This is a genomic window from Ascidiimonas meishanensis (assembly GCF_037782385.1).
GTDB lineage: Bacteria > Bacteroidota > Bacteroidia > Flavobacteriales > Flavobacteriaceae > Ascidiimonas > Ascidiimonas meishanensis.
On sequence record NZ_JBBEXD010000001.1, the window covers coordinates 519,045 to 576,715 of the forward strand.

At 34.3% G+C, this 57,671-nt stretch carries 54 protein-coding genes, 2 tRNA genes and 1 other RNA gene (2 of these 57 cut by a window edge); 34 read left to right on the top strand and 23 right to left on the bottom strand.

Annotation, left to right across the window (positions count from 1 at the left end):
- The 9 genes from WBG07_RS02135 to WBG07_RS02175 all read left to right on the top strand — a co-directional run.
- A protein-coding gene (locus WBG07_RS02135) for a DUF4332 domain-containing protein (protein WP_340198835.1) crosses the window boundary here: on the top strand, positions 1-289 show its final stretch. The gene continues 386 nt to the left of window position 1, outside the view; only the last 289 of its 675 coding nucleotides appear in the window; its start codon lies beyond the left edge, outside the window; the stop codon is at positions 287-289.
- Positions 290-369: 80 nt separating this feature from the next.
- Positions 370-822, top strand: coding sequence for a hypothetical protein (locus WBG07_RS02140; RefSeq protein ID WP_340198836.1), 453 nt, complete (start codon positions 370-372; stop codon positions 820-822).
- Between the two features lie 579 nt (positions 823-1,401).
- Positions 1,402-2,388 (top strand): BtrH N-terminal domain-containing protein, encoded by a 987-nt coding sequence (locus tag WBG07_RS02145; protein ID WP_340198837.1) that lies wholly within the window; start codon positions 1,402-1,404, stop codon positions 2,386-2,388.
- Positions 2,389-2,544: 156 nt separating this feature from the next.
- Positions 2,545-2,967, top strand: a complete 423-nt coding sequence (locus WBG07_RS02150; protein WP_340198838.1) for a VOC family protein — start codon at positions 2,545-2,547, stop codon at positions 2,965-2,967.
- 184 nt (positions 2,968-3,151) lie between these two features.
- Positions 3,152-3,520 carry a VOC family protein gene (locus tag WBG07_RS02155; RefSeq protein ID WP_340198839.1) on the top strand — a complete coding sequence of 123 codons (369 nt, stop codon included), beginning with the start codon at positions 3,152-3,154 and terminating at the stop codon, positions 3,518-3,520.
- Between the two features lie 112 nt (positions 3,521-3,632).
- On the top strand, positions 3,633-4,211 hold the full coding sequence (locus tag WBG07_RS02160; RefSeq protein WP_340198840.1) for a DJ-1/PfpI family protein: 579 nt from the start codon (positions 3,633-3,635) through the stop codon (positions 4,209-4,211).
- Between the two features lie 129 nt (positions 4,212-4,340).
- On the top strand, positions 4,341-5,357 hold the full coding sequence (locus tag WBG07_RS02165; RefSeq protein WP_340198841.1) for an alcohol dehydrogenase catalytic domain-containing protein: 1,017 nt from the start codon (positions 4,341-4,343) through the stop codon (positions 5,355-5,357).
- A 96-nt stretch (positions 5,358-5,453) separates the two neighbouring features.
- The gene (locus tag WBG07_RS02170) at positions 5,454-6,137 is read left to right on the top strand and encodes a hypothetical protein (RefSeq protein WP_340198842.1); all 684 of its coding nucleotides are present in this window, start codon (positions 5,454-5,456) and stop codon (positions 6,135-6,137) included.
- Positions 6,118-6,744, top strand: a complete 627-nt coding sequence (locus tag WBG07_RS02175; RefSeq protein ID WP_340198843.1) for a DUF4386 domain-containing protein — start codon at positions 6,118-6,120, stop codon at positions 6,742-6,744. The genes WBG07_RS02170 and WBG07_RS02175 overlap by 20 nt, the downstream gene beginning before the upstream one ends.
- Before the next feature lie 328 nt (positions 6,745-7,072).
- Here WBG07_RS02175 and WBG07_RS02180 read toward each other — a convergent pair whose 3' ends face one another.
- Together WBG07_RS02180 and WBG07_RS02185 are read right to left on the bottom strand one after the other, a co-directional pair.
- A complete protein-coding gene (locus WBG07_RS02180) occupies positions 7,073-7,921 on the bottom strand; it encodes a C-GCAxxG-C-C family (seleno)protein (RefSeq protein ID WP_340198844.1) in 849 nt (282 codons plus the stop codon).
- 17 nt (positions 7,922-7,938) lie between these two features.
- Complete coding sequence (locus WBG07_RS02185) at positions 7,939-8,415, bottom strand: hypothetical protein (protein WP_340199317.1); 477 nt, start codon at positions 8,413-8,415, stop codon at positions 7,939-7,941.
- Between the two features lie 122 nt (positions 8,416-8,537).
- Between WBG07_RS02185 and WBG07_RS02190 the strand changes: the two genes are divergently transcribed.
- The 3 genes from WBG07_RS02190 to WBG07_RS02200 are packed head-to-tail and all read left to right on the top strand — an operon-like array spanning position 8,538 to position 10,830.
- The gene (locus WBG07_RS02190; RefSeq protein WP_340198845.1) at positions 8,538-9,659 is read left to right on the top strand and encodes a polymer-forming cytoskeletal protein; all 1,122 of its coding nucleotides are present in this window, start codon (positions 8,538-8,540) and stop codon (positions 9,657-9,659) included.
- 11 nt (positions 9,660-9,670) lie between these two features.
- Complete coding sequence (locus WBG07_RS02195; protein ID WP_340198846.1) at positions 9,671-10,075, top strand: nuclear transport factor 2 family protein; 405 nt, start codon at positions 9,671-9,673, stop codon at positions 10,073-10,075.
- Positions 10,072-10,830: a GNAT family N-acetyltransferase gene (locus WBG07_RS02200; RefSeq protein ID WP_340198847.1), complete on the top strand. Its 759-nt coding sequence runs from the start codon at positions 10,072-10,074 to the stop codon at positions 10,828-10,830. The genes WBG07_RS02195 and WBG07_RS02200 overlap by 4 nt, the downstream gene beginning before the upstream one ends.
- Positions 10,831-11,006: 176 nt before the next feature.
- Here the strand turns inward: WBG07_RS02200 and WBG07_RS02205 are convergent.
- The 3 genes from WBG07_RS02205 to WBG07_RS02215 all read right to left on the bottom strand — a co-directional run bounded on the left by WBG07_RS02205 (position 11,007) and on the right by WBG07_RS02215 (position 13,384).
- Positions 11,007-11,081 (bottom strand) — tRNA-Pro (locus WBG07_RS02205).
- A gap of 41 nt (positions 11,082-11,122) precedes the next feature.
- Positions 11,123-11,206, bottom strand: a tRNA-Ser gene (locus WBG07_RS02210).
- 132 nt (positions 11,207-11,338) lie between these two features.
- The gene (locus WBG07_RS02215) at positions 11,339-13,384 is read right to left on the bottom strand and encodes an HD family phosphohydrolase (RefSeq protein WP_340198848.1); all 2,046 of its coding nucleotides are present in this window, start codon (positions 13,382-13,384) and stop codon (positions 11,339-11,341) included.
- A 122-nt stretch (positions 13,385-13,506) separates the two neighbouring features.
- Here WBG07_RS02215 and WBG07_RS02220 point away from each other — a divergent pair, with 122 nt between their 5' ends.
- Together WBG07_RS02220 and WBG07_RS02225 are read left to right on the top strand one after the other, a co-directional pair.
- On the top strand, positions 13,507-14,685 hold the full coding sequence (locus WBG07_RS02220) for an acetyl-CoA C-acyltransferase (protein WP_340198849.1): 1,179 nt from the start codon (positions 13,507-13,509) through the stop codon (positions 14,683-14,685).
- Between the two features lie 23 nt (positions 14,686-14,708).
- Positions 14,709-15,458 (top strand): C40 family peptidase, encoded by a 750-nt coding sequence (locus WBG07_RS02225; RefSeq protein WP_340198850.1) that lies wholly within the window; start codon positions 14,709-14,711, stop codon positions 15,456-15,458.
- A gap of 64 nt (positions 15,459-15,522) precedes the next feature.
- On the opposite strand, the gene WBG07_RS02230 is transcribed toward WBG07_RS02225, so the two are convergent.
- A complete protein-coding gene (locus tag WBG07_RS02230; RefSeq protein WP_340198851.1) occupies positions 15,523-16,797 on the bottom strand; it encodes a tetratricopeptide repeat protein in 1,275 nt (424 codons plus the stop codon).
- Positions 16,798-16,841: 44 nt separating this feature from the next.
- Positions 16,842-19,349, bottom strand: a complete 2,508-nt coding sequence (gene gyrA / locus WBG07_RS02235) for a DNA gyrase subunit A (RefSeq protein WP_340198852.1) — start codon at positions 19,347-19,349, stop codon at positions 16,842-16,844.
- Between the two features lie 445 nt (positions 19,350-19,794).
- Between gyrA and WBG07_RS02240 the strand changes: the two genes are divergently transcribed.
- The 4 genes from WBG07_RS02240 (at position 19,795) to WBG07_RS02255 (ending at position 24,818) form a co-directional block, all read left to right on the top strand.
- Positions 19,795-22,344, top strand: a complete 2,550-nt coding sequence (locus WBG07_RS02240; protein WP_340198853.1) for an ATP-dependent Clp protease ATP-binding subunit — start codon at positions 19,795-19,797, stop codon at positions 22,342-22,344.
- A gap of 161 nt (positions 22,345-22,505) precedes the next feature.
- On the top strand, positions 22,506-23,894 hold the full coding sequence (gene rimK, locus WBG07_RS02245) for a 30S ribosomal protein S6--L-glutamate ligase (RefSeq protein WP_340198854.1): 1,389 nt from the start codon (positions 22,506-22,508) through the stop codon (positions 23,892-23,894).
- 82 nt (positions 23,895-23,976) lie between these two features.
- Entirely contained in the window at positions 23,977-24,366 is a 390-nt protein-coding gene (locus WBG07_RS02250; protein ID WP_340198855.1) for an STAS/SEC14 domain-containing protein, read from the top strand.
- Between the two features lie 59 nt (positions 24,367-24,425).
- The gene (locus WBG07_RS02255; protein ID WP_340198856.1) at positions 24,426-24,818 is read left to right on the top strand and encodes a hypothetical protein; all 393 of its coding nucleotides are present in this window, start codon (positions 24,426-24,428) and stop codon (positions 24,816-24,818) included.
- Here the strand turns inward: WBG07_RS02255 and hutH are convergent.
- A complete protein-coding gene (gene hutH / locus WBG07_RS02260) occupies positions 24,793-26,304 on the bottom strand; it encodes a histidine ammonia-lyase (protein WP_340198857.1) in 1,512 nt (503 codons plus the stop codon). The genes WBG07_RS02255 and hutH overlap by 26 nt on opposite strands.
- Before the next feature lie 61 nt (positions 26,305-26,365).
- Positions 26,366-27,898 (bottom strand): NAD(P)H-hydrate dehydratase, encoded by a 1,533-nt coding sequence (locus WBG07_RS02265; RefSeq protein ID WP_340198858.1) that lies wholly within the window; start codon positions 27,896-27,898, stop codon positions 26,366-26,368.
- Positions 27,899-28,191: 293 nt separating this feature from the next.
- Here WBG07_RS02265 and thrA point away from each other — a divergent pair, with 293 nt between their 5' ends.
- The 9 genes from thrA to WBG07_RS02310 all read left to right on the top strand — a co-directional run bounded on the left by thrA (position 28,192) and on the right by WBG07_RS02310 (position 38,394).
- A complete protein-coding gene (gene thrA / locus WBG07_RS02270; RefSeq protein ID WP_340198859.1) occupies positions 28,192-30,648 on the top strand; it encodes a bifunctional aspartate kinase/homoserine dehydrogenase I in 2,457 nt (818 codons plus the stop codon).
- Between the two features lie 36 nt (positions 30,649-30,684).
- Positions 30,685-31,617, top strand: coding sequence for a homoserine kinase (locus WBG07_RS02275; protein WP_340198860.1), 933 nt, complete (start codon positions 30,685-30,687; stop codon positions 31,615-31,617).
- A gap of 29 nt (positions 31,618-31,646) precedes the next feature.
- Positions 31,647-32,948: a threonine synthase gene (thrC, locus tag WBG07_RS02280; RefSeq protein ID WP_340198861.1), complete on the top strand. Its 1,302-nt coding sequence runs from the start codon at positions 31,647-31,649 to the stop codon at positions 32,946-32,948.
- 146 nt (positions 32,949-33,094) lie between these two features.
- Positions 33,095-34,171: a glycine cleavage system aminomethyltransferase GcvT gene (gcvT, locus tag WBG07_RS02285; RefSeq protein ID WP_340198862.1), complete on the top strand. Its 1,077-nt coding sequence runs from the start codon at positions 33,095-33,097 to the stop codon at positions 34,169-34,171.
- Positions 34,161-35,084, top strand: coding sequence for a glutaminase (locus WBG07_RS02290; RefSeq protein ID WP_340198863.1), 924 nt, complete (start codon positions 34,161-34,163; stop codon positions 35,082-35,084). The genes gcvT and WBG07_RS02290 overlap by 11 nt, the downstream gene beginning before the upstream one ends.
- 5 nt (positions 35,085-35,089) lie before the next feature.
- Complete coding sequence (locus tag WBG07_RS02295) at positions 35,090-35,917, top strand: sugar nucleotide-binding protein (protein ID WP_340198864.1); 828 nt, start codon at positions 35,090-35,092, stop codon at positions 35,915-35,917.
- Between the two features lie 22 nt (positions 35,918-35,939).
- On the top strand, positions 35,940-36,227 hold the full coding sequence (locus WBG07_RS02300; RefSeq protein ID WP_340198865.1) for a 4a-hydroxytetrahydrobiopterin dehydratase: 288 nt from the start codon (positions 35,940-35,942) through the stop codon (positions 36,225-36,227).
- A gap of 66 nt (positions 36,228-36,293) precedes the next feature.
- Entirely contained in the window at positions 36,294-37,010 is a 717-nt protein-coding gene (locus WBG07_RS02305) for a YebC/PmpR family DNA-binding transcriptional regulator (RefSeq protein WP_340198866.1), read from the top strand.
- Between the two features lie 121 nt (positions 37,011-37,131).
- Positions 37,132-38,394, top strand: a complete 1,263-nt coding sequence (locus WBG07_RS02310; RefSeq protein ID WP_340198867.1) for a hypothetical protein — start codon at positions 37,132-37,134, stop codon at positions 38,392-38,394.
- 48 nt (positions 38,395-38,442) lie between these two features.
- Here the strand turns inward: WBG07_RS02310 and WBG07_RS02315 are convergent, their stop codons facing one another.
- The 8 genes from WBG07_RS02315 to WBG07_RS02350 are packed head-to-tail and all read right to left on the bottom strand — an operon-like array spanning position 38,443 to position 44,684.
- Entirely contained in the window at positions 38,443-38,997 is a 555-nt protein-coding gene (locus WBG07_RS02315; RefSeq protein ID WP_340198868.1) for a 1-acyl-sn-glycerol-3-phosphate acyltransferase, read from the bottom strand.
- Positions 38,997-39,458, bottom strand: a complete 462-nt coding sequence (locus tag WBG07_RS02320) for a hypothetical protein (RefSeq protein WP_340198869.1) — start codon at positions 39,456-39,458, stop codon at positions 38,997-38,999. Before WBG07_RS02320 ends, WBG07_RS02315 begins: the two co-directional genes overlap by 1 nt.
- A 2-nt stretch (positions 39,459-39,460) precedes the next feature.
- Positions 39,461-40,522 carry an iron-containing alcohol dehydrogenase family protein gene (locus WBG07_RS02325; protein WP_340198870.1) on the bottom strand — a complete coding sequence of 354 codons (1,062 nt, stop codon included), beginning with the start codon at positions 40,520-40,522 and terminating at the stop codon, positions 39,461-39,463.
- Positions 40,523-40,542: 20 nt separating this feature from the next.
- Positions 40,543-41,193 carry a CatA-like O-acetyltransferase gene (locus tag WBG07_RS02330; protein ID WP_340198871.1) on the bottom strand — a complete coding sequence of 217 codons (651 nt, stop codon included), beginning with the start codon at positions 41,191-41,193 and terminating at the stop codon, positions 40,543-40,545.
- Positions 41,190-41,885, bottom strand: a complete 696-nt coding sequence (locus tag WBG07_RS02335; protein WP_340198872.1) for an HAD family hydrolase — start codon at positions 41,883-41,885, stop codon at positions 41,190-41,192. Before WBG07_RS02335 ends, WBG07_RS02330 begins: the two co-directional genes overlap by 4 nt.
- On the bottom strand, positions 41,882-42,610 hold the full coding sequence (kdsB, locus tag WBG07_RS02340; protein WP_340199318.1) for a 3-deoxy-manno-octulosonate cytidylyltransferase: 729 nt from the start codon (positions 42,608-42,610) through the stop codon (positions 41,882-41,884). The genes WBG07_RS02335 and kdsB overlap by 4 nt, the downstream gene beginning before the upstream one ends.
- A gap of 48 nt (positions 42,611-42,658) precedes the next feature.
- Complete coding sequence (locus WBG07_RS02345) at positions 42,659-43,225, bottom strand: DUF4126 domain-containing protein (RefSeq protein ID WP_340198873.1); 567 nt, start codon at positions 43,223-43,225, stop codon at positions 42,659-42,661.
- 31 nt (positions 43,226-43,256) lie between these two features.
- A complete protein-coding gene (locus tag WBG07_RS02350; RefSeq protein ID WP_340198874.1) occupies positions 43,257-44,684 on the bottom strand; it encodes an ATP-dependent DNA helicase in 1,428 nt (475 codons plus the stop codon).
- A gap of 114 nt (positions 44,685-44,798) precedes the next feature.
- On the opposite strand from WBG07_RS02350, the gene WBG07_RS02355 reads away from it, so the two are divergent.
- From WBG07_RS02355 to WBG07_RS02365, 3 genes are read left to right on the top strand one after another with little or no spacing between them, the layout of a single operon-like run.
- On the top strand, positions 44,799-45,449 hold the full coding sequence (locus WBG07_RS02355) for a hypothetical protein (RefSeq protein ID WP_340198875.1): 651 nt from the start codon (positions 44,799-44,801) through the stop codon (positions 45,447-45,449).
- Positions 45,427-46,254, top strand: a complete 828-nt coding sequence (locus WBG07_RS02360) for a DUF3822 family protein (RefSeq protein ID WP_340198876.1) — start codon at positions 45,427-45,429, stop codon at positions 46,252-46,254. The genes WBG07_RS02355 and WBG07_RS02360 overlap by 23 nt, the downstream gene beginning before the upstream one ends.
- Positions 46,254-46,793: an RsmD family RNA methyltransferase gene (locus WBG07_RS02365; RefSeq protein ID WP_340198877.1), complete on the top strand. Its 540-nt coding sequence runs from the start codon at positions 46,254-46,256 to the stop codon at positions 46,791-46,793. The genes WBG07_RS02360 and WBG07_RS02365 overlap by 1 nt, the downstream gene beginning before the upstream one ends.
- Here the strand turns inward: WBG07_RS02365 and rnpB are convergent.
- An RNA gene (gene rnpB, locus WBG07_RS02370) (RNase P RNA component class A) lies at positions 46,791-47,095 on the bottom strand. The two genes, WBG07_RS02365 and rnpB, sit on opposite strands and share 3 nt — an antisense overlap.
- A gap of 172 nt (positions 47,096-47,267) precedes the next feature.
- On the opposite strand from rnpB, the gene WBG07_RS02375 reads away from it, so the two are divergent.
- From WBG07_RS02375 to WBG07_RS02390, 4 genes are all read left to right on the top strand, one after another.
- Positions 47,268-49,031, top strand: coding sequence for a DNA polymerase III subunit gamma/tau (locus WBG07_RS02375; protein ID WP_340198878.1), 1,764 nt, complete (start codon positions 47,268-47,270; stop codon positions 49,029-49,031).
- Positions 49,032-49,043: 12 nt separating this feature from the next.
- Positions 49,044-49,625, top strand: a complete 582-nt coding sequence (locus WBG07_RS02380) for a MiaE family protein (RefSeq protein ID WP_340198879.1) — start codon at positions 49,044-49,046, stop codon at positions 49,623-49,625.
- Between the two features lie 123 nt (positions 49,626-49,748).
- Positions 49,749-51,131, top strand: coding sequence for a M16 family metallopeptidase (locus WBG07_RS02385; RefSeq protein WP_340198880.1), 1,383 nt, complete (start codon positions 49,749-49,751; stop codon positions 51,129-51,131).
- The gene (locus tag WBG07_RS02390; RefSeq protein WP_340198881.1) at positions 51,128-52,513 is read left to right on the top strand and encodes a M16 family metallopeptidase; all 1,386 of its coding nucleotides are present in this window, start codon (positions 51,128-51,130) and stop codon (positions 52,511-52,513) included. Before WBG07_RS02385 ends, WBG07_RS02390 begins: the two co-directional genes overlap by 4 nt.
- Before the next feature lie 80 nt (positions 52,514-52,593).
- Here WBG07_RS02390 and WBG07_RS02395 read toward each other — a convergent pair whose 3' ends face one another.
- The 5 genes from WBG07_RS02395 to WBG07_RS02415 all read right to left on the bottom strand — a co-directional run.
- The gene (locus WBG07_RS02395) at positions 52,594-53,484 is read right to left on the bottom strand and encodes a Ppx/GppA phosphatase family protein (protein ID WP_340198882.1); all 891 of its coding nucleotides are present in this window, start codon (positions 53,482-53,484) and stop codon (positions 52,594-52,596) included.
- A gap of 3 nt (positions 53,485-53,487) precedes the next feature.
- Positions 53,488-55,590 (bottom strand): polyphosphate kinase 1, encoded by a 2,103-nt coding sequence (gene ppk1, locus WBG07_RS02400; RefSeq protein WP_340198883.1) that lies wholly within the window; start codon positions 55,588-55,590, stop codon positions 53,488-53,490.
- Entirely contained in the window at positions 55,590-56,075 is a 486-nt protein-coding gene (locus WBG07_RS02405; RefSeq protein ID WP_340198884.1) for a SixA phosphatase family protein, read from the bottom strand. The genes ppk1 and WBG07_RS02405 overlap by 1 nt, the downstream gene beginning before the upstream one ends.
- Positions 56,076-56,088: 13 nt before the next feature.
- Positions 56,089-56,736, bottom strand: coding sequence for a pyridoxamine 5'-phosphate oxidase (pdxH, locus tag WBG07_RS02410; RefSeq protein ID WP_340198885.1), 648 nt, complete (start codon positions 56,734-56,736; stop codon positions 56,089-56,091).
- A 100-nt stretch (positions 56,737-56,836) separates the two neighbouring features.
- Positions 56,837-57,671, bottom strand: partial view of a ribonuclease Z gene (locus tag WBG07_RS02415; RefSeq protein WP_340198886.1) — the 3' portion only. Its footprint extends 71 nt past the window's final position; 835 of the gene's 906 nt are visible here — the last part of the coding sequence; its start codon lies off the right edge, out of view — the gene reads right to left on this strand; the stop codon is at positions 56,837-56,839.

Here is a 57,671-nt window from a genome sequence, read left to right on the forward strand (position 1 = left end):
AAATGAACTTTCAAGAAAGGCAGGGATTTCTGATAACGAGATAATAAAACTTACCAAACTAACCGACCTATCAAGAATAAGATGGGTGAATCACACATTCGCATACGTACTATTGGAATCGGGTTATGATACAGCAGAAAAAGTTGCAAAGGCAGATTATAGAAAGTTATATGAGACCGTAAAACAACTTAATAATGAAAGAAAGATTTATAATGCTCATATCGGACTAAATGATATGAAAATGATCATTGAATCTGCTCAAAGTTTAGATTTTGAAATCGAATATTAAAATAGTAAAAAGGCTCGGACAAAAACATGCATTTATTGTTACAAACCATTTAATCACGTGCGCCATGTAAAAAAAGGATTATGAAAATAAAAAGAAATATTTTTTTGACATTGTTAGGATTCCTTGCAATAGGAGCAATTGCCGGAGGTGTGGTACTAATAATTTCTCCTACAGGAGAATTGATAGGAATACCTTTATCTGAATTTAAAAATAGTCCTTTCAATAGTTATCTGATACCTGGGATTATTTTATTGTCAGTTCTTGGGCTTATTCCGCTATTGCTGATACTAGCTTTATTAAAAAAACCAGAATCCAAGGTAGCCGAACAAATCAATGTATTTAAAGATATGCACTGGTCATGGACATACAGTATTTATATTGCTTTTATACTAATTGGTTGGATACATATCCAATTGATATTTCTTCAAGGAGGCGTATATTGGTTACATACGTTTTATATGTTTTACGCCATTTTAATTATTATCGTTGCCTTACTACCCAAGGTAAGATATTTATATAAAAAGAAGAATTAAGAAAGTACATCTGAAATCGGGGTATATCCCTCACCAATGAGAAGTATCCTAAATGATGGTCAAATTAGTCGAATTAATGTTGGGCATTTTATGGCAGACCTTATAAGTATGAATGATATTTGAAACAAGTAGAAGGGACAGATGCCAGCGATCTATAATAAAGGTACAGTAAAATAAATTTTATACGTGAATTTATTCAAGTTAAAAATCAAAAACCTGATACAATTCAGCCTATAATAATCAATATTATAATTTGGACAGAAAGTGATATATGAAGCATTAAACTTGCAACAAATCAATATCATGACAAGCCAACTAAGAGCAGGTATGGGCATATCGGGGACAATAGTGGTACCCCTATGAAAACGATTTAATAATCAACTAGAAACTAAAAGATGACAGGTCACATTTTCTTTTACTTAGGACATTCCATATTGACCATACACGAAATGGTGTCATCTATTAATGCATCCAGTGGTCAAATAATTTATATTGGTTAAGTACAATCATTGACCAATATCATTTTACACACTTCTTTTCTTTCCGAAATTAGAATTGCAAATACTTAGAATTAAACAAATGATAATCAAAGATTTTAAACCTTTCAAAGGTCAGCACTGTGAAACAACAGCCACGGGTAGCCTTTTAAACCAAATTGGAATTGAACTATCCGAATCCATGTTATTTGGACTAGGTGAAGGGCTTGGATTTATATTTTGGAATATGAAAATAATGGATTTTCCATTTATTGGAGGAAGAATAAAACCAGACGTTTTAACTGAAAATATTTGCCGAAACTTAAATCTTAAATTAGAAGTCACTGAAACATCTTCTACAAAAAAGGCTTGGGAAAATGCGACTAAACCCATTGAAAAAGGACAAGCAGTTGGACTAAAATTAGATAGCTATCATTTAGAATATTTTACAAACAAAATTCATTTTGCAGGGCATTATGTTGCCATGTACGGTTATGACAATGAATTTGCCTATTTGGTAGACACAAACCAACAAGGAGGAAAAGTAAAGACATCCTTAAAAAGTCTTGAATTAGCAAGAAATGAAAAAGGCCCAATGTCTTCACCAAACCGAACGTATACAATACGTAAAGGCGAACAGACTAACGATATACAAAATGTAATAAAAACAGCGATTTACAATAACACCGTTGAATTTCTTAATCCGCCTATTAAGAATATTGGCTACAAAGGAATTTTAAAAGCAAGTTCTGAAATAAAAAAATGGTTTAAAAAAAGTAAAAATATAAAAGAAGAATTTCAACTATCTGCCTACCTAATGGAAAAAGGAGGAACAGGAGGTTCTTTATTTAGAAACCTATACCGTGATTTCTTAAAAGAGAGTGCAGATGTGTTGAATTCACAGGAAATTAAAAAAGGCTATCAAGCATATTCTGAAATTGCATCACTTTGGAAAAAAGTATCTGAATTACTCTATACAGCAGGAGAGACAGAAGATATAAAGTGCATCAATCAAGCATCTGATATTTTGGTTGATTTATCAGAGAAAGAAAAAGTAGCAATGGAAAAATTGATGAATGCCTGCGTCTAAAAAAGAGGTAAATAAGTAATTAATCCCGAGTTAATGGATCTTTTAAAAGACACACTTTCTAGCCAATTTTTATTTTTTTAGTAGACTGATTTACATCATTGTTAAAGAACTCAATTAAGATTATTTTTATCTAGTTCAATGCAAAACTAGCACATTATGACATTCCATAAATTAACCCCAAATTTTGAAGTTTCAAACATTCGTGAAACAGTAAATTTTTATCAATCTGTATTGGGCTTTAACCTTATAATGGCAGTTCCCGAGATCCAAGACGGAATCGAACAGAAATTAAACAATGGAAAAGAGTACGTTTATGCCTTGCTTGCAAAAGACAATGTAGAAATTATGCTACAACGCACTGATAGTTTTAAGCAAGACATAGTATTGGTAGAAGATGCTAAAATTGGAGCATCAGTCTCGTTTTATATGGAAATTGAAGGGCTTAACGAATTGCACCATACTATAAAAAACGAGGTCAAAAATTGCACCGAACCAAAAACTGCTTGGTATGGTATGCGAGAATTTTATATTAAAGACCCGAACGGATACATACTTGGTTTTGCGGAAAAGACAGAATAGAAAATGAATTTAGAAGATTAGAGAACGTTTTGCCTAAACCGCAAAATATTAAGTCCCACTTACAAACAGAATTTTTCTAAAGAACCCTAAGGAGACAAAGAAAGAGAAATTCTCAAGGATGGGATAAGATGAATGAACAGTCAAAATTGAAAAATAATAAAGAATTAAGAGATAAAAAAACAAGATGGCAACGATAATACATTTTGACATTTCAGCAGACGATATTCAAAGGGCGAAGCATTTTTATGAACAATTATTTGGTTGGAATATTGAAAAATTTCCAAATAGTGCACAAGACTATTATATAATCGAGACAAAGACCACAAAGGGAGAAAAAGGAATTACTGGCGGAATTGCAAAAAGAGAAAAAGCCTATCAAAAAATAACCAATTTCATTCAAGTGGACTCCATTGACGAATCAATAGCTAAAGTGAAAGAACTGGGTGGACAAATAATAGAACCAAAGACGGCTATATCAAACGTAGGAACTATTTCTGGATGTAAAGATACAGAGGACAATATCTTAGGTCTTATTGAGGTTGAGAAAAAGTAAGTGCAATTAGGTTTAGCAGTAATAGTTCTTGTAAAATAGAACTGTATTTAGCAAGACGATATCCGTCAGTAAAGATAGAATTATATAAAATTTTGTATAAGAGGCGAATGATATGAAAAAGAAAATATGCATATATCTGTTCAATGGATTTTCCGACTGGGAAATTGCATACCTAACCCCAGAAATAAAGAAAAATGAAACGTTCGAATTAGTTTACTTCTCAAAGGATGGAAAACCTATTGTATCTATGGGTGGTTTAAGAATATCACAAGACAGCTCATTGGCAGCGATTAATACAGATGCTATTGAGATGCTCATTCTACCAGGTGGACTTGCTTGGGAAACAAACGAAAACGACGTTATCGACGCTTTTATAAAAAATCTGTTTGAAAAAGAAAAAACAATTGCAGCCATTTGTGCCGCCACAGCATACCTAGCAAAAAAGGGATTTTTAGATACACTGAAACATACGAGCAACGACCTTAACTATTTAAAAAGAATTGCCCCACACTATTTAGGAGAACAACATTATGTGAATGCACTTGCAGTCACGGACGAAAATCTTATTACAGCAAATGGAATTGCTCCCATTGAATTTGCTAGAGACATCTTTAAAAAAGTGAAACTTGATAACGAAAATGCTATTGAAAAATGGTTCCAATTGTTTAAAAATGGAATTTGGAAAGAATAAGTCTGAACACACAACAAATGTATATAACGCCAATACCTAGCAAAATCTGGTCACGCTGTGTAAAAGAGATCGTTAGTGGTAATTGCCTTCATACATAGTTAATCTAACACGGCACAAAACAACATTAATATGAGAAATATAAAGATTCCGGATACTATGCCAGCGGTTGTTTTAAATTCTTATTCGGGTGTTGACGCCTTAAGTATTGAACAAATACCCGTTCCAACACCAGGTAAGAACGAAGTTTTGGTCAAAGTTGCCTTCGCACCCATAAATCCCTCAGATTTGGCAACTTTGACGGGTTATTATGGTTTTAAAAATCCAACTCCTATTGTTCCTGGGGGAGAAGGTTCTGGAATAGTTGTTGCTGCTGGACCAGGAGTTATGGCAAATTACTTCCTTGATAAAAATGTTGCCTGTGCGGGTTGGGGAATAGGCGGAGGTCTTTGGTCAGAGTATGTGGTTAAAAGTGTTAAGGGAGGGGTATTGCCTTTGCATAAATCATTGCCTTTAGAGCAAGGAGCAATGTCTTTAATAAACCCCCTTACGGCCAATGCTTTTATAGATATTTCGAAAAAAGGGGGCCATAAAGCAATAGTATTGACTGCTGCAGCAAGTTCACTTGGCCAAAAGGTGAACCATCTGGGGCGCAAGGAAGGAATTCAGATCGTAAATGTTGTTCGCAGGGATGCACAAGTGAATCTTCTCAAAGCCCAAGGTGCTGACATTGTTCTGAACAGTAATGAATCAGAATTTGAACAACAACTATATGATGCGTGTCATCAGACTAATGCGCGTCTAGCTTTTGATGCGGTGGCAGGTTCATTAACGAATCAACTATTAAAAGCGATGCCCTCAAATAGCAAGGTTACCGTATTTAGTGCACTTTCCCGTCAAGCTGTTCAAGCGAGTCCTGACCTTTTAATATTTGAAAATAAGAGGATTGACAATTTCTGGCTAGGTCCTTGGATGAGCCAACAAAATTTCATAAAAATAATGCTGTTATGGAAACGTATACAGAAACAAATTCCAAACCACCTCAAAAGTGACATCCGAAGAATTTATCCGCTACAAGAAGTGAAAGAAGCTATCCTCGACTATAGGAGTGAAATGACAGGAGGAAAAGTTTTGTTAAGAATGTCATGATAAAAATAGGTCAGAAATTGGAATTGAACCCATCTGGTCGCCACGCTTTATCTATGTTGTGCTTCATTTGGTTCATACAATCAAAACTTTACATGAATGCTGATTGAAAATACAAATAAAAATTATGCTCATATTGGTAAGGTTACTTGCTGGATAACATTTACGCTTGGAATTGTATATTTAATAATTACACTTTTTGGTTTCCTCTCTTTAAACTCACATGATGAACCAATAGGAGACCCATACTTTACATTAATGGAAATACTTACCATTATAATTGCCCAATTAATGGCATTCAATATGATTGCAATTCATTATCACGCTTCAGAAAAATATAAGTTACATGGTCTATTTGCTCTATCTTTAATGTTTATTATGGTTGGAATTACGACAAGTGTTCACTTTGTTGTTATCATTATGAGCCATCAACTCGAAACTACTACAATAGGAGATTTGGCTTTGTTTTTTTCATTTCAATGGCCATCTGTCGTATATATATTGGATATTCTTGCTTGGGATTGGTTCTTTGCTCTTTCGTTTTTAATTGCTGCTCCAATATTCAATCATGGAAGATTGGAAAAAACAATAAGAACATTCATGTTAATATCAGGAACCTTAAGCCTTATTGGAATACTTGGAGTGCCGTTTGGAAATATGCAAATCAGGAATATTGGGATCATTGGATATGCATTAATTGCTCCCCTCGCCTTTTTATTAATCGGAATAAACTTCAACCGAATACAAATGAATAGAAAACGATATGAAAAATTTCCTCACTAATTTATCGACCAGCAAAGCGGCAATGGTTGTTGGAATTGCGTTCATAAGCTCGATTTTCATCGTAACTTTAGTTGATGATTTTCTATTGGCTAATTTTGTAGTACCGGGCGATACAGAAGCTTTAGCAAGAGATATTGAGACTAATAGGAGCCACTTTGTTTTTGCTGTTGTAGGTTATCTACTCGTACTTGCCCTTGATGCTATTATTGGTCTCGCCCTTTATGTAGTTCTTAAACCAGCGAATAAGAATCTTGCTTCGCTAACGGCAGTTCTCAGGTTGCTATATGCTTTTACTTTGATAATTGGATTATTGGCTATGGCATTTCAAATTATCAATGTTTACAACTATGCATCCATAAAACTCTTAGGATACATATTTTTTGCCTTCCACATCTTTGTACTTGGTTATGCGGTCTTCAAGTCAGCCTATATTCCGAAAAGCCTTGGTGTTTTGCTTGTAGTTGCATCCTTTACCTATATCGTATTCTTTGTAGATTTTCATCTACCCGAAACACTTGGGGTAATAACAATGTTAACAATGGCTTTTGCGGAACTTTCACTGAGTATATGGTTGATAGTGAAAAGAAAAAGGCTGCCTGAAAATTAATTTTAGTGAAATGAAAAAATTATCAAAAAATACAATAATTGCGTACCAATTTTTGTCTGGTAAACATAACAGTGTGGAACTATAGGCAGATTGGATAGCAGAAGTTACTGGATTACCAGTGTTTAATATTAAAGATTTCAAATAAGACTTTTTAGCCCAGTAATCTACTACGAGTTGTTAAATCAAAAATGAGTGAATGCCAAATGATCCATTATAAAGAGTAAACCTATCCTATTGTTTAACGTATCTGGCGCTCCATGCGGTGATAAACTTGATGCCTAGATTGCTGAAGACAAAATTTCAAAAGAGATAAAAAACTGTTAGTTAATTATGTACGGACCAATACATCCATAATAGCTTTGCAACCTCCTTGTTTTAGGTATTCGGTATGATCATCTAAATTCTCAAAAAATTTCCCACAAATGTCACTGCACAGCATTTTATTATCAGTTATCGTATTAAAAGCCTTAAGCATTTTTTTAGCTATTTTATTATTGAAAAAAGGCGGTTCTTTTTCTGGATTCTCTCGACACCAGTCTAACATGTTTTTCCAAATAGCAGCACTTAAAGCACCACATGCACCTCCACTTAAACCAAGCCCCCCTGCATATCCCGCAACCATGACCGCTTCTTCTTTGCTACCCCCCATTTGCCTTACCACTTCGGAAGCACAACTCAAAGACTTTTCTGTACTATTGTCATTTTCCGACAAGCCTTCAGCAGCTGCTTTAACGGCTTCAGGAGCCCATTTTTCAGCGAGGTTAAAGCAATGACTATTATTCATGCCCTTAAGTGTCACTTTTAGCATGAATCTTGCCATTCCAATTATGCTGGTAAGGTCATACCCAATGATGTCTCTACAATTAGTAGCGCCAGACTTTTCAATAAAAGATTTCATAATGCGCTGAGTAGCTCTTAGAGCAATAGCTGTAGCTTTTTCTGTGTCTTTATTCTTTCGATAGGATTCTGCTCCCACAGCTAGTGCAGCACCCCAAAGCATCCCGCATTGGTATCCTTGGTTCATAATGCCTCCGGCTAACGGATTTAAGGCGCGTTCCTCATGTTCTTTTAGATGCTTGAATTCACGATTTAATATATATGCAAAGGTTCTGGAGCAAGTTCCACATTGCTTAAAAACTTCTTTTGCATCATTTTTATGTTTTATAGAGACACTCATCACTTTCGCTTTTTTACTTATAATTTTCTCTTAAAAATATAACGTGTAATGAATATGCCTTGCCCATCATCTTCTCCTGCATCACTTTCTACGGCACTTGTAACAAAAACTAAATCCCACCCTTCGGCCAACATCTTCGTGAGTTTTGAAGAAATTACAGCATCATTAGCTGCAATATTTTGAAAACGAATGCCACCGAGGTTATAAAAGTTTAAGAGTTTCGTTTCTTCAAAGTCCTTAACACGAATATCCTTTCGTTTGGACTTGTTTCGGGTATTGTCCTCTTCTGTTTGTTCTGAAGAAAATTCTTTATAATCCCGATCTGTAGAAGAAGAAATAATCCTGGAACGTCCTAAGCCAAGTGGGACAATAGACTCAACACTTGTTATGACTTTTATCTCAAATTCTGGTTGCGAAGTATCTACCTGCTTTTGTGCGGTTGCGCCTAAGATTGGTACTATTGCAAGCATATAAATTATCATTAATTTTTTCATGAGTTGTAGTGTATTTTGTTTTACAAAAAAATCATATATATATCTTTTAATCAATGACATAGCTCATTTTTTAATCACCTGTACATCAGTATATTTAATATTACAATCTAAAAGAAGTACTTATGAAAACTATAGCTATTTTACTTATCTCACTGTGCTCAATAGTTTCTTTTGGCCAAACAGTGAATGAAGGTGATATCCTAATTAATAAGATCCAGTCAGATGACACCTATCGCTCTGGAGAAACTATCAAGGTAAATTCAGTTGTAAATGGAGACTTGGTCATAGCTGGAGCAAATCTCATTATTAGTGATAGCATTAATGGAGACTTAACAGCAGCCGGAGGTGAATTATTTCTGAACAGTTATATTGCGGATGACGTTCGTATAGCAGTAGGTAAGGTAACCATTGACTCAGAAATTGGTGATGACTTGGTTGTTTTTGGCGGGGAAGTTATTCTTACTGAAAATGCCATTATACAGGGGAATCTTATTGGTTTTGCCGGAAATATTGAAATACATGGCGAGGTGATTGGAAAACTTGAAATTAAAGGAGCAGATGTTCTTATTAATGGAACTATAAGGGAAACCTCAAAAATAATTGGAGAAGAAATCACTATCGGGTCCAATGCCAAATTTCACAAAGAAGTTGAGTATTGGAATAGCGATGGAGAAATAGATTTTAGAAACTCACTGATTAGCACTAAGGCGCAATTCAATGAAGATCTGGGTGAAGAAAAATCAGAATTATCTTTAACTACTTTTGGCACTACTTCCTTTTCACTATGGTTATTTTATATACTGTCTGCATTTCTAGTGATTCTAGTACTGCATGGGTTATTTAAAAACACATTTTCAACTGCTGCCGAAGTGATGGAGAATAATTGGCTCAAAAGCTTTGGATTTGGATTGATTTATCTAATAGGTATTCCTTTATTAATTATCCTTGCCTTGGTAATGATTATTGGTATCCCCTTAGGAATCTTCGCAATGGTCATATTTATATTTAGTCTTCTTTTCGGTCATTTAATCGCTGCTTTACTACTCGTTTATTATTTCAAGTATAAAAAAGAGAAAAATTGGGATTTTTGGAGTGTTACATTGCTAGCATTAGTATGCGCTATCATATTGCGCTTGCTCACAATAATCCCTATTGCGGGTATACTGCTTTCTGTGGTTATCCTGTCAATTACATATGGAGCATTGACCTTGAAAGTAATTCATTCTAAAAAAATAGCTCATTAAAAATAGATCTCATGAATAAAGAACATCCAAATATCAATATTTTAAAGAGGTTTAACCCTGCAAGTCCCAATACTCTGGCTGAAGTGTTAGCAGAAGATTTCGTGTGGCATTATATCAATCCTAAACTGGCCGAGTTAGAAGGAGACTATCTAGGCCTCTCTGGTTTAATAGATTTTTTCCAAAAATTAGCAGATCGTACAAGTGGTTCCTTTAAGGTAAACCCCATATCCATAATCCCTATGGGAGATGAACTAATTATCACTCATGTTAAGGATAGGATGTCTCTAGAAAATAAACCAATGGAAATTGATGCTGTTGTTTTGTGGTGTATTATTGATGGTAAGATTAAAGAAGCTTGGGATATACCTATTGTTCATACAGCAAGAATGATAAAAACGGTAAAAGAAAAACCATGAAACTAGTAGAGGTTACACCAAAAAATGCAATAAAAGAAACTTTCTTCTGCATAAAAGATACAAAAAGACAAGGATTTAAGGATAAGGTTAATTGGTATGAAAAGCGTTATAAAGAAGGGGTAAGGATAAAAATCTTAAAAAACGATGAAGACAAGATGATTGGCTTTATTGAATATGTTCCGGCAAAAAATGCATGGAGACCTATAGATGCTGATAATTATATGTTCATACATTGTACCTATATCTACTCTAAAAAAGAGAGAAGTAAAGGGTATGGTTCCATACTTATTGAAGAAGCAGAAAAAGAAGCCAAAGCCAAAGATATGGATGGTGTTTGTGTAATAACAAGCAAAGGAGGGTGGCTAGCGAACAAAACCCTTTTTAAGAAAAATGGCTTTGAAGAAAATGAAAGAAAAGACCGATTTGAATTACTATCAAAAACATGGAACAGTAACGCTAAAAAACCTAAATTCTACAATTGGACCAGCCAACAAAAAAAGTACAAAGGTTGGCATCTACTCTATGCAGACCAGTGCCCCTGGAGCGAGAAGTCTGTTGCTGCAATCTTAAATGTTGCGATGGATTATGAAGTAGATGTAAAAGTAACAAAAATAAACACCGTAAAAGAAGCAAAAATGGCACCCTCTGGCTTTGGCGTTTTCAATCTTTTACATGATGGTAAGTTGTTAGATGACCATTATTTAAGCGCAACGCGATTCAGAAATATTTTAGAGAAAGAACTTTATAGAACATGAGTTCTACCAAACAATAGAATTTAACCGATTAAATTTTATTGTTTTTAATAAGGTCAAGTAATTTTTTGAATGTTTTCCGTCAAATGAATGAAAATAAGTAAATGCTTGCGAAAATGAAGTTTTATACCATTACTTAACAAAATGACAAAACCCCCGTAAAACGGAGGTTTTTTATGTCGGGGTGGCAGGATTCGAACCTGCGACCTCCTGCTCCCAAAGCAGGCGCGATGACCGGGCTACGCTACACCCCGAAAATAAGAGATTTATCGGTGTACAAATTAATACAAAAATGCGGAGAGACTGGGACTCGAACCCAGGCGACAGTTACCCGTCGACAGATTAGCAATCTGCTCCGTTACCACTCCGGCACCTCTCCATTTAAAGAACTTCACAATATCAAATTGCGGATGCAAATGTAGTGGTTCATTACAAAGAACGCAACTATTTTTATTTTTTTTTGATTAATTTTTTTCTAGATATCCTAACATGCTGAAAATCAAAATCATCTTTACTCGGGGTATTCTACTCGTAAGTGATAAATATTAGTTAGCTTGTTCTTTAATACCTTTTTTACAGATTCAATTTCCTTGAAAGTAATATTCGCATTTAGAAATTGTCCATCTTCTATTTGTTTATTGACAATTTTCTCTATAAACCCGTCAATGATGGTAAATGTAGGATTTTTCAAACTCTTAGATGCGGCTTCAACGGAGTCACACATCATTAAAATAGCCGTTTCTTTTGAAAATGGTATCGGTCCTGGATATCTAAAGTCTGATTCTACAACTTCCTCTTCCTTTTCTTGTTGTTTTTTGTAGAAATAATAAACCAAATTAGTGCCATGATGCGTTCTAATAAAATCTATAACTCTATCTGGTAATTTTGCCTTTTTTGCCATTTCTATCCCCTCAATTACATGCTGAATAATAATAGTAGCACTCTCTTTTGGTTCTAATTCATTATGAGGATTCACATTGGTAGTTTGATTTTCAGTGAAATAGGTGGAATTTTTCATTTTACCTATATCATGATATAAGGCACCCACTCTCACAAGCATTGCATTTGCATGTATCTCATTTGCGCAAGCTTCTGCTAAATTGGCTACTTGAAGAGAATGATGAAAAGTACCTGGAGCCTTATCTGACAGCTCTTTTAGTAACCTGGTATTTGTATCTGAAAGTTCTAAAAGAGAAATATCTGAAACCAATCCAAACAGTTTTTCGTATACATAAATTAGTGGTTGTACAAAGAGTGTAGCAAGTCCGTTAAGGATAAACAAACCAAACATTATCCATTTTAGATTTGAAATATTTCCTTCATGGATTATATAAAAAGCAAAATAAGCTATAATGTAGATTAGAGTAATCTGGCCTACTGATATAAAAAGATTAGCTCGTCTGTATAATTCAGAAATCGTTTGAATGGTCACAATTCCAGCAATAATCTGTAAAAAAACATACTCAAAACTATTTGGAACGATAAATCCAAGAAGCAATACAGTAAGAACGTGGGTAAATAACCCTAAGCGGGCATCAAAAAAAGCTTTTAAAATAAGCGGAAGAATACATAAAGGAACTACATACACAAAGGCAACATTATACTTCACCACAATTGTAGTGAGAAATATCATAATCACAACATTAAAAAATATAAAAGTAACCTTGGTATTATTTGCATAGATTTCTGGTCTATACTTTATTAAAAATAAAAACAGCATAAGCAGTGCGAGAGCTACTAAAATAACATATCCAAAAACAATCCAAATATAATTTTGGTCATTCCAAAGTTGAGATTGATATTCTTGCTGCAATGATTCCAACATAGCTAGCCTATCTCCTTCTACGACTTCACCCCTAGCGATAATTAGTTTCCCTTTGTCTACATTACCTCTCGTTAATGCAATCTTATCTAACGCATCTTTCAAAGTACGTTCTGTGAATTCTTGAGCATAGGTTACATTAGGTTCTAAAATCTCAAAAAATAAATTATAATAAACTTCTGAAAAAGCCGATAAATTATTTTGCTGTAGTTTCCTGTTTAAAAAGTTCGTTAACTCGTTAATCTCAAATAAATTTCCGTAGGTGATTGTACGTTGCTCATTTTCGGTTATTAAATAGATTATTTGAGTTGTATCAAAACCCTCAATAGGAGCAACAACCCCATCTTTATAAATTTCATTAAGCAATTCTAAGCCAACACGCTTTAAGACTTTCCGAGTGGAGTTCGCAATAGAATCACTAAAATAAACGTCAAAATTATTTTGATACTGATTAAAAACTTTGTCTGCAAGAAAAAGATCATAAGAGAAATAGCTAATATGATTGGTTCGTGTTTGAAGCTTCTCTTCTTCTAAACTTTCCACACTTTTAAAAATAGCAAAGTCAAAAGGAGCATATAAATTTTCGTATTGCCATGGTTTACCCTTCTGAAACTCATATTTAAATTTACCTCCTTTAGGTAGAAGATAAATAATAAGCACTACCGCAACTATAAAAAGAAATATTTTGTAGAAAAAAGATTGATTTTTATAAAGATTATCTAAGGATAGATTCATTTGGTTGTTATATATAGTCAAAAGTAACAAAAATTAGCTTGAATATTCACTCAACTAAAACGGTTAAGTTTATGATTATCCTAAGAATTTAATTAATTTCGCAACACAAAATGTAAAGAGACATGCCTAGAAAAATAGTTATAGTTTCAGCAGTACGTACCCCAATTGGAAGTTTTATGGGAGGATTATCATCTGTACCTGCAACCAGATTAGGTGCTACTGCCATTAAGGGAGCTTTAGATAAGATTCAGCTATCCCCAAATGACGTACAAGAGGTTTTAATGGGTAATGTGGTGCAGGCTGGAGAAGGTCAGGCTCCTGCGCGTCAGGCAGCTATTTATGCCGGTATACCAGATAATGTTCCTTGTACAACCATCAATAAGGTATGTGCTAGTGGAATGAAAGCTGTTATGCAAGGAGCGCAAGCAATTGCTCTTGGCGACGCAGATATTATAGTTGCAGGTGGGATGGAAAACATGAGTCAGATTCCTCATTATGTTCATCTACGTAATGGAGTAAAATTTGGCCCTACCAGTCTTATAGATGGTATGCAAAAAGATGGTCTTGTAGATGCTTATGATGAAAATGCAATGGGTGTATGTGCAGATTTATGTGCAGATGAACATTCCTTTTCTCGTGAAGATCAGGATGCATTTGCCATACAGTCCTACAAACGTTCAGCGGAAGCTTGGGCTACTGGTAAATTTGCGAACGAGGTGATTTCTGTAGAAGTCCCACAAAGACGTGGAGAACCTATTATAGTAGCGGAAGACGAAGAATTTAAGAATGTAAAGTTAGAGAAGATTCCAAATTTACGCCCTGCATTTACAAAAGAGGGAACCGTTACAGCAGCAAATGCTTCTACAATTAATGATGGAGCGGGTGCTGTGGTTTTAATGAGTGAGGAAAAAGCAAAGGAGTTAGGAGTTAAACCACTTGCCATTATTAGGAGTTATGCAGATGCTGCTCAAGAACCAAAATGGTTTACAACAGCACCTGCAAAAGCGCTACCTAAAGCCTTAGACAAAGCGGGACTTTCTATTGGTGATATTGATTATTTTGAATTTAATGAGGCATTCTCAGTAGTTGGACTAGCTAATATGAAACTATTGGGGCTAGATGACAGTAATGTAAATGTAAACGGTGGTGCAGTCTCTTTAGGACACCCCTTAGGCTGTTCTGGAGTTAGAATCATAATCACCTTGCTGAATGTACTAGCTCAAAATAATGCTAAAATGGGAGCAGCCGCTATTTGTAACGGAGGAGGAGGAGCTTCTGCTATAGTCATTGAAAGAATATAGGTATCAACTACGAGATTCGCTAAATGCAATACGGTATTTGTAATTTAAGTATTATTCCCCAAAGGGCAGCACCTTCAGATGTAGCTGAGCAAGTTTCACAACTGCTCTACGGAGAACACTTTAAAGTACTTGAAACACGGAAATACTGGAGCAGAATACGAAATACTTTTGACCATTGTGAGGGTTGGGTAGCAAATAATCAGTTTAAATTCATTTCAGAAGAGAAATATATTGAGTTTAATCAATCTGAAAGTCATGTTTCAAATGATTATACCGATTTTGTATCAGATGGAAAAAATTTAATCCCATTAGTTATTGGGTCATGTATAAATGCTACCACAATATTAAATCATTCTTTTGATGGCTCTAGTTCTACTGGTTTGAAGAATAGAGAAGAACTTATAAAAAACGCGTTGTTTTATCTTAATGCACCATTCTTATGGGGGGGCAAAACTCCTTTTGGGATTGACAACTCCGGTTTCACCCAAATGGTTTACAAATTAAGTGGCTATAAACTTTTAAGAGAAGCTACAAAACAGGCTACCCAAGGAGAACCTCTAAGTTTCATTGAAGAAAGCGAACAAGGTGATCTTGCCTTTTTTGACGATAGCGAAGGAAAGATTGTGCACGTTGGCATTATAATGAATAACAATTACATTATTCATTCTTTTGGAAAAGTACGAATTGACAGAATTGATCATACTGGAATTTTCAATACAGAAATAGGGCGTTATTCTCATCAACTCAGAGTGATCAAACGCATTATTCCTTAAATGGAAAAACCCAGATATATATCCGGGTTTTTTCTGTTTTATATATTTACGATAGAGAGTTTTCCTATTGTTCTAACGCTGTTATCTTTTCTTTTACCTCTTTAAACTTATCATTTTCTCCCAAAGTGCCATAAATATTCATTAATGTTTTCAAAGCATTTAAATCATTTTCGTCTATGGCTAATAATTTTTCAAGATACGGGATAGCAGAGCGGTATAAGTCTTCTCTTTTTGCTTTGAGTTCATCATATCGTGCATTATCTGCTCTAGAAGTTCCAAGACTATTCATTTCTTCTACAATAGAACCTTCCTGATCAAGAATAAGCGCTGAAAGATTCAGGTAGCTATCCTTATAGTTTGGATCTACTTCAAGGGCTTTTTCATAATAAGATTTTGCTACTTTTAAATCTCCTTGTTCTGCATTAATAACACCAAGGTTAAAGTAAAGTACGGGATTAGTAGGGTCTTTAACTACCGCTTCCTCCATTACTTCTTTAAACTTATCTTTTTGTCCGTTTTTGATATAAAGATTCGCTTCGGTCAAAAGAAGATCTATATCTTTCGGATTTGCTTCTCTAGCATCTTTTACTGCAGCAATAGCTTCTTCTACTTTACCTTGTTGGGTGTATATAAGTGCTATATTCTTTACAATTTCTGGTAATCTAGATTCTGTTTCTTTTTCACGAAGATTCGTATAGTTTTTAGACTTTTTGTATAATTCATACTCTGTCTTAGAAACTTCCCCCTCCTCATTAGTTTCAACATCTGTAGCATAATACTTGGTAGTGATACCAGTATATCCCATATCCTTAAGTTCCTTATAATACACCAAAGCATTATCATAATCCTCAGACATTACCGCGGTTGTTGCGGCAAAATAAAGATAATCTGTATTCTTTTTATCAATAAGATAAGCCATATGAAGTTTCTTTGCCGCTACATCATAATTCTTATTCTCATTTGCAACTACAGCGGCATCTACCAACTCTGCAGCCATTTTATCTAAAGCAACTTTAGCTTCATCCGTATATTTCTTTTTACCAGACTCTTCTAAACTAATTAACTTTTTAAAGGCTTCAACAGAGGTTTCATAAGAAGTCTGAGTATTGAGTCCTTTTGCAGCCATATCTTGATATACCTGTCCCTTAAGAAAATAGTATTGTGTTTGATATTTCTCATCCGCACTATCAATGGTTCCCTCTAGGGAAGCTAAGACAACTTTAGCATCCGCCGAATTCCCATTTTTAAGTGCTTTGGTAGCTTCTTTCAATTCATTTTTCTGCGCAAAAGCGAAAGTTGAGAGCAATATAGCAGAGAATATTACAATTTGTTTTTTCATTTCTTTATTGATTTATTTTTCAAAATTAAACAATTCATCACTACTTAATCAATTGTTGTGCCATTATTTTCCTCCTCAACTTCAGTTTCATCTTCTTTCATTACCTTGGCAACCGCAGCAATAGAATCATCTCCCTTAATATTTATAAGACGAACCCCTTGTGTAGCTCTTCCCATAACACGAAGATTTTCTACACTTAAGCGAATGGCAATACCAGATTTATTGATAATCATAAGATCGTCAGAATCGGTCACACTTTTCATAGCTACCAATTTTCCTGTTTTTTCCGTTACAGAAATTGTCTTAACTCCTTTACCTCCTCTGTTTGTAATACGATATATTGCTTCTCCATCTTCTGGATCATCTATGTAGGTTCTTTTGCCATAACCATTTTCAGAAACTACTAAAACAGACTCTTCCTGCGGATTCTCTATAGCCACCATCCCAATTACTTCATCATTCTCATCTGCAAGAGAAATACCTCTAACTCCTGAAGCATTTCTTCCCATTGGTCTTGTTTTTTCTTCTTCAAAACGAATAGCTTTACCAGAAGCAACGGCTAACATTACTTGACTGTTTCCTGTGGTTAATTTCGCTTCTAATAATTCATCATCTTCCTTGATGGTTATTGCATTAATTCCGTTTTGTCTAGGTCTTGAATATTGTTCAAGCGGAGTCTTCTTTACAGTACCTTTCTTAGTGGCCATTATAACATAATGACTATTAATGTAATCTTCATCTTTAAGATCCTGTGTGCAAATAAATGCCTTTACTTTATCATCAGATTCAATATTAATCAAATTCTGTATAGCTCTTCCTTTAGATGTTTTACTTCCTTCAGGTATTTCATAAACACGCATCCAGAAACATTTCCCTTTTTGAGTGAAGAAAAGCATATATTGATGATTAGTCCCTATGAATAAATGCTCTAGGAAGTCTTCATTTCTAGTAGCTGAACCTTTCTGCCCTACACCCCCTCTATTTTGAGTCTTATATTCTGATAGTGATGTACGTTTGATATATCCTGCATGTGAAATGGTTAGTACAACCTGTTCATCAGGAATCATGTCTTCTATACTGAGATCCCCTCCTGCGTATTCAATAATAGAGCGTCTTTCGTCTCCATATTTTTCTTTTACTACTAGAAGCTCCTCTTTAATGATATCCATTCTGCGCTCCTTGCGTGCGAGGATATCTTTCATATCTTCTATAAAACTCTTGATCTCTTCGTATTCTGCTCTTAACTTATCCTGCTCTAAACCTGTAAGCTGTCTAAGTCTCATCTCAACAATTGCTCTGGCTTGAATTTCCGATAAAGAAAAACGTTCTATCAACTTAGCGCGAGCCTCCTCAGTATTACTGGAAGCACGAATAAGAGCAATTACCTCATCAATGTTATCAGAAGCTATGATAAGCCCTTCAAGTATATGGGCTCGTTCTTCTGCTTTTCTAAGTTCATATTCCGTACGGCGAACAACTACCTCATGTCTATGCTCAACAAAATGATGAATCATTTCTTTAAGATTCAACAATTTTGGTCTCCCATTAACGAGTGCTATGTTGTTAACACTAAAAGAAGATTGTAAAGCTGTATATTTATAGAGTGTATTTAAAACGATATTTGGAATAGCATCTCGTTTTAATATATAAACGATACGCATTCCATTTCGGTCAGATTCGTCACGTATGGTAGAAATACCTTCTATTTTTTTATCATTGACGAGATCCGCTGTCTTTTTAATCATATCAGCTTTATTTACCTGATATGGAATTTCGGTTACTACAATTGCTTCTCTACCGGCAATTTCTTCAAAATTTGCCTTGGCACGCATCACTACTCTACCCCGTCCAGTTTTAAAAGCCTCCCTAACACCATCATATCCATAAATAATTCCGCCTGTAGGAAAATCGGGGGCTTTAATATGCTGAATTAGTTCATCAATATCAATATCATGATTATTTATGTATGCTATAGTACCATCTACTACTTCAGAAAGGTTGTGTGGGGGCATATTGGTTGCCATACCTACTGCAATACCGGAGGCACCATTAATCAATAAATTGGGCACCCGTGTTGGTAAAACAGTGGGCTCTTTTAAGGTGTCATCAAAGTTTAATTGGTGATCTACCGTTTCTTTATCAATATCAGCCAGCATATCCTCTGAAATCTTACGCATTCTGGCTTCAGTATATCTCATAGCGGCTGGGCTATCCCCATCCACAGAACCAAAATTCCCTTGTCCGTCTACCAGCATGTAGCGCAAACTCCATTCTTGCGCCATCCGCACCATCGTATCATAAACAGAGGTGTCACCATGTGGGTGATACTTTCCTAAAACCTCTCCTACTATCCTTGCAGATTTCTTGTAAGCCCTATTGCTCATCACACCTAACTCATACATACCGTATAATACTCTTCTATGTACTGGTTTAAGACCATCTCGTACATCAGGTAAGGCTCTTGAAACAATCACCGACATTGAATAGTCAATATAGGCTGATTTCATTTCATCCTCAATGTTAATAGGAATCAGCTTTTCTCCTTCCGCCATGTTAAATATTTTATATTATTGGGTTAAGTAACAATCGTGGCAATATACACAAAATATCATCCCTTAAAGCTCCTAAACTTGGCAAATTTTTATCAATTTATCAACAAAATATTACCAGAAAAATCAAAGTATTATTTCTTTAGCAAAAAGCATTATTAAATGACTCAAAACATGAGTAAATAGCCACCTTGTCAGTTAAAACTGCCAGAAATGCAGAAAGGCTCGTCTATCAGGGTTGTTAACTGAATTTGAGCACTCCTAACTTATAAAAGCAGGTAACCAAAATGACATTTAAAATTAAGGCATGCTATTTGATCTAAATATTTTGAATTGAAATAAATGTTACAAGATAGAAATCAACAAAACTAGAATACCGTTAAATTTAACGTGTATTTTTGATACGTACGGTTGTTTTTACTATTTTAGATGTTGAAAGGAGTAATATATGGATGATAATTTTTCCCCAAGAGTTAAAGACGTAATCGCTTATAGTAAAGAAGAAGCACTGCGTCTTGGTCACGATTTTATTGGAACCGAACACCTAATGCTAGGCCTATTGAGAGATGGAAGCGGCAAGGCAATTAATATCCTAAATGCTCTTGAAATAGACTTAGACCACTTGAGAAGAAAAGTAGAAATTCTTAGTCCTGCTAACCCGAATACTGGTATAGTAGCCAATGATAAAAAGAATTTACATTTGACAAGACAAGCAGAGAGAGCGTTAAAAACAACTTTTTTGGAAGCAAAATTGTTTCAAAGTTCCTCTATTAATACTGCGCATTTATTATTGTGCATTTTACGAAATGAAAACGACCCAACCACCAAATTGCTTAATAAACTTAAAGTTGATTATGACAATGTTAAAGAACAATTTAAATATATGATAACAAGCGATGATGATTATATAGACTCCCCTTCTGCCGAATCATATTCAGATGACTCAGGTTCTGCAGAGGATTCACGTGATAACCCTTTTAGCAATCAAGGCGCCGGAAAATCTAATAAAAAATCCAAAACACCGGTATTAGATAATTTTGGTCGAGACCTAACGGCACATGCAGAAGAAGGAAAATTAGATCCCGTAGTGGGAAGAGCGAAAGAAATTGAGCGTGTTTCTCAAATTTTGAGTCGCCGTAAAAAGAACAATCCTTTGCTCATTGGTGAACCTGGTGTTGGTAAATCTGCAATAGCAGAAGGTCTTGCCCTCCGCATTATCAAGAAGAAAGTTTCTCGTATTCTTTATAATAAAAGAGTAGTTACGTTAGATTTAGCTAGTTTGGTAGCAGGAACCAAGTACAGAGGGCAGTTTGAAGAGCGAATGAAAGCGGTGATGAATGAACTGGAAAAAAATGATGATATTATTTTATTTATTGATGAAATTCATACCATCGTAGGTGCAGGTGGCGCCACAGGAAGTCTTGATGCTTCTAATATGTTTAAACCTGCCTTAGCAAGAGGTGAAATACAATGCATTGGAGCCACTACTTTAGATGAATACAGACAGTATATTGAAAAAGACGGAGCACTTGAAAGAAGGTTTCAGAAAGTAATTGTAGAACCAACTAATGTTGAAGAAACCATAGAAATTCTTCAAAACATTAAAGAAAAATATGAAGAACATCACAATGTAAATTATACAGAAGCTGCTATTGATGCCTGTGTAAAACTTACTAATAGATACATGACAGATCGGTTTTTACCAGACAAAGCTATAGACGCTTTAGACGAAGCTGGTTCCCGTGTACACATTACCAACATGCAGGTTCCTAAACAAATTCTTGAGCTCGAAAAACAGTTGGAAGATGTGCGTGAACTTAAAAATACAGTCGTAAAGAAACAGAAATATGAAGAAGCTGCTAAGCTTAGAGATGATGAGAAAAGACTCGAAAAAGAACTTTTAACTGCTCAGGAAAGATGGGAAGAAGAAAGTAAACTTCACAGAGAAACCGTTACTGAAGATAATGTTGCAGATGTGGTTTCAATGATGAGCGGTATTCCTGTAAACAGAATAGCACAGACAGAAAGCAATAAACTAGCGCTATTACCCGAATTAATAAAAGGACGGGTTATTGGGCAAGATGAAGCTGTGAAGAAGGTTTCCAAAGCAATTCAACGCAATAGAGCGGGCCTTAAAGATCCTAATAAACCCATAGGATCTTTTATTTTCTTAGGGCAAACTGGTGTTGGTAAAACGCAGTTAGCCAAAGTACTGGCCAGTGAACTATTTGATTCTGAAGATGCACTTATTCGTATTGATATGAGTGAGTATATGGAAAAATTTGCCATATCAAGACTTATTGGAGCACCTCCAGGGTACGTAGGCTATGAAGAAGGAGGACAGCTAACCGAGAAAGTACGAAGAAAACCTTACGCTGTAATATTATTGGACGAAGTAGAAAAGGCACATCCAGATGTTTTTAATATGCTTCTACAAGTTTTAGATGATGGTTATCTCACAGATAGTTTAGGACGCAAAATTGATTTTAGAAATGCCATTATTATCATGACTTCTAACATTGGTGCAAGACAACTTAAAGATTTCGGTCAAGGTGTTGGATTTGGCACGGCAGCTAGAAAATCACAGGCAGATGAATATCAAAAAAGTGTTATTGAAAATGCCTTAAAAAAATCTTTCGCTCCAGAATTTCTAAATAGAATTGATGATGTAGTTGTGTTTAATCCTCTTGAAAAAGAGCACATCCACCAAATTATTGATATTGAACTTGATAAACTCTACGGCAGAATTAAAGAACTTGGATATGTACTTCATTTAAGTGAAACAGCCAAAGACTATATTGCTGATAAAGGTTTTGACAAACAATATGGTGCTAGACCACTAAAGAGAGCTATTCAGAAATATATCGAAGACGCACTCGCTGAAGAGATTATTACCTCTAAAATAGACGAAGGAGATGAGATTTATATGGATCTTGACAAAGATAAAGAAGAGCTAACAGTAGTGATTCGTAAAGAAGAAAAGTCTCCAGAATCCTAGCGATAAACAAGAAGAATTTTATAAAAAGCGTATAGAAATAAATCTATACGCTTTTTTTATGAAAACTGTTTAAATTTCAGAAATTTTCAATTGTTTTTTACCTATTTTTTTTTCAAGCCTTAATTATTCTTTACTACTTTCGCCTTCTAATTTTTTCAATTATGAATAATCAAAAAACCATTATAGGTAGTGAAGAATGGATATCTCTTCCTTCATTTTCTATTCCTGCGATAAAAGTAAGAGTTGATAGTGGCGCTAAAACATCTGCCTTACATGCAGTAAATATTCAAACTTTTCAAAGAAACAATGAACCTTGGGTTACTTTTGATGTATTTCCGCTACAGTTTAATGGAAAAAAAGTAAAGCACTGCGAAGCTCGCGTAATTGATCAAAGAACGGTTAAAAGCTCTACAGGGAATAGAGAAAAACGATATGTAGTTAAAACAACCATGGAAATTGGTGAAAACTGCTGGGATATAGAACTTACGCTTACAAATCGGGATTCTATGGGATACAGAATGCTACTAGGGCGCGAAGCAATGGCTGGGAAGATGATTGTAGATCCGGCGGAAAGTTTTTTATTAGGGTCACTAAATGAGGATGAAGTAAATATTAAATATAATTCTGAAGAAAGTAATAGCGGAGGCCTCAAAATAGGACTTCTTGCCAGTAATCCTAATCTGTATAGTAATCGTAGAATTATAGAAGCAGGAGAACAAATGGGACACGATATCAAGTTCTTTAATATAAGGCAATGCTATATGAAACTAGATGCTAAAACTCCAGAAATACATTATAGAGGTGGAAAAGTTTTAAACGATCTTGATGCTGTCATCCCAAGAATACGCCCTAGTATGACCTTTTATGGTTGTGCCTTAACGAGACAATTTGAAGCATTAAAAGTATTTTGTCTCAATAGTGCAGCAGCTATAAGTCACTCAAGAGACAAACTCTACTCATTACAACTATTGTTAAATAATGGTGTTGATATTCCAACTACAGGTTTTGCAAACTCACCTCTTGATACCAATGACCTCATAAAGATGGTTGGTGGATCGCCTCTTATAATCAAATTACTAGAAGGCACACAAGGCAAGGGAGTAGTTCTTGCAGAGACAAAAAAAGCAGCAGAAAGTGTTATCAACGCATTTAAAAGTTTGAATGCTAATATTCTTGTACAGGAATTTATTAAGGAAGCAGATGGTAAAGATATTAGATGTTTTGTAATTAATGGAAAGGTAGTAGCTTCTATGCAAAGAGAAGCTCTTCCAGGCGAGTTTAGAGCCAATATGCATTTAGGAGGCACTGCATCAATAATAAAAGTGAGCCCGGAAGAGAAAAAAATGGCTCTTAAGGCTACCAAGGCAATGGGTTTACATATTGCTGGCGTAGATATTATAAGATCTAGCAAAGGCCCCTTATTACTTGAAGTGAACTCTTCTCCGGGACTGGAAGGAATAGAATCTGCTACGGGAATAGATATTGCGGCTTCAATTATTCAAGCTATTGAAAAAAATACAACTAAATCTTCAAGAGGAATTCGGTCATAAAACTCTCTTCACATAAAATTTATGTCTTTCATCTAGAACTTTTTCTTTTTGAAAATGAAAGCTATACCTTAACGAGTAGATTATGACACTAACCAATGAAAATAGTATAAAATGTTATAAGCTCGAAATAGGAGAGGTTTGGGTCTATGAAGACTTTATGGTTTCAAAACTTAATGAAGGAATTGTAGTTACTCTCGAAAGAATTTTTGAACTTATAGGAATCTCTGAAGTACATTTTAGAGATAGAAATTTTGCGTATATTACCATCAGGGATAACTCATATTCTATTGATCCAACAATATACATTCACATTAAAAACCTATCAAACTTGAAAGCTTTTGCTATTGTGTCTGTTAAAGCCGCGGATAAACATAATTTTAAAATTGAAAAACATTTTTTTGAATCTAAACCTATGAGATTATTTAACAGAAAAGAGGATGCAATTGCATGGGTTAAAAAACATTTAATTTAATTGAAGAAATGTTTTTTATTTTTACGTAATAAAATTCTCATAAATCTTCCCCCAAAACTATGAGTAAGAAAATAAATTTATCATTTGGTGCTTTTGAGCTTCATGAACATCACGCTGTTGGAATTATCAATGAAGGTGTAGACCTTATGTCTAAAGAAAATAAGGATCTTATCAACATATGCCAAAATTACTATGCTAGTACACCTTTTGGATATATCTCTTATAGACTTAACTCCTATTCTGTAGATCCTACAGTATATATTGAAACTGGAAAACTACCTAATCTTGTTGCCATCGCGGTAGTTATTTCTGAACCTGCTCAAAAACTGAGTGCTACCATTGAAAAGATATTTTTTGAAAAGCCATTTGAATACTTCAACTCTCTAGAAGAAGCACAAAGGTGGATTCATAACATTGTAGTAATTACTAATCAACAAGAAAAGACTCGTTAATTGTATATGCCTTGAAAAAATCACACGTTTTTTCAATATCGTAATGTAAAATCCTGTCTTCATTTACAAAAGGTATTTCTAATCGGTACAATCTAAGAAAGTTTTCTAAAAAAGGAGACGTTTTTTCAGGTTCTCTAAATACCAATGCCTGAGAAGCCGTAAGCAACTCAATAGCCAGAATGCGTTCTATATTTTTAAGAATCCGAAAAGCCTTGGTTGCAGAATTAGCTCCCATGCTCACATGATCTTCTTGCCCATTTGAAGAAACAATACTATCTATACTCGCCGGGGTTGCTAATTGTTTGTTCTCACTTGTTATACTTGCAGCTACATATTGCGGAATCATTAAACCCGAATTAAGCCCTGGATCATTGACCAAAAATGCTGGAAGGTTGCGACTTCCAGAGATCAATTGAAAAATTCTTCTTTCAGAAATACTACCTAATTCAGAAAGTGCAATTGCCATATAATCTAAACCCAATGCAAGAGGTTGCCCGTGAAAATTACCTCCAGAAAGAATCAGATCATCTTCCTCAAAAATGTTAGGATTATCTGTTACAGAATTAATCTCGGTTTTGATTGTTTTTCTAAAAAATCTCAGCGTATCCTTTGTAGCCCCATGAACCTGTGGTATACATCTAAAAGAATACGGATCTTGAACTTGATTTTTTTCAGTTTCAAGAAGTCCACTACCTTTTAAAAAAATATTCAATCGCTCCGCAGTTTTTATCTGTCCGCGATGAGGTCTTATTAAATGGATTCTCATATCTAAGGGCTGTTTTCTGCATAAAAAAGCATCAAAAGAAAGAGAAGATATCAAATCTGCAAAGTAAGAACACTTATAACTCTCAATTAGTAAATACACTCCATACGCACTCATAAACTGAGTTCCATTTAATAAAGCGAGGCCTTCCTTTGCCTGTAATTTAAGGGGTTGCCAATTAAATCTCTTTAACATCTCTGTAGAAGAAATTATTTTAGAATTTATATAGACTTCTCCTTTACCTAGTAACGGAAGTGCTAAATGTGCCAAAGGCGCTAAATCTCCAGAAGCGCCTAAAGAACCCTGAGTATAAATTATGGGATATATTTTGTGGTTATAAAATTCAATAAGTCTATTAACCGTAGTAAGTTCAATTCCGCTATATCCATAGCTTAAGGATTGTATTTTTAATAATAGCATCAAACGAATGATCTCAATAGGTACTGGGTCACCAGTGCCACAAGCGTGAGACATTACAAGATTTTCTTGTAATACCGCCAAATGTTCATTTGAGATCTTAATATTGCACAGCGATCCGAAACCTGTGTTAATACCATAAATAGGTTCTGTTTGCGATTGTAACTTTTTATTAAGATAGTCTCTACTTTTTTTTATCTTGACCCTTGCTTCTTCAGAAAGAGCTAATGATAAATCATTTTTCATAATCTTATAAATAGTTTCAACAGTAAGAATATCAGAACTGATATAATGTATATTCTTCATTGATTGGTTGTTTAAAAATATATTCTTTTAAAGTATATCTCCATTTATTGATTGAATAGTTTTATGTATTGTGATTTTGTGGCTGCGGAGGGGCAAATAATTCAATAAAAGCTTGGCCTATAAAATCAATAATCTTACCCGCAGTTAAGGCTTGGTATCCCATATTGGGCAAAGCTAAATCTCCTGCCTTTCCATGTAAATAAACCGCAAATATAGAGGCTTCTAGAGATGAATATCCTTGTGAAATAAAAGATGTAATCATTCCCGCAAGCACATCTCCGCTACCTGCAGTAGCCATTCCTGGATTTCCTGTTGTATTAATGTATATGTTTTTATGGTGAAAAATCAACGTATGCGCACCTTTTACCACCAACACTATTTTATACTTATTTGCAAAATTCTTCGCCTTTTCAATTTTATCAAAGTCATCTACCCATGAACCTACCAATCGCTTTAGCTCTCCCGGATGCGGTGTCAATATTGAGTCTTGAGGGATTAAATCCAGTAAATTATTATGAACTCCTAAAATGTTCAAGGCATCCGCATCTAAAACTAAAGGTTTTCTCTGATTTTCTAAAAAAGTCTTAAAAGCATTTACACTTTTTGAATGAGTTCCCATACCCATTCCTATTGCGATAGCATCTACTTTAAAAGAAATATTTATGGATGTTATAATCTCCGAATGTGAGTCTGTTTCAACCATAATTTCGGGTAAAGAAGACTGAAAAGGTATATAACCACAACTGGGTATATAGGCAGTTACCTTTCCCGCTCCTGTACAAAGACAAGCTTTCGCAGCTAGCAGTACTGCACCAATTTTACCATGACTTCCACCTACAATCAAGCTATGACCATAGGTGCCTTTATGGGCATATTTAACTCTTGGTTGATAAAATGAAAGTATGGTTGACTTATCAATAATTTCTGCGATTGGATGGGTTTCTTGAATATAACTTGGTGCCAAACCAATATCAATTACCTCCCAACTATTCATATAGATTCCTGTTTCTGGAAGAAAAAAGACTAATTTAGGTGTTTGAAAACTAATTACATGACTTGCATGAATGATTGCTTGAGATTGCTCAGGAATTTTATCCATATAAAGTCCTGAAGGAATATCTATTGCAAGAACAAATGCATTACTTTTATTTATGTGCTGAATGATTTTCAATACCCAAATAGCAGGAGTTCTAGAAAGACCTATTCCAAAAATTGCGTCAATTACAATAGCTTCTTTATTGATACTAGGGAGTTCTGTATTCTCGGATAAAAAAACAGGCCAACAGCCATCATTTTTTAAACGGTCTAAATTAATAAGAAAGTCCTTTGAGCGTTTGTCACTAAAATTAACAATATATACATTAACAGCATATCCATTTTGCAATAGATGTCTAGCTATTACAAGACCATCACCTCCATTATTTCCAATTCCACAGAAAACCTCAATGGTGACCTGAGATTGTTGTAATCTATCTTCAAGCCAGTTAAAGACTCCAATACCTGCACGTTCCATTAAATCTGTGCTACTGATTTGTTGCTCTTTTATTGTGAATTTGTCAGCTTCATAGAGCTGATTTGCAGAAAATATTTTCATTTAAAGCTAAAATTGATAATAATTTGTTAAATCAGTAAAAATTACTTGCGTCTTTGTTTGGACTTGTAAAAATACTACTTTTACGCAGATTAAATAGCCATATTAATGTATCTGATTGTACCCATTCTAGTTATATCAATTTTCTGCTTAGCAGCATGTGCTATAATTATGAATATTACAATTTCTTCTATTATTACCCCTATGGGGGTACGTTCATAAATAGCATCCATCCGTTTCCTTTCTGAATATATCAGAAAGCGATCTAAAATTTCTTTTGAATTAATAAAATCATAATGAAGGTTCTAAAATTTGGAGGCACCTCAGTTGCCAATGCAGAAAATATAAAACGAGTTAAAAACATTAGTGCGGCCTACGCAAAAGAAAGCCAATTGGTAATTGTGGTTTCTGCTCTTGGCGGGGTGACTGATTTACTCATTGAGGCATTAGAAACGGCTTCACAACAAAATACTGATTACGAAAAGATTTATGAGCGTATTAAAACCAGACATCTTGAAACCATTAATATATTGCTAAATGGTGAAGAAGAAAAGGAAGCCATACAACATATTCTTAGTGAGTTTGAAATTTTAAAAACATTATTGGATGGAGCGTTTCTTATAGGTGAGATCACACCAAAATTGAGTGATAAAGTGCTTAGTTATGGGGAACTATTGTCGTCTTACATTATCAATTCATATTTTAATTATGAGAAATTAGACGCTATACGCAAAGATAGCAGACTTCTTATTAAGACAGATTCAAATTTTGGACAAGCAGCGGTAGATTTTAATGTAACCAATGTTTTATGTGCAAACTATTTTGAAACTGTAAGTTATCAAATCATTGTTGTCCCTGGTTTTGTAGCTAAATCATTGGAAGGTGATTCAACTACGCTAGGAAGAGGAGGCTCAGATTATACGGCTGCCATTATAGCAGGAGCAATTGAAAAAAGTTCCTTAGAAATATGGACAGATGTAAGTGGTATGTATACGGCAAACCCAAAGTTGGTAAAGCATGCATTTGCAATTCCTGAAATTTCTTATGAAGAAGCTATGGAGTTGTCGCATTTTGGTGCCAAAGTATTGTATCCACCTACTGTACAACCGGTCTTTTCCAAAGGAATTCCAATTAGAATTAAAAATACTTTTAAACCAGAAGCCGCGGGAACTCTTATTTCAAAAATGACCAATGAAAATGAAAAACCGGTTAGAGGTATTAGTCATATAGACCATATTACACTACTCACTTTGGAAGGAAGTGGAATGATTGGAATACCCGGTATTTCCAAACGCTTTTTTGAAGTGCTTTCTTTAGAACAAATAAGTGTGGTAATGATTACACAAGCTTCATCTGAACATTCTATATGTATTGGAGTAGCAAATAAAGATGCTGACAAAGCAAAAAAATTAGTAGACAAAGCTTTTGAATATGAAATAAGTGGTAAAAGAATAAAGCCGTGCATTGTTGAGAAAGGTTTATCCATTATTGCGTTGGTAGGAGACCATATGAAAAGTCACCAAGGTTTAAGCGGTAAAATGTTTAGTGCACTTGGTGCAAATAATGTTAACATAAGAGCTATCGCACAAGGAGCTTCAGAAAGAAATATATCCGCAGTTATTAAACAAGAAGATGTTTCCAAAGCCTTAAATACATTACATGAACGCTTTTTTGAAGATAATATCAAGCAGCTTAACCTTTTTATTATGGGCGTAGGAAACGTTGGGAGTAAGTTTCTAGGGCAAATTGCTGCACAACACAAGTATGTCAAAAAAACACTTAAATTAAATATTAAGGTAATAGGTATTTCCAATTCCAGAACTATGATATTTAAAGAAAATGGTGTTGATCTTAAAACATGGGAAGAAGCTTTAAAAAATGGTGAAAAAGCTAATCCTGATTTATTTTTAAAGAAAGTATTGGCTAAGAATTTACATAATAGCATCTTTGTAGACAACACAGCTAGTAATACCATTGCAGCAACTTATGAAGGTTATCTTAGAAACAGTATTGCTGTCGTAACCTGCAATAAGATTGCCTGTGCTTCTGAATACCAAAACTACTTAAAACTAAAGGCTCTTTCTACAAAATATGGAGCTCCCTTTCTATTTGAAACCAATGTAGGTGCGGGACTTCCTATCATTGACACCTTAAAAAACCTAGTTGCATCAGGAGATAAAATTATTAAAATACAGGCAGTTTTATCTGGAAGTCTAAACTTTATTTTTAATAATTATGATGGGCAAACTTCCTTTGAACAAGTAGTTAAACAAGCGGGTGAAGAAGGTTATACAGAACCAGACCCTAAAATTGATCTTAGCGGAATTGATGTAATGAGAAAAATTTTAATTCTGGCTAGGGAAAGTGGATATCAGCTAGAAATTGATGATATAAAAAATAACAATTTTTTACCAGAAGAAAGTCTTAAAACCACAACTGTTGAAACGTTTTTAGAATCACTTTCATCTCATGAAAAACATTTTAAAAAGATTTATGAAAGTGCTGCCAAACAAGAAAAGTGTCTCAAATATGTTGCACAATTTGAAAATGGTGAAGCACATGTAGGAATTCAAGAAGTAGCAAAAGAACATCCTTTTTACAATCTTGCCGGAAAAGACAATATTGTATTGTTTTTTACCGACAGATATAAAGATCAGCCTCTGCTTATTAAAGGAGCGGGTGCAGGCGCAGAAGTTACTGCTTCCGGTATTTTTGCTGATATTATACGAGTAGGCAATTTTCAAATAGGATAAATAGAGAATATGTAAAACCTTTTATAAGAGTTTTAAATGAATGAGATTAAAGTTTTTTGCCCGGCAACCGTAGCAAATATATCCTGTGGTTTTGATGTTTTAGGATTGTGTCTTGAATCTGTAGGAGATGAAATGACCGTTCGAAAAATTAAGGATAGAATAATCCGAATTAACAAAATCACAGGTCAGGAGCTTCCACTCCAACCAGAAAAAAATGTAGCAGGTGTTGCGGCACTGTCTCTTCTTAAACAACTTCATGTTCCTTTTGGTTTTGAAATAGAAATCTCAAAAAGAATAAAACCAGGAAGTGGTATTGGAAGCAGTGCAGCTAGTGCAGCTGGTGCAGTTTATGCCATAAATAAATTAGCGGGATCACCGTTGAATTCTACAGAGTTAGTTTACCATGCCATGCAAGGTGAGGTTCTTGCTTCCGGTTCTGCACATGCAGATAACGTAGCCCCAGCTATTTTGGGAGGGTTTACATTGGTCAGAGGGTATGATCCTTTAGATATCATAAAAATTCCTTCACCAGAAGAATTAACCGTGGTAGTAATTCATCCTCAGATTGAAATAAAGACCTCAGAAGCAAGAGCCTTGCTTTCTGATTCTGTATCCTTAAAGAATGCGATTACACAATGGGGAAATCTAGGAGGGCTTATTAGCGGTTTGTATTCTAATGATTATGATCTTATAAGCAGGTCTTTAGTTGATGTAATTGCAGAACCAGCTAGAAGTAATTTAATTCCTAAATTTAATGCTGTGAAAGAGGCTTCGATAAATGCCGGCGCCCTTGGAAGCGGTATTTCTGGTTCAGGCCCTTCAATTTTTGCTTTGTGCAAGGGTATGAAAATAGCAAAGAAGGTAGAAACAGAAATCAAATTAGTGTATGATGCCATAAATCTACCCTATGAAACCCACGTTTCAACCATTAATACGGCTGGTGTAAAAACCCTAACCACTCAAAAATAAATATTCAAAATTACCATTATCATTGAATCATGAATTATTCAAGTTTAAACAATAACTCATCCAAGACAAGCTTCAAAGAAGCCGTTATTAAAGGAATTGCTCCTGATCGCGGACTTTATTTCCCTGAAGATATTAAGCCACTTCCAACAGATTTTATTGAAAATCTTCAGAACCTGAGTCATGAAGAAATTGCTATGATAGCAATAGAGCAGTTTGTTGGTGATGAAATTCCAAAGAAAGAACTCCAACAAATTATTAAAGAGACTTTATGTTTTGAGTTTCCGATAGTAAAAATTGCAGACCACATTTATTCACTGGAACTATTTCATGGCCCAACTATGGCTTTCAAAGACGTGGGTGCACGATTTATGGCGCGTTGTTTAAGGTACTTCAATAAAGATACCCAAGATAGAGAAGTTACAGTTCTGGTAGCTACATCTGGAGATACAGGTGGGGCAGTTGCAAGTGGTTTTCTTGGCGTAAAGGGGGTTAAAGTAGTAATCCTCTACCCTTCTGGAAAAGTGAGTGATATTCAAGAAAAACAATTAACCACACTCGGCCAGAATATTACAGCACTTGAAGTAGATGGTACATTTGACGATTGCCAGGAAATGGTAAAATCAGCATTTATTGATTCTCAACTTTCATCCATCTCCCTTACCTCTGCAAATTCAATAAATGTTGCTAGATGGTTACCTCAAATGTTGTACTTTTTTTTCGCCTATAAAGCTCTAGTGACTTCTAATGAAAAAGTAGTTTTTTCTGTACCTAGTGGAAATTTTGGTAATATTTGTGCTGGAATGGTAGCCGCTCGTTTAGGCTTGCCTATTCATCACTTTATTGCATCTACTAATGTAAATGATACTGTTTTACAATTTTTAGAAACTGGAATATATCAACCAAAGCCATCTAAACAAACCATCTCAAATGCAATGGATGTTGGAAATCCGAGTAATTTTATCAGGATTCAAAAACTTATGAATAATGACATTCATAAATTAAAATCTGTGTTTTCCTCATATAGCTATACAGACAAGGAAACAAGAAGAGCACTAAAATCTATTTATAAAACTTCCGGTTATATAGCAGATCCGCATGGAGCAGTTGGTTATTTAGGGCTTAATGATTATCTGAACACAGAAGATGATAATTGCTTGGGTATTTTTTTAGAAACTGCACATCCAGTAAAATTCAGAGATGTTGTAGAACCCATTATTGGTAAAAAACTAGAAATCCCCTCTCAGATAAAAGAGGTAATGGATAAAGAGAAAAAAAGTATTAAAATAGATAGCTACGAAAAATTGAAGTCTTATCTTCTTGAATCTTTATAAATTAATCTTTAAAAAGAGAAATTATTGATCTTTAGCTCCTCAAAACAAAATTGTATTCTTAACAAGGATTACATGTATTTTCAATAAATTTGCGCAACTTAAATTCAGAATAATTCATTTTGAGTCTATTGCCAAAACTATTTTAAATGAAGAATACAATCCTTACTGATGTCCATATTGCGCTGGGTGCTAAAATGGTTCCTTTTGCAGGTTACAACATGCCTGTTCAATATGAGGGTGTTACTATAGAACATGAAACTGTAAGAAAGGAAACAGGTGTTTTTGATGTAAGCCATATGGGTGAATTTCTAGTAAAAGGGCCTAACGCGCTTGAACTCATTCAAAAAGTAACCAGTAATGATGCCTCGAAATTAGAAATTGGTAAAGCCCAATATAGTTGCTTTCCTAATGATAATGGAGGTATTGTAGATGATCTTATTGTTTACCAAATAAAAGAAGAAGAGTATTTATTAGTGGTAAATGCATCTAACATTGAAAAAGACTGGAAATGGATCAATCAACACAACGATGTAAATGCAACCCTGCAAAATATATCTGATGATTTTTCTTTATTAGCCATTCAAGGTCCTAAAACAGCTGAAAAAATTGCATCACTAACCTCTGTAGATTTAGATAGTATTAAATATTATCATTTTGAAATTGGAGATTTTGCAGGTGCAGAGCATGTTATTATTTCTGCAACTGGATATACAGGAAGTGGAGGTTTTGAAATCTATTGTCATAATAAAGATGCAAAACAAATTTGGGAAAAATTAATGGACTTAGATATTAAGCCAATAGGTCTAGCCGCAAGAGATACGTTAAGATTGGAAATGGGATATTGTTTGTATGGAAATGATATAGATGATCATACTTCTCCTTTAGAAGCTGGTCTGGGTTGGATTACCAAATTTTCAAAAGACTTTGTGAACTCAGAAAATTTAAGAAAACAAAAAGAAGAAGGAATTACAAAAAAATTAGTAGGTTTTGAATTGTTAGAACGCGGTATTCCAAGAAAAGACTATCAAATTACTAATGAAGAAGGCAACATCTTAGGTATAGTCACCAGTGGTACTATGGCTCCATCAATTGGAAAAGGAATTGGTCTAGGATATGTACCTATAGCGCTTTCTAAGCCTGAAAGCCTTCTTTATATCCAAATTAGAAAGAAGCTTATTCCTGCAAAAGTGATCAAACTCCCTTTTTATAAAAATGATAAATAAGGTTGACTTTCAGCAAGTTTTGGATCGTATTCAGCAAAAAGCATTTACCACTAAAAACAGAGGTCAAGTAGCTACGTATATCCCTGAGCTAAAAACAGTGGATTTAAATAAATTTGGTATCCATTTAAGAACCAACAGTAATCAGCAATTTAATGTAGGGGATGCTTTTGAAAAGTTCTCAATTCAAAGTATTTCCAAAGTATTGACATTGGCACAGGCGTCAAGAATACTTGGAGCAGATATTTTAGAACGTGTAGATGTAGAACCCTCCGGAAATCCATTCAATTTTCTATCCTTGCTAGAACTGGAAAAAGGAATTCCTCGAAATCCGTTTATCAATGCAGGTGCTTTGGTGATTTCGGATATGCTGGTATCTCAATTTGAAGACCCAAAAAAAGCTTTTTTACAGTATGTACGCGAATTAACAGATGACGAAGATATTCACTATGATGAGGCTGTTGCAGCCTCTGAAAAAGCTACAGGTTATAGAAACTATGCAGCAGCAAACCTACTAAAGTCATTCAATAACCTTCATAACGATGTTGAAAAAGTACTAGATTTTTATTTCTACCAGTGTTCTTTGGCAATGTCTTGTGAGCAACTCACCAAAGCATTTTATATTTTTACCCATGGAGGGAAATGTACTAGAAACAAAACATTCTTAACACTGGGTCAAGTAAAAAGGATTAATGCATTAATGATTACATGTGGGTTTTATGATGAAGCTGGAGAATTTGCTTTTGAAGTTGGTCTTCCCGGAAAAAGTGGTGTAGGTGGAGGTATTGTAGCAGTACTACCTGGAATGTACTCTATAGCCGCGTGGTCTCCTGGATTAAATGCAAAAGGAAATTCTACTTTAGGCATGCAAGCATTAGAAAGGTTTACTACTTTAACCGGACTCTCTATATTTTAATTGATTTGAAAAAAATTCTCATATTAGGAGGCAGCGGATTTATAGGTAATACCCTTTACAGGGAATTATGTGCTTATTTTGATACTTATGGTACCTATTTCACCGCAAAGTCTTTTTCTAAAAACAAACATTTTTTTCAATTTGACTTTGAAAGAGAAGGATTAGACATACTATTGAATGAGTTAAAACCAACCCATATAATTTCATGCTTGAGAGGTAATTTTGAAGGACAAATTGAATTACATGAAGAAATTGTTTCCTACAGCATTCAAACGGGATGTAAAATACTCTTTCTTTCTTCTGCAAATGTGTTTGATGCCTTTAGTAATTATCCCTCTTATGAATATGATAAAACCCTCTCTGAAAGTATTTATGGAAAACTAAAAATTAGAATTGAAAATCTCTTTTTACGTCTGCCAGAAAAACATTATTGCATTATACGATTACCTATGGTTTTTGGCTTCCAGTCTCCCAGAGTGAAAGAAATAAAAGAGAGTATTATTCATAAAGAACCTTATGAAGTTTTTCCTGATTTAGTAATGAATGTAACAACTGCAGATAGATTAGCGCTTCAGATTCATTACATTATTAATAGAAATAAGAAAGGAATTTTTCATCTAGGGAGTACAGATCTAATACATCATGATGAATTTATAAAAGAAATGATAGAAAAACTGAATCTGGCTAACCCTACGTTCAAGAATGTTTATACTTCTAATTTTGATCGTTTTCTGGCGGTACTGCCAAAGGATAAATTATTGCCTAAGAATTTACAAATAACTAGCAGTGAGGTAATTGAAGATACTATTAGCCCTCTTAAAAAAAAGAATTAATTCATTTTAAAACCATACGATTATGAAAAAATACACAGAAAGAGAAATTGAAAGTAACCTGAAAAAACTAGAAGGATGGGAATACCTGGATAATGCGATAGAAACTACTTTTGAATTTCCAGATTTCAAAGACACTTTTTCAGTAATGTCAAGAATTGCTTTTGAAGCAGAGGCACTGCATCATCACCCAGACTGGACTAACGTTTATAATAAATTAACCATACGCTTATCTACACATGATGCTGGAGGAGTCACCGAAAAAGATTTTGAACTTGCCCAGGTAATTGAAAATATAATTCAAAGCGAATAAGTAGTGGTTAGCGGTTTTCAAAATTTTACAATTTCGCTACATTTGTATTATTAAATACTAAATTTTATGGGAAGAGCTTTTGAATTCAGAAAGGCAAGGAAAATGAAACGTTGGTCTGCCATGGCTAAAACCTTTACAAGAATAGGTAAAGATATTGTGATGGCGGTAAAGGAAGGAGGGCCGAACCCTGAATCTAATTCAAGACTTAGAGCTGTTATACAGAATGCTAAGGCTGTCAATATGCCTAAAGATAATATTGAAAGAGCCATAAAGAAAGCATCTGATAAGAATACTGAAAATTATAAAGAGGCTCTATTTGAAGGGTATGCTGCTAATGGAATTGCAGTCTTGGTAGAAACAGCTACCGATAATAATAACAGAACTGTTGCCAATGTTCGCAGTTATTTTAATAAATGTAATGGTAGTTTGGGTACCAGTGGTTCTGTAGAATTTATGTTTGATCACAGCTGTAATTTTAGAATTACTCCTGAAGGTTTAGACCCCGAAGAATTAGAACTAGAATTTATAGATTTTGGCGTTGAAGAAGTGTTTGTTGATGATGATGGTATTATGCTTTATGCACCCTTTAACAGCTTTGGAGCCATTCAAAAAGAACTGGAAAACCGCCAAATTGAAATCCTATCTTCTGGGTTTGAGCGAATTCCTCAAGTTACTAAAAGCCTAACCGAAGAAGAAGCTACTGATGTAGAGAAGCTACTGGAATTACTGGAAGAAGATGATGATGTTCAAAATGTATATCATACTATGCAAGAAACAGAATAAACATTTCTTTCTGTAAATCAAAAGCGTGAATTTTTAGAATTTCACGCTTTTTTTATAAGATCACGCAACCAATATTGAAATTGGCAGACTAAAAAGAAAGAACCAAAGCTAATTTATTTGTATGAAACTTAATTTTCTATTCAGTATTGTCACTTTACTAATATTCAGCAGTTGCACTGTAGACGACAGTCAAGATATTGCACAACAGGAACCTACTGCTATACTCACCCTTGAAATGGACAGCGATTATCTACAACAAGGAGATACTTTTTATTACTTGGTACAGAATATAGAGGACGAAAACATCACATCTGGATTTGGAAGTCTTAATAATAGCCAATCTATTACTTTAGAAAGTAATAATGAGCTTGATGGTTTAAATGTTAGTTTATTTACATACAGAGCTAATCAAAATCGTATAGAAGCTAAAACCTATTTGAATATAAATCCAGAACAACTAATTACAATAAGGTCAAGACCCTCTGGGACCTCAACGGAATCTGTACAAGTACAATTATCAAACGTACCCAATCGCCTAGATGAATTTGTGTTTTCTGCAAACAACCGATTCACTCCAGGAAGTCTCTCTATCATACCTCCAAACACCGAAACCTCATTTGGCATTGGAAATTATGCGAATCTTCAGACTACTTTTACTACTATAGAAGACGTCTCCTCAAGTATTCCAAAATATCAAGTTTTGACACTTACCAGTGATGAGGTTAATCAAGTTGATGTAGCCGCTGGAACCGAAATGGAAAATAGTCACCAAATAACAAGTTCTATAAGCGATGTACAATTAAGAACAAAACTAGTTGGATATCAAAATAGCGACTTTGAAAATCCAGATGGTAATAATTTACTTTACAATACGTATAGTCCGGTTCTTTCACAAAATAATTTCACCGTATACTCTATGAATAATTTCTTTAGTAACTATCAGTTGAGCATCTATGCTCAAAATGTTAATGCAGCATACTTACAAGTAACAAATGGTACAATTCCGTCTGAATTTACTCCAATTGATCCTGTTTTGACTATTGAGCAGGCTTCATTTTTAAATTATCAAATAAATACAGATAATACTTTTACCACTTCCAAAACCTTCTGGACGTTGAAAGGTGAAAACGGTATCTCTGATGCGCTAAGATGGGAAGTATATGCAAACGGCAATCAATCTAATTTCACTTCATTATCTAGTATTCCTGCGAATTTACCGGAAGATTTTGACGCGTTGAAAGATCTAGAAGAACTACATCTAGAATATGCCCGAGCAATTGAAGTTCCAAACACAAATTACGACGAACTTATAACTATCATATTTGACGGAAATGACCTTAGTCTTTTACCAATAATCTATAGTAAAACTATAGATACTCCGTAAATAAACTTTTTGATTTAGTATAACCTGGGGTAAAACCTGGGTTCTTTCTTAAGAAATAGATTCTTCCCAAGAATATTCAGGAACCTTTCCTATTACTCCCTTAAAAAAGGATTTCATAAAAGTAAAATCTTTCTCTTTATCGTCTGTAGGATAAAAAGCCTCTGATATTTTTACCGTTTTTGTTCCAAAATCAAACGCTACCATTACAATGGGAACCTCTGCTTCAATGGCTATATAATAGAATCCCGTTTTCCATTGATCAACTTTTTTCCGAGTTCCTTCGGGAGCCAATGATAATCTGAAAACTTCTCTGTTTTTAAAAATAGCTGCAATAGCCTTTACTTTATCTTGACCAGATGTGCGATCTATAGGTGCCCCTCCCATCCATCTAAAATAAGCACCAAAAGGCCATCTAAATATTTCTTTCTTACCTATAAAATTAATTTCAATTTTTTTAATCGCTCTTAACAATACACCTATATAGAAATCATGCCAACTGGTATGCGGAACTACAATTATGACCATCTTTTTAACGTCTGGGAATTCTCCCTCTATCTTCCATCTAAGTATCTTGTAAAAAATAATTTTTGAAATCCAGTGCATTAGTTCATTTTATCAATTATTATTTTGTCTTGCATTGAAAGTTGGTATTCTGAAATAAATTTATGCTTACTTGGAAATAAATATACCATAAGTATTACAGCAAACAAAGGAATTAAAAGGTAGAGTAAAGAACCGGAATTTAAAAACTGAAAAATTGCAAAGAAAGAAGGCCCTTCTAACAATGCCATTTTAATAATAATTTTTGTTTGATAATTAGATATTTTAGCGGATAAATTATAGGAGGTTGGAGGCACTAAGAATCTATTCACTAAGTAAAACGCAGCAATCGCTCCAGAAAAAAAAAGCATAAATGCTATGGGTAGCATAAAATCTTCCGCATCATAATCCATGGAAACAGTATCTTGTAACCATAATGAAATAACTAAAAAAAATGCGATCCCAGATAGGAGCCCTATCCCTATTACCTGAATTGTTTTAAACTGATTTGTTTGTTGATTCATCGCTAAATTTTTTCGTAAATGTTTTGTAACTTTTTTGGAGTTATGATGCTTTTCCAATCTTTCCCTAAAGCATTCTCCCATAGCGGTTCCAAGCTTAGGGCAATTTGCGTCATTTTAAGATAATCTGCTTCACTAAGATTTGCACAAATCCCTTTGCGTAACTCTACCTCGTTTATCTCTTTCATTTTTTTAAAGGTTTTTACACCTTCTGGATAGTACTCTTCTAAATGATCAAATACCAAACAATTTCCTTCTCCATGACGAATGCCTAAAACGTAAGAGAGCCCGTAACTTATTGCATGTGCTATGCCTACTTGAGAATAAGCAATACTCATGCCTCCATGCCATGAAGCCATCATTAATTTGCTTCTGCTTTCATTATTAGAGATATTAGTATTCGTAAAAACATCTAGACATAAATCAAATGCTTTCTCTCCATAGCTTTGGCTAAAGGCATTTAAAAAACTTCCATTAAGTGACTCTATACAATGTATATAGCAGTCCATTCCTGTATAAAACCATTGTTCTTTTGATACACCTTGGGTTAATTGTGGATCTAACACTACCTGATCAAAAGGAGTAAAATCTGAATTTATTCCTAATTTTTTATCGGGCCCCGAAAGCACCGTTGTTCTAGACACTTCTGCTCCAGTACCGCTAATAGTGGGTATTCCAACATGATATAATCCCTTATTACTTACCAAGTCCCATCCCTGATAGTCTGCAGCATTCCCTGAGTTTGTAAAGAGTAAAGAGACTGCTTTCGCTAAATCCATTACGGTACCACCACCTATGCCAATAATACCATCTGGTGAAGGTGACACATTATTTTTAATGTGATCTACCAGAATATCTACTTGAGCTGTTTTAGGCTCCTCATCGGCAGAAATAAAAATAATTCTATCATTGAATAATACTGGAATACGAGAAATCACATCAATTTTTCTCTCAAAAATATCATCTACAAGAAATATAAAAGCAGAGTCACTATTTTTCCTTTTGGGAAGTAATATCTCATGCAACTGGTCAAAACAACCATTACCAAACATTACTCTGGGCACCATTGGAAAGTTTTTAAATCTCATCAAACCGTTTTCTTCTTTTCTAATTCCTGATTAAGTTGTTCCTGAAATTTTTCGGCAAAAAGCCCTACGTGATAACCATCCATAATTGCATGATTTACATGGACTGAAACTGGCATTAATTTTTGCATATTTTGCTCATATATTTTACCAAATGATATCTTTGGAATAGATTCTCTCAAGCTAAAACTTCTGGCATGAGAGATCGCAGTAAATTTAATCCAAGGTAAAACTGAAAAATGAATGGTATTGTCATCATTTTCAACAGAAATGAGTCTATTATCTGCCTCTACCCTTTTGATTTCCTGGGTCATTTGAGATGAAAATTCAAAAAAATCTGTATGGTAATCAATATGTGCAAATCCAAAAGTACCGTTAGGTCTGTAAACTGTAGGAGAGGCTCCAATACTATGGTGCAAAACCACTATATCATTACCTCTGATGCGTAATCTAAATTCTTTTATTTCATTGGCAGTTTTAAGAGCGGCATAGAGATATGCTATATAAAAAGAAATATTGCTTCCTTTTACATAGTTATAAAGATAGGTTACATCCACATCAAAAGTGACCCCAAAAAAAGGTTCTTCAAAATTTTTAAAAAAATGAAAATGTTCTTTACGGTCCCAAGATTCTATGTCAAATAACTGGCTCACTTTAAATATTTTAAAATTTCTTTGATGGAGCTCATGGTTGCGTAACTGTCATTTTCCTCTTGAGGAGCAACTGTTTCATGCGCCCAAGTTGTATGAAAAGGAATATGGATTGCTCTTGCTCCAATATTAATTAGCGGCAGTATATCTGATTTAAGAGAATTTCCTATCATTAAAAATTCAGAAGGTTTGACCTCTAGATGCTCTAAAAGATTCCTGTAATTTGATTCTTTTTTATCACTAAGCACTTCAATATGATGAAAGTATTTGGACAAACCTGATTTCTCCAATTTACGCTCCTGGTCTAAAAGATCTCCTTTGGTTAATAATAATATTCTGTAATCTCCATTCAATTTCTTCAACACCTCTTCTACTCCTTCCAAGAGTTCAACTGGTTCGTGAATCATTTTCTTACCCATCTTAATAATCTCAGAAATTGATTTCACATCAATTTGTCCATTAGAGAGTTCTATCGCAGACTCTATCATTGATAGCATAAAACCTTTGATTCCGTACCCATAAAACTCAAGATTCTTAATCTCTGTGCTAAACAACTCTTGATCTATTTTGTTTTCGGTTTCATAGGCGCGTAGTAAACTTGCAAACTTATGCTCCGTTTCTCTAAAATAGGTTTCATTAACCCATAAGGTGTCATCTGCATCAAAACCCAAAGTTGTAATTCCCTCGTAATTCATATCATTTTTTTCTTTGCCCGTTCAAGATCTTCAGGTGTATCTATTTCAATCCCGGTCACTCTGGTTTCAACCATTTTAATTTTTCTGCCATATTCTAAATATCGAATGGCTTCAATTTTCTCTGTAGCTTCCAAAGGGCGCATTTCCAAATTTGGAAAATCTACTAACGCTTTTTTTCTAAAGGCATAAATTCCCTTATGCTTGTAATATTGAATTCCGGTATTTTGTGCTCTTGGATATGGTATAGCTGCTCTTGAAAAATACAAGGCAAAATTACGATGATCTACAATTACTTTTACCGTATTAGGGTTATTGATTTCCTCTATATCATGAATAGGTGTCATTAAAGAAGCAAGGTCTATTTCCTTTTTATCATCTTTAACAAAAACATCCAATACCTTCTGCAAACTTTCTTTTTCGGTAAAAGGTTCATCTCCCTGAACATTCACTACAATATCCACATGCATACTCGCCACTGCTTCTGCAATGCGATCACTGCCACATTCATGTTCTTTTATGCTCATGATAGCCTTCCCTCCATTGGAAGTGATCTCCTTAAAAATAATATCACTATCTGTTACCACAAAAACATCATCAAAAAGACCTGTTTCAAGGGTTGCCATATAGGTTCTTAAAATGACCGTTTTACCTCCAAGATCCTGCATTAATTTACCCGGAAAGCGTGAGGCCGCATATCTTGCCGGAATCATAGAAATAGCTTTCATGATAGTTGTGGAATTAGTTTTCAAAAATAAGATTTACAAATGAATTTTTCATTTCCTGCGTGGACGTATTTTTCGATAGAAAAGAAAGACAACAAATAAAATAATAATCACCAATACTACAGCTAAAACCGGTAGAAATACTGATGCAACTGATACTAGCATAGAAGTACCCGTTTCAATGGTTGAAACAACAGGATTGCCTACTCCTCCAGTAGTCGCTGTAGAAGTTAGTCTAGTTGCAGAGGCTGCTCCTTTTATGGCTGTAGCCGTACCACCGCCAGCTATAATCGCTAAAGTCCATGTGATGGCTGGAGTCATATCCGCTACTGTAGAAACCATAACAGCCGTTCCAGCAATTGTAGCCAAAGGAATAGCTATAGAATCTAAAAGGTTATCAAACCATGGGATGTAATAGGCAAAAATTTCAGCAACCATGGCTACTCCAAAAATAATCAAGGCTCCAAGACTTCCAATCCACCCCCAACTTTCATTAAGCTGCCACATGTCTAAATAAGTGACAAGACTTAATACAAATAAGGGTAGAAAAACTCTAAATCCAGCGGAAGCTGCCAATCCAATACCCAAAAAAATACTAATAATGGTATCTGAAGTCATAATTGTGATAAATAAGAGCACTAAATTACAATTAATCTTCTACAAAAAAATCATTTTTAAATCCGATTAAATAGAGTTGTCCACTTGCTCTGGTTACAGCGGTATAAAGCCACCTAAGATATTCTCTATCAATACCGTTTGGGGCATAAGGTTGTTCTACAAATACAGTACGCCATTGACCACCCTGAGATTTATGACAAGTAATTGCATAGGAGAATTTTACCTGTAGCGCATTAAAAAATTTATTGTTTTTTACTTTCAGAAATTTACGATACTTAGAGGTTTCATCTTCATAGTCTTTTAAGACTTCCTGATACAATTGATTTCCTTGTTCATAAGAAAGTGCTGGGGTTTCAGCTTCTAGAGTGTCTAATAGAAGTACGGTTTCAAAAGGTTTTTGATCTGGATAATCTACCATGCGCACCTGTACTTCTGCAAAACGAAAACCATATAGCTCCTTAAAAGAAAAAATTTCTAACACTTCAATAATATCTCCATTTGCAATAAAACCAGCCTTGCTGGACGATTTTAACCAAAAATAATTATTGCGAACTACCATTAAATAATCTCCGGTAGCCAACTCGTGTTCATGGAATAAAATTCTACTTCTTATTTGTTGATTGTACAGATTCGCTCTTTTATTAGAACGAACAATAATTGCGGTTTCTTCTTTACCATTTTCAGAATATGCTTCTGTAATTGCCTCTAGTATTTCTGTTCCTTCAACAAGTCTTACTATATCCTGATAGCCTTTTAAATTAAATTTAAAAATATCGGGAAAATTCCCTTTTATCTCTTCTCTTAAAAGAGTGGCGTTCCATAATATACCAGAATCTTTTTGCTGTCTCACCACTTCATCTAATTCAATATGACTTACCTCTTTGTTATAATTTAAAGATATTTTATCTATATCTAGTGCTGGACTTACATCCAGATTTACAGGAGGTAGTTGTGCTGTATCTCCAATAAGCAGTAATTTACATTTATGCCCAGCATATACATATTGAATAAGATCATCCAACAATGAACCATTTTCAAAAAATTTAGAGTCACTTTGTACATCTGAAATCATAGATGCTTCATCTACAATAAAAATCGTATTTCGGTGTTTGTTAGGTTGCAATACGAAGCTCACACCTCCATTTTTTTGCTTTTTAGGAAAATAAATATGCTTATGAATGGTGTTTGCATTCCTTTTAGAATAATTGGTAATCACTTTGGCAGCTCTCCCCGTAGGTGCCAATAAAACAGATTTCATTAGGGTTTCCCATAGGTTGTTCACCAACGTACCAATAATAGTTGTTTTTCCCGTACCTGCATACCCTTTCATCATAAAAAGAGCATTTGCATCATCATTAAACAAAAAACCAGAAAGCTGTTGTAACGCAATATCCTGTTTTGGTGTGGGTTGATGTGGAAAATTTTCAATAAGTAATTTATAAAAAGAAGACTCTGTCATCTGGAAATAATCTGGTCTAAAGTTAACAATGTTTTTTAAGGGTAAATACTTTATCCATTAAAAAAAAATTGTAGATTTGCCTAAATCACTATAATCTAATTCAAAAATACACAAATGAAAACAGCCATTCAAATAGCACTTTGGTTATTAAGTTTTTTCTTTGCTTTTATGATCTATAAGTCGATTAGTGAACCGATCGAATTTAAGAAGGTAAAAGAAGAGCGATACAAAGCAGTCATAGCAAAACTTAAAGACATCAGAGATGCTCAGGAGGCTCACAGAACTGTAACTGGTAAATTTGCTTCTAATTTTGATGCATTGGTTAAGTTTGTTGACACTGCCCAATTCACTATCACCCAGCAACGTGACTCTTCTTTTATGGAATATGATGAAGTTTATAAAATTGATATGCTTCGCGAGGTAAAGATTATAGACACTTTAGGATTTAAAGCGATAAAAGATTCTATCTTTAAAAATTCTGATCGCTATAAAACCATGATGAATGTTCCTTTTGCCGAGAATACGGCCAAATTCGAGATGAAAGCTGCTATTTTAGATAAAGAAGGATACAAAGCACCTGTATTTGAAGCGAAGGTTAAAAAAGATGTTATTCTTTACGATCAGCCTAAAAATTTACGAGTTCAGGAAAATCAGATGATTTCAGTTGATGAAGTAAATGGAAATTCTATTATTGTAGGATCATTAAACGATGTAAGTACCAATGGTAACTGGCCTACCATATATGACACTAAAAAGAAGAATTAATACATACGATTTATCAAATAAAGAATTGTCCATTCAGGTTGATCTGAGTGGACTTTCTTTTTGCATTCTAAATCGGGCTGAACATAAAATTGAAGCTGTATTTCATGAGAATTTTCAAGAATCTGTAACTCCAGATATTCTAGAGCAAAAGCTCAAAGAATTGTTTAATGAACACCCTACAATAAAACTTCTAAGAAAATTACACCTAGTTCATAGTAATGAGCTTTCTGCATTTATTCCAGAAGCTTTATTTAATAAAGATCATTTATCAGATTACCTTAAATTCAATGTGAAAATCCTTGAAAATGACGTAGTAGTATTTGATGAAATTCCAGAAGCAGCTTTAGTAAATGTTTATGTTCCCTTCATGAACGTGACTAATTATTTTTTTGACCTATTTGGAAGCTTTGAATATAAACATACCGCAAGTGTATTAGTAGAGCAATTAATGCGAAAGGTAGTTCGTAATGATCAACCTGCCATGTATGCCGATATTAATACTACCCGTTTTGAAATTATGGTAATAAAAAACAAGAAACTTATCTACTATAATTCATTTTTTTATGACACCCCTGAAGATTTTATTTACTATGTACTATTTGCAGCAGAGCAGCTAGGGATGAATCCTGATTTATTTTCTTTTGAATTCTTAAAAAGTATTGATGAAGAAGATATGAAATATCAATATGTTTATAAATACATAAGAAATGTAACTATTAGTAAGCACCAATTTAATTTTAAAACATCAGAAGATGTTAGCAGTAAAGACCTTAACGATGCACATCTTTTAATTAGTACTTTTTAATGCGAATTATTTCTGGCAAACACAAAGGAAGAAGACTAATGGCACCGGGAAAGCTTCCGGTTAGACCAACAACTGATTTTGCGAAAGAAGCGCTCTTTAATATTCTCAATAATTATTACCACTTTGAAGAGATTTCTGTTTTAGATCTTTTTTCAGGAACTGGAAATATTAGCTTTGAATTTGCTTCTAGAGGCTGTTTGGAAGTTGTATCTGTTGATAGTCATCACGGTTGCATTAAATACATAGAAAAAATAGCTATCGAACTCTCATTGGAAATAAAGACTATTAAAAGTGATGTATTTAAATTTTTAGAAAATACCAATGTATCCAGAGATGTGATTTTTGCAGATCCTCCCTATGACTTATCTATTGAGCAATTTGAGAAAATTGTCTATCACGTTTTCAACAACTCCCTATTAAAAGAACAAGGTACACTTATTATAGAACATTCAAAACATACCAAACTAGACCATCTACCTAATTTTCACATGGAAAAAAGGTATGGTGGCAACGTTTTTAGTTTTTTTGAAATACCATAAAAAAGCAGGCCTATAAGCCGGATTCTGTCGAGTCTTATCATTTATCTGGAGTAATTGTTACCAATCACCTCTAACCGCCTACCCTCCAACTTGAACGCGCAATTCTCAAATGTTGGTTTACATGGCGTTGCACCACATAGAGTTTACCTGATTTCACTACAGCATTACCTGTACTTGCTTTCTGTTGCACTTGTCCTCTTAGCTATGTAGCATAGCTAAGGACGGGTATTACCCGCTATGTTGCGCTACGGTGTCCGGACTTTCCTCTCTTGCAAAGCAAAAGCGATAAGATAGCCTGCGGTGTAAAATTACATAAATTTTAAGCAATTATCTCTTATGTTAGATGCATATTGAACAAAAAAATTGTTAATAAATACTCCTAAATTTCAAGGGATGATTTATAATTTCATAAAGCAATTTTTATCTTTGTAATGTACACTCAGAAATAGTTTTACCTAATTTTCAAAAAATTTTATGGAGCCGTTCGTAGTATCCGCACGAAAATACAGACCGCAAACATTTAAAGATGTTGTTGGACAACGTGCAATTACGAATACCTTATTAAATGCTATTGAAAATAATCATTTAGCCCAAGCACTCTTATTCTGTGGACCAAGAGGAGTGGGTAAAACAACTTGTGCACGTATTCTTGCCAAGAAGATTAATCAAGATGGATTTGAAAACCCAGATGAAGATTTTGCATTCAATATTTTTGAACTTGATGCAGCATCCAATAATTCGGTTGACGATATCCGAAGTCTGATAGATCAAGTTCGGATACCGCCTCAAACCGGAAAGTATAAAGTATATATTATTGATGAAGTACATATGCTGAGTCAAGCGGCCTTTAATGCCTTTTTAAAAACACTTGAAGAACCTCCCAGGCATGCTATTTTTATATTGGCAACTACCGAAAAGCATAAAATAATCCCTACTATTCTTTCTAGATGTCAAATTTTTGATTTTAAAAGAATAACTGTAAAAGATGCCAGAGAGTATCTAAAATACATTGCTCAAAATCAAAATATTGAAGCAGAAGAAGATGCGCTGCATATTATTGCTCAAAAAGCAGATGGAGCAATGCGAGATGCATTATCTATCTTTGACAGAGTTGTAAGTTTCTCAGGAAAGCAGCTTACTCGCAAGGCCGTTACAGAGAACCTGAACGTTTTAGATTATGACACCTTCTTTAAAACAATAGATTTTATTCTTGAAAATGATATTCCCAATTTATTAATTGACTACAACGAAACACTTTCAAGGGGTTTTGACGGGCATCATTTTATTGCCGGATTAGCCTCACATTGCAGAGATTTAATGGTCTGTAAAAACGAAGCTACCATACCTCTTCTTGAAGTTGGTGAACAAACACAAAAAAAATATTTAGAGCAATCCAAGAAAACGTCTATTCCATTTCTACTAAAATGTATTGAGCTAGCTAACGATTGTGACCTCAAATATAAAACCAGTAAAAATCAACGATTACTCGTTGAACTTTGCTTAATGCAGCTTGCCTCCATCTCCTATGATGGAGAAAAAAAAAATAGCAATGCATTCATAATACCCCCTAAATTCTACAAAGAAACACCTAAAATTCCATCTCCGCCTGTTTCAGGACAGCCTGTACAGAAGCCTCTCATCTCTGAAGTTAAAAAAATTCAAGAATCTCAAGAACAAAGAGAAGAAGCCGTTTCAAAAAGCAATTATTCTGAAATTAAGATAGAAGAAAAGGCACTCGTAATAGAAGAACCCAAGCCATCAAAACCCTTTGCAGAGAAAAAGATTTCTGGTTTATCTATTTCTAGTATCAAAGCAAAAAAGCAGCATGAAATTAATAAACTAGCTCAGGAAAATATTACAGAAGAGCTTCCCAAAAAAGCGTTCACAAAGGAAACGCTGGAAAAAGCTTGGACAGATTATGTAAATGATATGGAAGCAAGCGGAAAAAAAATTATGGCTTCAAACTTAGCTGCGGATATTCCAAAACTGAGTAATGGAACATTAATTTCAATAGAGCTTCCCAATGACACCATGAAAAAAGAGGTAGAAAGAGAAAGTTACCCACTCATGGAGTTTTTAAAAAAACGTTTACAAAACTACGATATCACGCTATCCATTACTGTTAATGAAACAGCTGCCAAAAAATACGCTTTCACACCCATAGAAAAATATGAAAAATTAAGAGAAAAGAATCCACTAATTGATAAACTTCGCAAGGAGTTTGATCTAGATATCTAAAATTAAGTTAGTATGTTAGGACTTAAATTACCTACAGATCCAAGATGGGTTAATATTGTTGAAAAAAATATTGAAGAGATCTTAACTGATCATGCATATTGTGAGCAAAAAGCCGCAAGTACCGCTATCTCTTTTATAGTCATATTTCCTGAGTACACAGAATTGGTGCAAGAAATGACTGCGCTGGTAAAAGAAGAAATGAGTCATTTTAAAATGGTGCATGATAAGATCATTGCTAATGGTTGGATTTTAGGTCGTGATAGAAAAGATGACTATGTGATTGCGCTAACGAAGTTCTTTCCTAAAGGAGGTAGTCGTACTACCCAATTGGTGCACAAACTACTTTACGCAGCACTTATAGAAGCGAGAAGTTGTGAACGATTTCGTTTGCTTTCTGAGGAACTTAGAGACAAAGAACTTGCAAGTTTTTATAAAAAGCTTATGATAAGTGAAGCTAACCATTACACCATGTTTTTATCTTTCGCTCGTCAATATGGTGACCGTAAAGAAGTAGATCAAAAATGGGAGGAACTACTAAAGTATGAAGCTGAAATTATGAAAACCCTCAGTACCAAAGAAAGTATACACGGATAATCTAACTTATCTCGTTTCTTAATTGATTTAACAAAATATTAGCGTTTTTTATTCCTTATTTTTAAAAATTCGCAATATTTATTCAATTATCTTTGAAAATATCATAAAACATATCCTTTTATTATGAAGTTTAAAATCACCTTCTTTATGATGGCTATTTTATTACTGATAAGTTGTAAAAAAGCGATTAACGAAACCGAAGTGTCTGAATTTCAGGTGCCAGTAGACTATTATAAGCTAGATAATGGTCTTAAAGTGATTCTGTCACAAGATAAGACAGCACCCACTGCTATTGTGGCTGTCTATTACAATATAGGTTTTAGAATTGAACCAAAAGACAGGACCGGTTTTGCCCACTTATTTGAACATATGATGTTTCAAGGTTCTGAAAACATGGGTAAAATGGAATTCATTCAATTAGTACAAACAAACGGAGGCGTACTTAATGGGTCTACCAGATTTGATTTTACTAATTATTTTGAAATTGTACCCGCGCACAAACTTGAAACCATGCTTTGGGCTGAGGCAGATAGAATGAAAGGTCTTGCTATTACACAAGAGAACCTCATCAATCAACAAGGTGTAGTGAAAAATGAAGTCAAAGTAAATGTAATTAATCAGCCATATGGAGGATTTCCATGGCTAGATATGCCGCAATATGCCAATACTAACTGGTATAATGCTCATAACTTTTATGGAGATTTAAAAGATCTGGATGCGGCAACGCTTGAAGATGTTTCATCCTTTTTCAAGACTTATTACGCTCCAAATAATGCGGCAATTTCTATTGTAGGAGATTTTGAACCTGAAGAAGTTAAAATTTGGGTGGAGAAATATTTTGGAAAAATCCCTGCATCTGAACTACCAGAAAAACCAGATATTTCAGAACCAAGACAAACAGAAGAAAAAGCTTTTGTCAAAAATGATTCTCTTGCTAGTAAGCCTGCAATTGCCATCGCCTATCATATGCCAAAAAGAAACACGCCAGCATATTTTGCTATGGGGCTTCTTGATCAAATTCTTTTGCAAGGAGATAACAGCCTTCTATCTCAAAAACTAAAAAATGAAAAAGGATTTACTTCTAGTGTTAGCGGAGGTATTAATTATTTAGGGAATATGTTCAATTACAATGGCCCAATGCTTTGGATGTATGAACTCACTTATGATGATAAGGAAAGTAGAGAAGCCATTCTTGTCGCAGCAGATGAAGTAATTGAAAACCTAAGAGGCAATGTTACCCAGGAAATGTTAGATAGTGCTTTGATTAAAATAAGATCTCAGTTGTATGATGATCTTGGAGGTACGTTTGGATTAGGAAGAGCAGATTTACTTTGCAGTTTTGCATTATTTGATGATGACCCAGCAAGAATTAACACTTTAGAAAAAGAATTTAAGAAAATTACTCCTGCAGTAATTAATGAAACCATTAACGAATTTCTAAGAAAAACGAACCGTACAATTCTCGCAGTGAATCCTCTTGCAAATTCTAAAAATGAAGCCTTATGAAAACTAGTATAATCACATTTGTGCTGGTATTGTTTTTTGTTACCATTTCATATACACAGGATAAAGAACAACCCCCAGTTGGAGGTGAACCTAAAAATTTTATTATTCCAAAAAAACAAGTTGTTTCATTTCCTAATGGACTGCGTTTGGTGATGGTTCCCTATGGCTCTATCCCTAAAGTAACCATTCATATTTCAGTTAAAACGGGAAATATTCATGAAAAGGAGAAGGAAGTTTGGCTTAGCGATTTAATGAGTGATTTGATGGAAGAAGGCACCGACTCTTTAAATTCAAAACAGATCGCTAATAAAATGGCCAGTATGGGTGGTAATTTAGGCATAGCCTCCGGAGTTCATACCATAACTTTAAATACTTCTGTGCTTTATGAATTTGGACCAGATGCTATTAAACTTATGGCTTCTGTTCTAAAAAATCCTGCATGGCCAGAAACTGAAATTGATCGTTTGAAAAATGACCTCAAGAGAAGGCTGAGCGTGGCACTTACCAGATCTCAGACTCAGGCCAGAACTAGTTTTTATAGTACAATATATCCTGATCATCCTTATGGTAGATTATTTCCTACCACTGAAAACATTGATTCTTATAGTATTGAAAACGTCAAGAGTTTTTATAATGCCAATATAGGCGCAAAACGCACTACTGTTTATATTGCAGGAAAATTTGATGCTGACAAGGTAAAGGAAGCCGTTGAAAAAGCTTTTGGCGATTGGAAAGAAGGACCAGAAGGCTTTTATCCAGAAGCAAAACCTATTTCTTCCCCTAGTGTTCAAATTATTGACAGACCAAATGCGCCTCAATCTACCATTATTTATGGATTACCTGTGGTAGATCCTTCACATCCAGACTATACTGCATTAGATGTAACCAATTCAATTCTTGGTGGATCTTTTGCTTCTAGAATCACCAGTAACATTAGGGAAGACAAAGGTTATACCTATTCACCGTATAGTTTTGTAGACAATAACTTTAAAAGTTCTATATGGGCAGAAATGGCAGACGTTACCACAGAATTTACTTCTGCATCTTTACAAGAGATTAATAATGAAATAATTAAACTTCAAAACGAAATACCTACAGAAGAGGAGTTAAAAGGAATTCAGAATTATGAATCAGGAATTTTTGTTTTGAGAAATTCTACTCCTAATGGTATTATAGGACAAATGGTTTTTCTTGAAGTTCATGGGCTAGAGGAAGACTATTTAACTAACCGTGTAAAAAATATTAATGCGGTTACTCCAGAAAAGGTGAAAGAAATAGCTAAAAAATACATTCGCCCTGAAAAAATGACACTCGTTATTGTTGGGGATAAGGAGAAGGTTGAAAAACAGATGAAAGAAGCAAAAAACAAAGTAAAAGACTAAATTATTAGTAGTAGTAAATAAACCAGTGTCTTTTATTACAGGAACATTGGTTTATTTACTAGTGATTCAATTGAATATATTTATCTTTTTTCATTAAAGTATAGTGTTTTAATAATTCCATCTGATAATCCTATTTTGGGAACATGAATTTTTTTAGCACCACTCCATTTAGCAGCAAATAAATAAATTCTGGTTGCAGGAATAATCACATCAGCACGATCAGGATTTAAACTTAGTTCACTTACGCGCTCATCATAAGATAAACTCTGTAAGAATTGGTACTGGGCGTTAAGCCATATATAAGATAAAGGTTCCCCGGGAGCCCTATTAGACATCTTATGCAGTTTGTTGATATTCCCTCCAGATCCTATTATAGAGAGTTTTACTAAATTTCGTGTATTGGATTTTACCCATTTTTCAATCTCAATCCAGATTTGTTCTTCAATTACCTCATTGAGAAAACGAACCGTTCCTACTTTAAAAGATTTGGAAATGACTATTTTACCTTTAGAAAAAATAGTAAACTCAGTACTCCCTCCCCCAACATCAATATAGAGATAAGATTTATCTGTTTCTATTAATTCATGTAAATCAGTAGAAGCTATAATGGCAGCCTCTTTTTTTCCATCTATAACATCTATTTTGACACCTGCTTTATTTAATATTTTCTCAGCGACTTCCTGTCCATTACTTGCTTCTCTCATTGCAGAAGTAGCGCAGGCCATATACTTTTCGACACCATGCACTTTCATGAGTAATTTAAAAGCTTTCATAGCATCAATCATTCGCTCTTCATTTACTTTTGATATTTCGCCCACGGTGAAGGAATCTTGTCCTAAACGAATAGGAACCCTTACTAAAGAACTTTTTTTAAATTGAGTTTCTTTTCCGTTTTCTTCAATAACATTATTTATTAATAGTCTTATCGCATTAGACCCTATATCAATAGCTGCAAATTTTCTTATTTTCAAATTTTACTCTTTTAGTTTATTTTCATAGTAATCATACATGGCCACTTGAGACCTTATTTTAGTATCACCATTTTTTCTATAACTGTTATCTTGCTTTTCAGAAAACACTCGTGCTTTTACGTTGTCGCTCCATCCAATTTCAAAGGTATCTATCAACTCTTTCTTGATCTCTTCGTCATAAATAGGACAAGTAACTTCCACTCTATTTTCAATGTTTCTAGTCATCCAATCTGCTGATGAAATATAAATCTTAGGATTTCCTTCATTTCCAAATATATACAATCTGGGATGTTCTAAATATTTATCCACAATACTAATGGCCTCTATATTCTCACTTAATCCTTCCACTCCAGGAATCAAACAGCAAACACCTCTTACAATCATTTGAATCTTAACACCTGCCTTACTGGCTTCATAGAGTTTATCTGCCATTTTATAGCTAGTAAAACTATTCATTTTTAACCTAATAAAAGCTTCTTTACCAGCATTGGCATTTTCTATTTCCTTATCAATTAGCTTCGTAAAACTGCTGTAGGTGTAGTGAGGTGATACAATTAAATGTTTATATCTGTGAACTTTATAATTTATTTCGAAGAATTTAAAAACCTTATTTATTTCCTTTAATATCTCTTGATTAGCTGTAAACAGTGTATAATCCGTATAAACTTTTGCTGTAGATTCATTAAAATTACCTGTGCTAATAAAGCCATATCGCACAAGCTTTTGTCTCTCCTGGCGCTCTATCATACAAATCTTACTATGCACTTTAAGGCCGGGTACACCAAAAATAAGCTGAATCCCTTCTGCTTCAAACTGCTTTGCGAACTTAATATTGGCTTCCTCATCAAAACGTGCTTGCAGTTCTATCTGTACGGTTACTTTCTTCCCATTTTTTGCTGCGTTAATAAGCGAGTTTGCTACCAAAGACACCCTTGCCATTCTATACACCGTAATTCTAATGCTTTTCACTTTAGGATCTAAAGCAGCTTCTTTTAGAAATCTAACGATATAGGAGAATGTATGATAGGGTGTATGTAGTAAATAATCTTTAATGGCTATACGTTCAAAAAGACTCCCTTCCAGATTTAAACCTTTTACTAACAAAGGCTGGTATGGTTTGTAGAGTAAATCAGTGCGTCCTAAACTAGGAAAGCTCATATAATCTCTACGGTTATGGTAACGCCCTCCGGGTATTATACTATCTGTATTATCAATACCCATTTTATCCATAAGAAAACGAAGCGTATCTTTCGCAATTCCTTTGTCATATACAAAGCGTACTGGCTCACTTACTTTTCTTCCCTTAACACTAGAAGATATTTTTTCAATAAAACTTTTACTCAAATCACTATCTATATCTAGCTCTGCATCTCTAGTGATTTTGATCATATGAGCAGATAAAGACTGGTAATCAAAAATATTGAAGATGCTGTTCATACAATATCTTATCAAATCGTCTAGCATTATTATATAGTCTTTGCCATTTTCCCTAGGCAGTACTACAAACCGTTTAATTGTTCGTGGAATTTCTATTAATGCGTATCTTATATCATCGCGAATACCCGGCTTAATTACCCGTTTGATTCCAGTAGGTTTGTCTGGGTTTTTTATAACAATTTTTACAGCCAGATAGGCTGCACTGTCTTTTAGAAGAGGAAATTCTGCCAAATCATTTAAAATAATTGTGATTAAAGCAGGGCTTACATTTTCTAAAAAATATTGTTTTATATAGGCACTTTGTGTTGGTGAAACCTCGGTTTCATCGATTCTAAAAATACCTTTATCCTGTAACATTTTTTCAATATTGCTAAGAATTTCAAGGCTTTCTGCTTGTTGACGAATTACAATATTTGTAATTTCTTCTAAAAGTTCTGCTGCGTTAGCACCTCCTAAGGCACTTTTACCACTTTTTCCAGCCTGCGAAATTCGCTTTACTGTAGCATACCTTACTTTAAAAAACTCATCTAAATTATTAGAAAAAATTCCTAAAAAACGAAGTCTTTCAATTAGAGGAACGGTTTCATCTTCAGATTCCTGCAATACTCTTGCATTAAAATGAAGCCAGCTAATTTCGCGGTTTATATATTGATTTTTTTTTGAATTCATTATTTAAATTGCTTTGGAAAAATCATATTTATCGTACTTCCTTGAGAAATTTCACGCCAACTATTTACTGGAAAGGATATAGTTACCAATCCACTTGTTGGTAAGTTGTCTATAAATTTATCTCCCAAAATATTTGTTAAATGAGTAAATGCGTGATTATGTCCGAATATAATTACCTTTTCATAATTATCATTCAGGTTTTTAATAAAAGTATGAACAGATTCTCCTGAAAAGTCGTAGAGTTTGGGAGAAATTTCCAAGGTTGAAAAATGAATATTCAAATTCCGCATAAAGATAGCACAGGTATGCATTGCCCGATTTGCATAACTTGAAAATACTGCATCGGCTAAAAAAGGTTTATTAGCTAGGTGGCTTGAAACTAAATGGGCATCATCAATTCCTCTTTGATTCAGTGGTCTGTCTTTATCAACTACCTGATAATCCCATGATGATTTAGCATGTCTAATAAGGGTAAGCGTTTTCACTACTATATTTTATTTAAGGTGCAAGTCTTTCACAAATCCAATCAAGTTCATTTTCAATTCGGTATCGCAATCTATCATGCAGTCTGTTGGGTCTTCCTTGCCAAAATTCCATAGATACAGGACGTACAAGAAATCCTCCCCAGTACTCCGGTCTTGGAATCTCTTCGTTTTCATATTTCCTTTCTAAAACCTCCAAATTTTTTTCTAAAGTTTCTCTGGAATCAATTACCTGACTTTGTGGAGATACAATAGCGCCCAATTTGCTTCCATCCGGGCGAGAGTCAAAATATCCATCAGAAAGATTTTCTGGCACTTTAGAAGCCCTGCCTTTAATTATTATTTGCCTTTCTAAAGCTGGCCAAAAAAAAGACAAACAAACATTTGGATTTGCTGCAATTGCTTTACCTTTCTCACTTTCATAGTTGGTATAAAAAATAAAACCTTCATGTGTAAACCTTTTCATTAAAACAACCCTGCTTTTTGGAAATCCGTCAAGGCCTATAGTTGAAACGGTCATAGCATTTACTTCTTCTATTCCTCCAAACTTTTCTGTTTCAAAGAACCATTTTTGAAACAACTCTAAAGGATTTTCTGGAGCAATATTTTCAAGTAATTCACTCTTCTCGTAAGACTTACGATAGTCACTTAAATCATTATGCATAATTATCAAGAATGTTGATATGCAATTTACAAGTTATTCTCTTGGTTTAAAAGTAAACCTTAGAATGAAATCTTATTTTTTGCGTATATTCTGGATTGTATTAAAACGAAAATACCTTTCCATCTTCGGCAAGAAAGACCTTCTCAAATACTGTACTAGCTTCTTCCTTAAATACTTCAATACTATCATAACGAGTTGAATAGTGACCTAATATAAGATGAGATACATTTGCTGCCTTTGCTATTCTTGCTGCCTCATTGGCGGTAGAATGTTTGGTTTTTTTAGCCAGCTCTGCATGCTGCTCTATAAATGTTGCTTCATGATATAGTACCGTTACATTTTGAATTTGTTTTATAATATCTGGCTTATATGAAGTATCGCTACAAAAAGCATAACTTTTAGGTGGTTCAGGGTCATGTGTTATTTGATTATTAGGAATTACTGTACCATCTTCCAAAATGGCGTCTGCACCTTGTTTGATTTTATTATAATACGCTTGGTGAATATCGTAATTTAATACTGCATTAATATTGAGTTTTCTTAATCCGGGTTTTTCTTTAAACAAAAAACCGTTTGTGTAAATTCTGTGATTAAGGGGAATTGTATGTACCTCTACTTTGGTATCTTCAAATACACATACGGATTCTTTTGAGTCTAGTTCATGAAAAAAAAGCGGATAGTTAGTCCAAGAATCTCCTAGTTTTAGCAATAAGGTAATTGCCTGTTTAATACCTTTAGGACCGTGAATATGTAACTCTGATTCTCTGCCGAGTAACCGAAACGTAGATACAATTCCTGGAAGTCCAAAAAAATGATCCCCGTGTAAATGAGAAATAAAAATGTGATTGATTCGAGAAAATTTTATTTTATTCTTCCTAAGAGCTACCTGAGTTGCTTCGCCACAATCAATTAAAAATAAGTGATTGTTAATTTCT

Excerpts from the sequence above, each read along its gene's own strand:
- WBG07_RS02300 (WP_340198865.1), top strand. The coding sequence starts at position 35,940 with ATGAAAAAATACACAGAAAGAGAAATTGAAAGTAACCTGAAAAAACTA.
- gcvT (WP_340198862.1), top strand. The coding sequence starts at position 33,095 with ATGAAGAATACAATCCTTACTGATGTCCATATTGCGCTGGGTGCTAAA.
- pdxH (WP_340198885.1), bottom strand. The coding sequence starts at position 56,736 with ATGCATAATGATTTAAGTGACTATCGTAAGTCTTACGAGAAGAGTGAA.
- WBG07_RS02380 (WP_340198879.1), top strand. The coding sequence starts at position 49,044 with ATGTTAGGACTTAAATTACCTACAGATCCAAGATGGGTTAATATTGTT.
- WBG07_RS02220 (WP_340198849.1), top strand. The coding sequence starts at position 13,507 with ATGCCTAGAAAAATAGTTATAGTTTCAGCAGTACGTACCCCAATTGGA.
- WBG07_RS02165 (WP_340198841.1), top strand. The coding sequence starts at position 4,341 with ATGAGAAATATAAAGATTCCGGATACTATGCCAGCGGTTGTTTTAAAT.
- rimK (WP_340198854.1), top strand. The coding sequence starts at position 22,506 with ATGAATAATCAAAAAACCATTATAGGTAGTGAAGAATGGATATCTCTT.
- WBG07_RS02175 (WP_340198843.1), top strand. The coding sequence starts at position 6,118 with ATGAAAAATTTCCTCACTAATTTATCGACCAGCAAAGCGGCAATGGTT.
- WBG07_RS02335 (WP_340198872.1), bottom strand. The coding sequence starts at position 41,885 with ATGAATTACGAGGGAATTACAACTTTGGGTTTTGATGCAGATGACACC.
- WBG07_RS02350 (WP_340198874.1), bottom strand. The coding sequence starts at position 44,684 with ATGACAGAGTCTTCTTTTTATAAATTACTTATTGAAAATTTTCCACAT.
- WBG07_RS02255 (WP_340198856.1), top strand. The coding sequence starts at position 24,426 with ATGAGTAAGAAAATAAATTTATCATTTGGTGCTTTTGAGCTTCATGAA.
- WBG07_RS02155 (WP_340198839.1), top strand. The coding sequence starts at position 3,152 with ATGGCAACGATAATACATTTTGACATTTCAGCAGACGATATTCAAAGG.
- WBG07_RS02305 (WP_340198866.1), top strand. The coding sequence starts at position 36,294 with ATGGGAAGAGCTTTTGAATTCAGAAAGGCAAGGAAAATGAAACGTTGG.
- WBG07_RS02200 (WP_340198847.1), top strand. The coding sequence starts at position 10,072 with ATGAAACTAGTAGAGGTTACACCAAAAAATGCAATAAAAGAAACTTTC.
- WBG07_RS02195 (WP_340198846.1), top strand. The coding sequence starts at position 9,671 with ATGAATAAAGAACATCCAAATATCAATATTTTAAAGAGGTTTAACCCT.
- WBG07_RS02345 (WP_340198873.1), bottom strand. The coding sequence starts at position 43,225 with ATGACTTCAGATACCATTATTAGTATTTTTTTGGGTATTGGATTGGCA.
- WBG07_RS02360 (WP_340198876.1), top strand. The coding sequence starts at position 45,427 with ATGACACTAAAAAGAAGAATTAATACATACGATTTATCAAATAAAGAA.
- WBG07_RS02355 (WP_340198875.1), top strand. The coding sequence starts at position 44,799 with ATGAAAACAGCCATTCAAATAGCACTTTGGTTATTAAGTTTTTTCTTT.
- WBG07_RS02230 (WP_340198851.1), bottom strand. The coding sequence starts at position 16,797 with ATGAAAAAACAAATTGTAATATTCTCTGCTATATTGCTCTCAACTTTC.
- WBG07_RS02310 (WP_340198867.1), top strand. The coding sequence starts at position 37,132 with ATGAAACTTAATTTTCTATTCAGTATTGTCACTTTACTAATATTCAGC.
- kdsB (WP_340199318.1), bottom strand. The coding sequence starts at position 42,610 with ATGAAAGCTATTTCTATGATTCCGGCAAGATATGCGGCCTCACGCTTT.
- WBG07_RS02390 (WP_340198881.1), top strand. The coding sequence starts at position 51,128 with ATGAAAACTAGTATAATCACATTTGTGCTGGTATTGTTTTTTGTTACC.
- WBG07_RS02240 (WP_340198853.1), top strand. The coding sequence starts at position 19,795 with ATGGATGATAATTTTTCCCCAAGAGTTAAAGACGTAATCGCTTATAGT.
- WBG07_RS02290 (WP_340198863.1), top strand. The coding sequence starts at position 34,161 with ATGATAAATAAGGTTGACTTTCAGCAAGTTTTGGATCGTATTCAGCAA.
- WBG07_RS02325 (WP_340198870.1), bottom strand. The coding sequence starts at position 40,522 with ATGGTGCCCAGAGTAATGTTTGGTAATGGTTGTTTTGACCAGTTGCAT.
- WBG07_RS02250 (WP_340198855.1), top strand. The coding sequence starts at position 23,977 with ATGACACTAACCAATGAAAATAGTATAAAATGTTATAAGCTCGAAATA.
- WBG07_RS02365 (WP_340198877.1), top strand. The coding sequence starts at position 46,254 with ATGCGAATTATTTCTGGCAAACACAAAGGAAGAAGACTAATGGCACCG.
- WBG07_RS02185 (WP_340199317.1), bottom strand. The coding sequence starts at position 8,415 with ATGAAAAAATTAATGATAATTTATATGCTTGCAATAGTACCAATCTTA.
- gyrA (WP_340198852.1), bottom strand. The coding sequence starts at position 19,349 with ATGGCGGAAGGAGAAAAGCTGATTCCTATTAACATTGAGGATGAAATG.
- WBG07_RS02265 (WP_340198858.1), bottom strand. The coding sequence starts at position 27,898 with ATGAAAATATTTTCTGCAAATCAGCTCTATGAAGCTGACAAATTCACA.
- thrC (WP_340198861.1), top strand. The coding sequence starts at position 31,647 with ATGAATTATTCAAGTTTAAACAATAACTCATCCAAGACAAGCTTCAAA.
- WBG07_RS02275 (WP_340198860.1), top strand. The coding sequence starts at position 30,685 with ATGAATGAGATTAAAGTTTTTTGCCCGGCAACCGTAGCAAATATATCC.
- WBG07_RS02320 (WP_340198869.1), bottom strand. The coding sequence starts at position 39,458 with ATGAATCAACAAACAAATCAGTTTAAAACAATTCAGGTAATAGGGATA.
- WBG07_RS02170 (WP_340198842.1), top strand. The coding sequence starts at position 5,454 with ATGCTGATTGAAAATACAAATAAAAATTATGCTCATATTGGTAAGGTT.
- WBG07_RS02180 (WP_340198844.1), bottom strand. The coding sequence starts at position 7,921 with ATGAGTGTCTCTATAAAACATAAAAATGATGCAAAAGAAGTTTTTAAG.
- WBG07_RS02190 (WP_340198845.1), top strand. The coding sequence starts at position 8,538 with ATGAAAACTATAGCTATTTTACTTATCTCACTGTGCTCAATAGTTTCT.
- ppk1 (WP_340198883.1), bottom strand. The coding sequence starts at position 55,590 with ATGAATTCAAAAAAAAATCAATATATAAACCGCGAAATTAGCTGGCTT.
- WBG07_RS02145 (WP_340198837.1), top strand. The coding sequence starts at position 1,402 with ATGATAATCAAAGATTTTAAACCTTTCAAAGGTCAGCACTGTGAAACA.
- WBG07_RS02150 (WP_340198838.1), top strand. The coding sequence starts at position 2,545 with ATGACATTCCATAAATTAACCCCAAATTTTGAAGTTTCAAACATTCGT.
- WBG07_RS02375 (WP_340198878.1), top strand. The coding sequence starts at position 47,268 with ATGGAGCCGTTCGTAGTATCCGCACGAAAATACAGACCGCAAACATTT.
- hutH (WP_340198857.1), bottom strand. The coding sequence starts at position 26,304 with ATGAAGAATATACATTATATCAGTTCTGATATTCTTACTGTTGAAACT.
- WBG07_RS02160 (WP_340198840.1), top strand. The coding sequence starts at position 3,633 with ATGAAAAAGAAAATATGCATATATCTGTTCAATGGATTTTCCGACTGG.
- WBG07_RS02385 (WP_340198880.1), top strand. The coding sequence starts at position 49,749 with ATGAAGTTTAAAATCACCTTCTTTATGATGGCTATTTTATTACTGATA.
- WBG07_RS02215 (WP_340198848.1), bottom strand. The coding sequence starts at position 13,384 with ATGAATCTATCCTTAGATAATCTTTATAAAAATCAATCTTTTTTCTAC.
- WBG07_RS02315 (WP_340198868.1), bottom strand. The coding sequence starts at position 38,997 with ATGCACTGGATTTCAAAAATTATTTTTTACAAGATACTTAGATGGAAG.
- WBG07_RS02140 (WP_340198836.1), top strand. The coding sequence starts at position 370 with ATGAAAATAAAAAGAAATATTTTTTTGACATTGTTAGGATTCCTTGCA.
- WBG07_RS02225 (WP_340198850.1), top strand. The coding sequence starts at position 14,709 with ATGCAATACGGTATTTGTAATTTAAGTATTATTCCCCAAAGGGCAGCA.
- thrA (WP_340198859.1), top strand. The coding sequence starts at position 28,192 with ATGAAGGTTCTAAAATTTGGAGGCACCTCAGTTGCCAATGCAGAAAAT.